Genomic DNA, 57671 nt, shown 5'->3' with positions numbered 1-57671 from the left:
CGTTCCACTGCGGGCAGGCCGCGGGGAAGGCGCCGTCGATCTCGAACTCTTCCCGGGCATGCAGGGCGGTCGGCGGATTCAGGTCGTGCAGCAGGATCATCCCGCCCGGGTTGAGCGCCTTCAGGGCATTGGCGATGTCGCGGGCGACCTGCTCGCCAGTGTGAAGGCCGTCGATGAAGATGATGTCGAATGTCGCATCGGACCGTTCGAAATAGCTGTCCGAGGTCAGGATATGGTCGGCCTCGGCTGTCGGATCGGGATCGACGCCAACCTTGGTCGTGGCGTTGATCCGGTCATACAGGTCGGACCGGTTCCTGACACCGATTTCCAGATAGCTCTCGAAGCCATGGACCACGAAGAGATGGTTTATCAGCGCTGCCCTGTCCGCAAAGCGCCATCCGTGAGCGAACCTGTAAAAACCGCGGATTCCCGTCTGGTCGCGAAACCGGAACACCAGCGAAACCGCCTTCTTCATCCTTGTCGCAAGGCGTCGTCGGGCTTCGCCGTTCATCGTGGTGACCTCTGGAAATCGGCCAGATACGCTTGTTCCAGACCGTATCCGCCTGGCAGCTTAGTGATGCGGAACGCGCTTTCCAAGCCGGCAAACCACCCGACGGACCCATGCCGCAGGCATTTCGGAGCAGAGCCGTCATGCCCGCGACCGCTCCGGAGCATGCATCAGCAGAAGCCGGCGAAGAAAGGCGGCGGCGCTCTGCTCGCTCAGGCTGGCCTGCGCAAATGCCTCGCCTTGCGTGCCGAGCCGTTCCCGCAGGGCCGGGGTATCGCGCAGGCGCGAAATGGCGGCCGCCAGGGCTTCGGCATCCCCGCGTGGAACATGCAGGCCCGTCCTGCCGTCGATCACGTAATCGCTCAGCACCGGGCTTTCGGTTGCGATGACCGGTGTGCCGTAATGCAGCGAGATGACGATGGTCATATGGCCGGCGCCGGTGGAATCGTCGAGCAGCGGCACGACCGAGACCATGGCCTTCTCCATCACCTCTTCGCATTCGGCCAGCGGCACGCCGGAGCGCAGCGTCACCCCTTCGGGAATATCGAGCCCCTCGGCATCCCGCTCGCCGCAGATCAGCACCGCCCTGACACCGGACCGGCGGACGGCTTCGAGGAATGTCGGGATATCCCGGTTGTTCCGTCCGATACAACAGGCGTAATCGTCTTCCCGTGCAACGTAATCGACCCGGTTGCGCCCCCTTTCCGGTGCGGCAATGGCCCAGTGGGTGAAGTGCAGCTTCCCGATGGGAATGTCATATTTCAGCGACAGGAGATCCCGCTCGTAACTCGAATGGGTGACAAACGCGTCGACCGAAGGCAGGACGCGCCGCGCCAGCCCCAGATAGGGACCCGAAAAGAACAGCCCGTTGCCATGGTTGAAGGTAAAGGCGAGATGAGGGCGCCGGATACGCAACAGCCTCAGAAACGCCGCCGTGAACAATGTGAGCCAGGGGCCGTGCGTGATCACCACGTCGTGGCGGCGGGCCGTCAGCGCGGCCCGCAACGCATGCCCGACCAGAGCCCTGCGCCCGCGCTGCAACAGATCGGCGCGCAGGAACGTCCAGCGGTATTCTCCGGCGGCGAAATACCCCGACAGCCACGTCCAGCCGTCATCGAACGGCGTGACGACCAGAATGCGGGGCTCAGCCCCTGCCATAGGCATCCTCGTAGCGGACAATATCGTCCTCGCCGAGATAGGCCCCCGTCTGGACCTCGATGAGATACATCGGCAGCTTGCCGGGGTTGGCCATCCGGTGGCGGGCGCCAAGCGGGATATAGACGCTTTCGTTCTCGGTCACGAGCCGCACCTCGTCGCCCACGGTCACCTCGGCCGTCCCCGAGACCACAACCCAGTGTTCGGAGCGGTGCATGTGGCTCTGCAGGCTCAGGACACCGCCGGGATGCACCATGATCCTCTTCACCTGAAAGCGGTTGTCGATGCAGAGCGTCTCGTACCAGCCCCAGGGCCGGTGAAACCGCGGATAGTCGTCGGCCTGCCGCACCTGCGCGGCGCGCAGGCCGGCCACCAGCCCCTTGATATCCTGGACACGGGATCTGTCGGCCACCAGAACCGCGTCGCGCATCGCCACGGCGACGATATCCTTCACGCCCAGTGCGGTCAGGTGCATGCCGTCCTCTTCCGAGCGCAGGTAGCTGTCGTGGCAGTCGACCGCCGTCACGGACCCATGGGTCGCGACGCCGTCGTCGTCCGGGTTCTCCTCCTTCCAGAGCGCATCCCAGGAGCCGAGATCCGACCATCCGCAGTCGAAAGGCACGGCATGGACGGTTTCGGCCTTTTCCATCACCGCATAGTCGAAGGAAATCGACCTGGCCGCCGAATAGGCGGCTTCGTCCAGCCGGAACAGGTTGAGGTCTTTCACCCCTTTCCCGACGGCCTCGCGAACCGGTTCCATCAGGAAGGGAGCATGGGCCTCGAAAGCGGCGATCGCATCGCCGGCGCGGAACAGGAAGATACCCGCGTTCCAGAGAAAATTTCCCGCCGCCAGCATCCTTTCCGCCGTCTCCGTATCGGGTTTCTCGCGAAAGCTCCTGAGCGGGATTGCCGGGCGGGCCGGATCGGGCGGGGCCGAAAGCTCAAGATAGCCGTATCCCGTTTCCGGACGGTCCGGGGTCACGCCGAATGTGACCAGCGCCCCCCGTTCTGCCGCGGCAACCCCGCGATCCACCGCCGCGCGGAACCCTGCCACATCGGGGATCACATGATCGGACGGAGCCACCAGGACCAGCGCATCCGCTCCCGCGTCGCGCGCGATCATCAGCGCGGCAGCCAGAACCGCCGGGCCGGTATCCCGCAGGCAGGGTTCGACGACCACGCGGGCGTCGGCAAGCCCGACCCCGGCGGCCTGCTGGCTGGCGAGGAAGCGGAAAGCCTCGTTAGTCATCACCAGAGGCCGGTCGAACCGCTCCCCGGACAGCCGTCTCAGCGTGGTCTGATAAAGGCTTTCGTCCCCCAGAAGGCTGATGAACTGCTTCGGATAGGCCTTGCGCGAAGAGGGCCATAACCGGGTGCCGGAACCGCCGCAAAGGACAACGGGAAATATCATCGGGGACTCCTGAATCTGCCGGTCATCGAACGTGGTGTCGTTAGACCACCGACACAACGGCCATGTCACCCGAAAAACGGCGGGCGCTCTCACCGAAGGCGGCGCTTTCGCAGGCCGTTTCCGGACAATCTCGTGTTTCGGGCCGCCCGCGTACCTGATACCGCGTACCTGATACCGCAAACCCGGAGGCGGCGGCCCGCCGGCCGGACCTTGCCGGCACGGGGCGGATATCCGCCTCTTGCATGGCGGAACATCGCGGGAAAGTTGAACCGCGCAGGGTTTTGGAGAAAATGCGGCTGCAAGGAAAACACTCCCTCCCACGACAAGCAGGTTCGGCAATGTGGAAACGCCTGACAGGGGCCGGGCTCGTGCTCGCCCTCTCGGTCCCGGCCGCCGTTTGCGGAAAGGATCTTCCCCCCGCGCGGTTCATCGTCCGCGACGAGGTGGCCGCCGCCGATGTGCGCCCCTTCACCGCAACGATCGACACGACGGGCAACGGTTCCAGGATGCTGCCCGGAGGGGGCTTCGAGCCAAGGATCTTCCGGACCTGGTTTCTGACGACCGCCGGCGGCCGGAACCGGATCCTTGCCGATCCGCGCACCCTGTCGGGCCACGACAGCTGGCGCACCGGCGCCTTCGACGGCGCCGGTATCGAAGTGCTGCGCATCGAGAACGGTGCCTTCCATTCGGTCCGGCGCGACCGGATCGCGCCGGGCGGTTTCCAGGCCAGCGGCTGGGTTCAGGAAGACGAGGGCCAGGCGGTTCCCCCCGGGCAGACCCGATATGTCTTTGCCTGGGAGCACTGGAACAGAACCGGCGGGACCGATTACTTCACGGTGCGGGCAATCGACCGCACCGGAGCCCTTTCGGCGCCGGCCATCGCCGTATCGGCCGGGAAACCCGCCGGGGCCACACCTGCCGGAGACCGGCCGGACAATCACATGATCCGCGTCTCCATATCCGGGCAGGACAACCCGGACCTTCCGGCGCCGCGAAACCTGCGGGCGCAGCCGCTTGACGACGGCATGCTGCAACTGGCCTGGGATCCCGTTCCGGAAGCCGCCGGATACGCGATATACCGCTCGGACACGCCCCCCGGGGAGCATCGCGGCCATTACATCGATCTGGCCGGCGACGGACCGGCCATCCGCGCCGGCGATCTGGTCATCCTGCGCCACCGGGGCACCCGGACGGACCGTGCCGGACTGGTCACCAACAGGATCTGGAACACCCACAGCGCGCAGCAGGTGTTCGGCTCCCCCCTCATCCGCCCATGGCCCGAAGACCCGGGCGGGGCAGACTGGCATCTGGCCCCCCACGAGACCGGCACGGCGGTCGAAGACTCCGGCGAGACATTTCTCCGTTTCACGCTGCTGCAAAAACAGCAGTTCGATGTGGGCGCCTATAACCATTCCGGAACGGGGCAAACCTATTATCCGGTTCTGGAGCCCGGAAAGACCTATCGCTTCGAGGCCTGGATCCGTGGCCGGACCCCGCACCCGGTACGCTTCATCCTGACCGGCCCGCCCCATGGCGCCGCGGGCCCCACCCATATCCCGCCGGTCACGTTCCGCGTTTCGCCCGAATGGCGGAAACATACCGCCACCTTCCGCGTTCCGGCGCCCTTCGAGGGGGCTCAGCCCGGCTGGATGGGGCTGCAATTCACCGGCCCGGGAGAGTTCGACCTCGACAACCTGCGCGTCTTCCGGGACGATGCGCCCTTCCTTGCCCTGCTGCCGGAGGACGAGGCGCTTCTGGAAAACTCCGCCATGGCCGCACTCCGGACACATGCGTTCGTCAAATCCGGCGGACTGAACTACGATCTGGAACAGCTGACCAATCCCGGCGGGGTCGGCAGCATCAGGGGCGGCAATACCCTGCCCCAGTCGCTGGCCCTGATGGAGCGGGCCGGCGTCGACCCCTGGCTTCAGGTCGAACCCCACCTGTCGCGCGAGGAATGGCTGGGTCTGGCCGAATATCTGGCCGCACCCTTCGATCCCGCAACCGACGATCCCGAGGCCCTGCCCTGGGCCGCAAAACGCCATGCGCAGGGCCATCCCCCCCCCTGGAGCGACAGTTTCGGCCGGATCTATTTCGAGATCGGAAACGAAACCTGGAACGGCCTTTTCAGCCCGTGGATCTTTCACGAAATGCGGGACGCGGCGACGGGCCGGCGCTATTCGCGGGGGGAAGTCTATGGTCTCTATCAGGAATACGTCCTCTCCATCCTGCGCCAGAGCCCCGACTGGCCGCAACTGGCCGAGCGCCTGATCCCGGTTCTCGGCGGCTGGAGCGGCAACGATTACGGGGTCGAGGCTGCAGCCCTGTCCCCCCATTCGCGCATCCTGACCCATGCCGCCTATAATGGCGGATGGGACGAGAACGAAGGCCCCGTCCGGCCGGACACCAACGGGTTCTTTTCGATACTGACCAATGTGCTCCAGTCCGGCCTGCCGCGGGCCCGCCGCTACATGGCCGCCGCCGGAGAGATCTCCCGGCAGCGCGACGAACCGCTGCGGGTCGGCACCTATGAGGCCGGTCCGGGCTATGCGCTGAACGGGCTGAACGGGGCGCGGGTCGGCGCCGAAGCTGCGGCACTACAGGAGCAGGCGATGAAAAGCGCCGCCGCGGGCACGGCCACGCTGGACACATTTCTGGCCAATGCGCGCCAGGGCTTCACATTGCAGAATTTCTTCACCTTCGGGGCCGGTGGCTACTGGAGTTCCCACGCCCGCTGGAATCTGGGCGGACAGAGCTATCCGTCCTGGGATCTGCTGGGCATCTTCAACCGCGAGGCCACGGGTGACATGCTGGCGGTCGAAACACGAAAGGTTCCCCGGACCGACCTTCCGGCGCGCGACCAGCGCGCGGCGGTCGATGGCGGGCCGCTGGTGGCGGTCTATGCCACGCGGAAGGGCAGCCGGCTGACGGTGATCCTGATCTCACGCCTGCTTCCGGATTATCCGTTTTCCGAAAGCGACGGGCATGTTCCGGTTACGGTGGATCTGCCGATCCGGGACGCCGGACGTCTGACGCTGATCCGCCTGGACGGCAGCTACAGCGATAACAACGTCTCTTCCAGAACGGCCGGCATCGTTTCGGAGGAACTCCCCGTGCCGGACGGGCTCCCCCGCCTCGAGGTGGGCGACCTGCCGCCGGGCGCCACGCTGTTCTACATCTTCGACGATATCCGCTAGATCGTTTCGAAAAGCCGATGGATTTTTCGGCACGACATATGCGGCACCGACAATACATGTCATTTACAGTATCTTGCACCTTTTCGAGCCGCCATGGCACCGGTCGCCGGGCAGGTTTGCGCCACGAACCGAAGCGGGCGCAGGCTGCCCGATGGTCGGGAACCCCTCACTTGCCGTGTCGGAAAAGGGCCGGTACAGGGTTGCCGGGCGCGCGGCCGCCCGGCGTATTTGAAGCCCGTCATTTCGAAAACAGGGGATATTATCGATTGTCTGGCATGGGGCTTGCGCAACGGCACCAATCCGGGGCTGCCGCCAATCCGGCCCGGTCGGGAGAATGCATGTGACATCCACCAATCCGGGCGCCAATCCGGGCAATGTCGGAACACGGGTCAAACGCGCGACCCTGTGGACGTTTCTGGGATTCGGCGGTTCGCAGGCATTGCGGTTCGCCTCCAACCTGATCCTGACCCGCCTGCTTTTCCCCGAGGCCTTTGGCCTGATGGCGCTTGTCCAGGCTTTCCTGGTGGGGCTGGCGCTGTTCTCGGATACCGGGGTCCGCTCCTCGATCATCCAGAACGCGCGCGGCGACGATCCCGATTTCCTGAATACCGCCTGGACCGTGCAGATAATCCGCGGCGCCATTCTCTGGCTCGGTGCCGTCGCCCTGGCCGGACCCGCCGCGCATTTCTATGGCGAACCGTCCCTTGCCCATATCCTGCCGGTCTCGGGCCTGATCCTGCTCATCCAGGGGTTCACCCCGACGGCGGTACACACCGCCGACCGCCATCTCCATGTCGGTCTGGTGACGATGATCAATCTTTGCGGGCAGATCGTGTCAATTCTGCTCATGATCGTAATAGCCTACCTGGAAAGATCCGTCTGGGCGCTGGTGATGGGAACCCTGATCGGCGGGGTCCTGACGCTCGTGGCCTACCGCCTGTTCCTGCCGAACGCGCGCAACCGTCTGCTGCTGGAACGCTCGGCGCTGCTGGACCTGTTCCACTTCGGAAAGTTCCTGTTTCTCAGCACCGCGGCCGGTTTCGTCATTGCGCAGGGCGACCGGATGGTTCTTGGCCTTTATCTCTCGCTTTCCGAGCTTGGCGTCTACAATATCGGCTTCTTTCTTGCCAACATGGCTGTCGTGCTGTCCACGACGCTGACCTCCAAGGTGGTTTTCCCCCTCTACCGGATGAAGCCCGCGCAGGAGAGCGCAGGCAACCGCGCTGCGATCTTCCGCGTCCGCCGCTGGCTTGCGGCGGGGATGATCCTCGCCACCGCCCTGCTCGGTTTTGCCGGCCCCGTTCTGGTCGATCTTCTCTACGATCCGCGTTACGCCATGGCCGGCGCCGTCACGACGCTCTACGCGCTGTCATTCATGCCGGTGCTGGCGCTCGACACGGCCCCGACGGCCCTGATGGCCTCGGGGGATTCCCGGCGCTTCCTGGTCGTGCTCTCGACCACGGCGGCATTGCAGTTCGTCTTCCTTCTGCTGGGTGTCCGGATCGCCGGCATATTCGGGGTCATTCTCGCCCCCGGTCTTGCGGTGCTTTGCAATTATCCCATACGGATGGCCTATGCGCGGCGGTACGGGGTCTGGGATCCGCTTCACGACTTCGGTTTCCTGCTGGTCGGCCTGACGGCCGGCGGCATGGCGTGCTACATGCACGCCGGAGACCTGCGGGCACTGCTGCCATAGCGGCGAAGGTGACTGCGGTCGGCAACGAAAAAAGAGAAGGCAGGATGGATTTTTCAGCGCAGGTATCGGCAACCGAACCCGACTGGTCACGGGAAAAGCCGCGCCGCTGGTGGGATCCCTCGCGCCGCCTGTTGCGAACGATCCGCGGCTATCAGCGCGCCCGCGGCCCATTCGGCCGGATCCTGCGCATCTACTGGACGGCGCAGCACCGCTTCTGGTCCGTTGCAAGCGGCGCCGACATTCCGCTGGATTCGAAGATCGGCGGCGGCCTGCTGCTTCCCCACCCCAACGGGGTGGTCGTGCATCCGGCGTCGCCCATCGGATGCAACTGCCTGCTGTTCCAGCAGGTGACGATCACCGGCGGTGTCGAGATCGGAGGCCATGTGGACATCGGCGCCGGCGCCAAGATTATCGGACCGGTCCGGATCGGCGATCATGTCCGGGTCGGCGCGAATGCCGTCGTCACCCGGGATGTCGCATCGGGTTCGGTCGTGGCGGGCATACCGGCGCGCGTCATCCCGAAGGACTGAGCCCCGTCACTTGTATTCGATCAGGCCCTGCCGCCTGCCGCGCCACCGCTTCCAGTAGTAATCGGCCGCACCCCGGGCCTCGGGGAACCGGCTCAGGGTGGTGAAAAAGGCCTTTTGCCACCCGTAGCGGCGCGACAGCCGGAATACCTGCAACGGATAGACCAGAAACAGCGCCAGCGCCCACGGGGACACCAGCAAGGCCAGAAGCAGTATGGAAACCGGCAGAAAGGCCCCCCATATCATCAGCCGTCGCATTTCGGCGACGAAATAGGGCTCCGGGCCATTGCCATGCAGGGCCGCCCCTTCGGCATAGGCGTGCCCTCCCCGCCGGGAGCGCGTCCACCATTGCGCAAAGCGGGTGATATCGGCGTCGTGAAACCCCATCTCGTGGTCGATCCGCCAGATTTCCCACCCGTCATGGCGCATCCTCAGGCAAAGCTCCGGCTCCTCGCCGGCAATCAGATCCTCGCGAAAGCCACCCTGGCCCGCCACGACCGCCAGACGCATCATGGCGATGCCGCCGCAGGCGCGAATCCGGCCGGCGGGCAGATTCCATTCCTCGTCGCAAAGCCGGTTGTAGACCGATTTTTCCGGAAAACGCTCCCGCAGACGCCCGGACACCGCCGCAGCCCCGGGGGTTTCCACCAGGAAATCCCGCGCCGCCCCGAGCCAGCCGGGTGCCATTTCGCAATCGCCGTCGATGAACTGGACGAATTCCGGGGGGGCCTTGCCGTTCAGTACCGCCAGCCCGGCATTGCGCGCCCGGGCCGCGGTGAAGGGGCGGGAAAGATCCAGTTCCACAACCCCGGCACCGACGGCCCGCGCCGCCGCCACGCTGCCGTCCGTCGATCCGGAATCGACATAGACGATCCTGTCCGCTCCCGGCCCGAGCGAGGCGAGACAGCGGCGCAGGCGCTCGCCCTCGTTGCGCCCGATGACGACAACGCCAATCCCGCCCGGCGAAGATCCGCAAGAGGTGTCGGGCACGGGCATCTCGAATCTCCTTTCCGGGCGATCCGGCGCGGCGGCGCAACCATCCATCATTTCGGCCTCCGCAAACCCGTCAGAAGCGGCCGCGTCACCAGACGCCAGTGATCCGCGATGAAATTCTGCGGCAGGTTCACCTGCCGCCGTTTCACAACCGACATGGCATGATTGAGGGCCGCCCCAACGGTTACGGCCAGCGCTGCCGCAAGCGCCCCGCCCCGGCCCCGGGTCTTGAGCAGAAGCAGGCGCCGGGAATCGTACCAGTAATCCGGCCGCGGCCGGCGGGCGACATCGCGGCCGCGGACCTGTGTCGCCGCCCCTTCGGCATGAACGACCCTGGCTTCGGCAACATGCCAGCATGTCCAGCCGTTCCGTTTCAGACGCCACATCAGATCGACCTCCTCGTGGTAGAGGAAATAGTCGGGATCGAAGAAACCGGCCTGTGCGATGGCGTCGAAGCGGAACATGACGGCGGCCCCCGAAACCCAGTCGACCGGCCCGGTCGGACATTCCGGCGACAGGGGAACCGACCACCGCCCCAGCAGGCGGTTCAGCGGCCCGAAACCGAGGCTCTGGGAAAAATCGCTCGCAAGGGACGGAAACCGGAAGGCGGCGGTTACCGGCCGACCATCGGGCATGGAGATCCGCGTTCCCGCACTGCCGACCCCGGGGTTGCGGTCCAGAACCCCGGCGAGGATTTCCACGGCCTCGTTGTCGAGCCGGGCGTCGGGATTCAGCAGAAAGACCTTGTCCGGCGGTTCGGGACGTTCGCGAAGCCTGCGCAGGACACAGTTGTTTCCGCGCCCGAATCCGTGATTTACCTGCTCCGGATAAAGCGTGACGCGCGGCCCCCACCCCCGTTCGGCAGCGGTACGTTCCAGCCAGCGCACATCATCGCCGGGCGAGGCGTTGTCGACAATGTGAACGTCCACACGCCGCCCGCCATGATCGCGCGCCAGAACGCTTTCCACGGCCTCTGCCGCCAGCTCCGGTGTCCCGTAGTTGACGATAATGACCGAGATTTCAGATGCGTTGTCCATTGTCCCTTCCACGGCGTCCGACTCAGGAACTCTCCAGCAAATCCTGCGCCGCGCCTTTCCGCCGGCCTGCCCGGGGTATGAACGGGCTGCTTCGCAGGGGCTGCGCCGGCGTCTTCCTTCCGGGCGGATCATTCCCCCGGCCCGGAGTATAGAGCGACGGTCTGGCGGGGGGGGCAGGGCCTTCGGATACGCGGCCGGGGCGGAACGACAAGGTGCTGCGGGCCGGCATCCCGGCATCCTGCAGATCCCCGGGCTGCGTCCCGGTCACCCCCCGCCGCTCCAGCAGGCCGGCCAGCGATCCCGCCAGCAGCCATCCCAGCGACGTCAGCCCCGCATTGGGAACAAGATCGACGAGATTGGCAGCGACAATGAGCGACAATGCGGCAGCGGTCCCGATTTCCCGGGACGACCGCAAGAGAACGAGTTGCAGGATCGGAAAACAGAGCAGTCCGAGAATGGAGAGATAGCGCACCCAGCCGCCGTTTCCGAGATGGATCACCCAGAACCCGTCCGTAACGCTGATATCCTCTCCCCGTTCGTTGAACACCCTGGCCCTCCCGAAATCCCCCCAGCCGAACAGCGGTTTCCGGGCGGCCTTCTCCAGCAGGATGTCCTCGTTGTTCAGGCGGAACAGCAGGGATTCCGCCCGGGCGGGATTGATGTCGTTGGCGACCTCGACGATGCGCCCGACCGGGATCGCTCCGGCACTGCGAAACGCAGGGTAGGTCAGCAGCAGTACCGAGACAGCCATGGCCGTCAGGATCTGCACCCGCGCGCTTCCCAGCAGCATGATCGGCGCCATGATCAGGGCGATGGCCAGGGCTCCGAGGGATTTGGACAGCACAAGCGTCACGAAAAGAAGTCCGGCCGCCGCCATGAAACGCGCTTTCCTTCCCGACCTGTCGAGCCGGGCAGCGGCGATGGAGGCAAGCAGGGCCATGGTGAAGAAGATCGACAGCACCAGCCCGTGCGACTGAAAGACGATCGGCCGCCAGCCGCCTCCCCGGTAATGCTGCAGCCAGCTGTGCGGGAAGAAGCCGTATACCATCCGGTTGAGCTGCGGCGACATCTTGATCTCGTAGAGCGCCGGGAGGGCATAGAGGACAGCCGCGATCGACAGCACCACAAGCAGTTGCTGCTGACTCCGCGAGGTCGAGAAGAACTTGCGCCCGATCAGGTAGGGCAGGACGATCACGATCATTCCCAGAATTGCCGACATGGCGTCGTAGGTCGCAAGCCCCTTGATCACCCTGGGACCATAGACCAGGGGCTCGGAATTCTGCATTACCGTGACCCCGGCCCCGCCGATCAGGCAAACGAGGCAGATTCGTATGGGGATGTTGGCCGGAATCCATCCCGGCAACACCGTATATTCCCGCTCCCCGGCAGCGGCCCGCCTGTATGCGCCGGCCGGTCTTGCGTCATGCTGCCAGAACACCAGAAGGGCGGCCAGGATCGCCGCCAGGTTCTTGTCATATGCCGGCAGCAACGGCAGATCGAGGACGGGCTTGACCGGCAGCAGCAGAAGCCCGCCGACAAGGGCCACCGCAACCCCCACCGGCAGCGGTTGACGCCGCAGGAACAGGAGCGCGGCCACAGGCCAGGCGAAAAGGGCCAGATAGGCGAAGCCGTTAGGCATTGGACCTCACCCGGAATATCCCGGCTGCGCCGCGGCGGGAACGAAGGCGGCGATACATGGCTACTGCTCCCGCGCGGCCGGGGCCGTGCGTCTGGAATGCATGGCCCGCCGGGCAAGCCCCGGCATGACGGCGACGCATCTGGCATAGCGCGGCGCCAGCCGCACCGGATCGGTGCCCATGCGCCAGAGCCATTCCGCCTTGAGACTGCGCACCAGTCCGGGCGCCCGCTTCTGGTGCCCGGCAATGAAATCGAGCCCGGCCCCGATCGACAGGAACCCCGCCTGCGGCAGCCGCTGCCAGGCCCGGATGGCAAAGATCTCCTGCTTGGGCGCCCCGAGCGCCAGGAACCAGACGCGGGCCGCGCTCTGCCCCATCTCTGCGATGCAGGCGTCGGCGGCGGGGCCGGCGGGGTCGAACCCGTGCGGCGGGGCGATCCGGGCGGCCACCTCCAGCCCCGGATGGCGCGCGGCCAGACGGGCGGCGGCCAGATCGAGCGTTTCGGGCGTACTGCCGAACAGCCCCACCGGCGCACCCGTGCGGGCGGCAAGCGCCGCGACCGGCTCGATCAGTTCGCTGCCCGGGACAAGGCCCACATCCTGCCCCGCCATGCGCGAAAACCAGACGATCGGATTGCCGTCGGCCACGACATGGCTGTGGGCGGCATAGGCGGCATGAAACGCCGGAGACCGGCGCAGCTTGACCACATGGTCGAGGTTGAGCGTGGCCACGGCAAAGCCGCGCCCGCCCCCCAGCCGCGTCTCGATATCCGCCAGCAGCGCCTCGCGGGTGGGCGTGTTGATGACAAGCGCCTCCGCCCCCTGCCCCGGAGGGGCGAAGTTCATGCCGGGCGGAACGACCCGGCGGACATCGTTCTCGGAAATCCGGTCTTCCAATACGTTGCTCCCGCTTATGGCCGGGGTGGTACCACATCGCCGGAGTGATAGTGCAGTAGGGATTTCCGGTCCATGAAAGACCGCGCCTCCTGACTCGCCCCCGGAACGGAATCCGGAGCACACGGCCCCGGCATCATAAATCAACCTGTAATTGATTTGTAATTTTTCTATTCATGTCAAACGGTTTCACCATTTGCCCATCGCTCGGCAATTTATCGCCCACGCCTGTATCTTTCGGCCAGTTGAAGCCGGCGACAGGAGAGAACCCGGCCTTTTCGCCAATCTGACATACATTGCAACTATCTGATCTATTGCAATTAACCATGTGTTAACCGTTGCGATGAGAGATTTTCTGCCGCAGAAAACAGACATCGCGTGCCGAGGGGTTTCCATCTTTCCGGATGTGCGCCAGTAGATGAGCCGCCAAGCCCCGTTTAACATGTTCAAACATGCTGATATGATGCCGTTCAGGTTTTTTCAAAGTGAGGTGCCTCTCCGTTATTTTGCAAGTGAGGTGTCACCACGTTTCCTTACCAGTGATTTGCCAGGCACAGGCCCAACTGATCCCACTCAATCACGCGGACTAGAAAAGCGAGCAAATCCAACATGTCATCCAATTCAGCCCTGACCGGGGCAATGGCGTCTGTCGGCGCGTTTGCGCCCGACTCCACCATGAACGGCGGCCCGATTCCGATGGCCGCGGCAACATCACGGGAAATTTCGGACCATGGCACCGGGAAATCCGCGTCCTCACAACCGCTGGTTCTCGACGAGAGCCTTCTGGTTCTTGCCGGTGAAGCGGCAGGGGAAGAATCCGCAGAGGGCAGCGATGCCCTGAACGCACCTTCGCCACAACAGGCGGCGCTCATCCTGTCGGAATCGGCGACGTTCGCGGTGGAAATCGCCGACGGCGTTTCGGCCGACGACACTGTGGTTGCCGCCGAGCCGGGCGTATACGCCGGTTTTTCCGGCAGCCTGCAAACGACCACCGTCACCACGACAGACACGATGGCCGCGATGGACACCCTGTCCACCGATGCTTCCGATGCGGCGATGGAGATGACCGCATCCATGTCCGGCACGGAAATGGGCGACACCGGCGGTATGGGCGACATGGACATGGGGATGGGCATGGGCCATCACATGGCCCTGCTCAATCTGGTCCCCCTTTCGGCGGCAACCCATGTGGCGGTTTCCGACGGCTCCTGGTTCGACCCGGCCACCTGGGCCGACGGCAGGATCCCCGGCGATGACGCGCGGGTGGTGATCTCCGAAGGCGTCACCGTCACCTATGACGGGGTGTCCGACGCCCGGCTGTTCACCGTCCGGGTCGACGGCACGCTGCGCTTCGCCACCGATACCGACAGCCGCATGGTGGTCGACACCATGGTGACCAACTCCGGCAGCCACCTGATCATCGGCACCCAGGACGATCCGGTTCGGGAGGGCGTGCAGATCGATATCGTCATCGCCAACAACGGCGCGATTGACACCAGCTGGGATACCAGCCTGCTCAGCCGCGGCATCGTCGCCCTGGGCGAGGTCGAGATGCACGGGCTGGAAAAGACCACGCACCTCAAGGTCGCGACCGACCCGATGGCCGGGGATACCTCGATCGAGCTTTCCGAGATCCCGCAGAACTGGCAGGTCGGGGATACGCTGGTCCTCGCCGGCACGCATTACGACGGCTACATGTGGGACAACAGCGTCAGGGCCGTCCGCCACCACGAGCCGGAGGACGAGATCCTCACCATCACGCGGATCGACGGCAACACGGTCTATTTCGATACGCCGCTGAAATACGACCACGACGCGCCGCGCGACGATCTGAAGACCTCGGTCGCCAACTACAGCCGCAACATCACCATCGCCACCGAGGACCCCGCTACCGCCGAGGTCTACGAGCGCGGTCACGTGATGTTCATGCACAACGACGACGTGGATGTTCGCTATGTGGAATTCCACGAACTCGGCAGGACCGACAAGTCGCGCGACGCGATGGAGGCCGAGGATTACGACACGATCTCCTACGACACCAACGTCAAGGGGCGTTACTCGGTCCATATCCACCGGGCCGGCGTCGACGATGACGGGGACGATCCGGCGATGCTGGTCGGCAACGCGGTCTTCGGTTCCCCGGGATGGGGATATGTCCACCACGATTCCTACGCCGTCCTGCACGACAACGCCTCGTACAACACCTTCGGTGCGGGGTTCGTCGCCGAAACCGGAAACGAGATCGGCCGCTGGTCGGACAATATCGCCATCTACGCCCAGGGCATAAGCTGGGATTCCGTCAAGGTCGCCAACCATGCCGGCGACCCGGCTTTCGACCTGGGAAAGACGGGTGACGGCTATTGGCTCCAGGGGCGCATGATCGAACTGGAAGGCAACATCGCCGCCAGCGTGAACAACGGATTTGTCTGGTTCCACCGCACCCCGAAGGAAGGTGGCAACATCCCGTTCGACTCCGCCGTCTTCGACTTCCCCGAGGCTCTCGGGCTGAGCGATTCCGTCGATGTCGACGACGCTCCGATCCTGACTTTCATCAACAACGAGACCTTCGCCGCCAACCAGGGGCTGCACATCGTCAAGGCCGAACCGAACCAGGGCCACGACATTCACACCCATCTCAGGGACTTTACCGCGTGGAGTGTGAAGAACGGCGCCCAGATCGAGTACACCTCGCACTACATCCTCGAAAACTTCGACCTTGTCGGGCGCGAGGACGCTCCGTTCACGGGCGCGGCCCGCGGCATCATCCTGGGTGTCAACACCTCGGACATCACGATCATCGATGCCACGATCGACGGGTTCAGGGTCGGGATCGACATGGACCGCGAGTTCATCGGCACCACTCCGGAAAATCCGCATTACGCCGTGATCAACCCGTCGATATCCGGTGCGCAGACGGATTTCCTCGAATCCGATCCGGCGCAGGATCTGATCGTCACGGGCTCCGCCAGGGTGGTTCCCGGCCGCTTCGAGATCCTGCTGGACGAGCCACTCACCTACAAGGAGGGCTGGCCGGATCCCGATGCGCGCAAGGTGGTCATATCCGGCACGAAGATCGATTCCCTGGGTGCGATATCCCTGCCCTCGGGCACCGATTCCTATGAAGCGGACAGGGCCCATGTGATCAGGATCCTGGAGACCGACGGGTTCTATACCGCCTCCGACGGCAACCGCTATTTCGTGCTCGAAAGCTACTACAGCGACCGTCTGACCGGCGAGATCCACAAATTCGGGCATCTGGTGAAAATCGACCCCAACGTTCCGCTGCAATCCCCGTATGGCAGCTACAAGAATGCCGTCCACGCCGGAACCATCGACCTCGACAGTCTGGCACCCGTGGCACGCGGCGAGACCGCCAGCACGGAAACCGACACCGCCGTCGTGATCGATCTGCTCGCCAACGATCACGATCCGGACGGCGATACGATTGTCGTCGATGGAATCGTCCAGCCCCTGCACGGCAAGGTTGTCGACAACGGGGACGGAACGGTCACCTACCGCCCGGATCTGGAATTCAGCGGCACCGACAGTTTCAAGTACTGGGTAACCGACAAGTTCGGCAACTTCACATCCGCGGTGGCGCAGGTCTCCGTAAAGGACAGCGGCGACACCGGGAACGGCGGGGGCAACGGAAACGGCGGAACGGACCCGGGCCAGGGCAGCGGCGACTATCTCGACCCGCTCACGGTCACGCTGCTGCCGGAATACAACCTGTCCGCCGGCTACGACAATGTGCTGGGATGCTACGAGGTCGACGCGGAGGGGCGGATCGTCGATGCACAGATCCTCTTCGAAAGCGTCAGGATCACGACAGGGCTCCAGACGGAAATCCAGAATGTCGAAAAGGGGCATTCCCTGGGCTTCTTCATCGTCCAGGACGCCGCGAACTGGGCCAGATCGCTTGGCGATTCGGACATCGTCAGCTTCGTGAACCGGTTGGGGGAAGCGGCATCCATCGACGATGGCAATACCATAAGGCTCGCCGTGAATGACGAGGCGATCGACAAGATCGTCTTCCACAGCCTCGACTTCAGCCTCAACCCGGACAATCGCGCGCATGCCCGGACCTTCGCCACGTCTGACGACACGCAGACGATAATCGGTTTCGAGGACATGCTGGGCGGAGGCGACCGGGACTACAACGATGTGATGTTCCTGCTGGAAGCCTTCGGCACCGACACCCTGAACTTCATGTGACGGAAATCGGCCCGGGCTTTCCGGCGGCGGTGCGGCGGGTTCCGGCCCGCCGGGTTCGCCCGTGCCGGGCGGGGAATACTCGCTGAAACGGAAAATACCGCCTCGCCCCGGCCCGAACGCATTCCCCGGTGCAGGATGCCCGGCGTGAAACCGAAGCGATAACGCCCGTGCAAGGCAGCCTTTCGGATTCGGCGGTTTTCATTCGCCGCCGGCATCATATGTTTGCGCTAACGACATCATGAACACAGGAGATGACGATGGCACGAAAAATCGCTCCGCTGATCTGGATCCGCGATCTTTTTCAGGCGCTTGTGCACGAGAACGCACGGGCGGTCCCGCGGCTTCATATCGAGCTTGGCCGCAAGAGCGGCTGACAGGCATCCGATCCGGAAACGAAGGGGCGGCCCGATGGGCCGCCCCTTTGTCTGAGCGGAGCGGGCCGGGCCGGGACGCATCGCCCGACCCTTGAGGGTAGCGGATGGCTGGATCATACAGCCGTCACCCGAATTCCCCGCGCCGCTCTCCGCCGGCACGCCCGGGGGCCGGGAAGAATGCCCCGCCCGGTGCGGTATGATATCGAACGGGGACGGAACAGGGCCTGCACGATGGTGACCGCCGGTGAATAACGCAACGGACGCAGAATGAGCTTCGTCATCTTCACCAACGGGCTGCTGTTGCTCGGGATGGGCGCGCTGATGGGCCTGACTGCGGCGCTTTTCCCCGATTCCAGCGGCGTCTTCATCGAATCCGCCATCCTCACCTTCTTCATCGGCGCCTGCCTGACACTCGTATCCTCGTCCGGGCGGCACCGGCTGCGCCGGCTGCATTCCTTCGCCCTCACCGGCAGCGTGTGGATCACCGCCGCCGCAGCCGGTGCGCTGCCCCTGTGGGTCTGGGATCTGTCGTTCACCGATGCCTTCTTCGAATCGATGTCGGGCATCACGACAACCGGCTCGACCGTCATGACCGGGCTCGACAGCACCGAACACGGCATCCTTCTGTGGCGCGCGATCCTCCAGTGGTTCGGCGGCGTCGGGTTCATCGTCGCCGGTATCGCGCTTCTGCCGATCATGCGGATCGGCGGCATGCAGCTTTTCCGGACCGAAAGCTCGGAACGCGGCGACAAGGAATTCGCCAGTGCCGCCAGGTTCGCCTCGGCGACGATCTGGGTCTATGCCGCGCTGACCGCGCTCTGCGCCTTCTGCTACATCTCGGGCGGCATGACCGGGTTCGAGGCCATCGTCCACGCGTTCACCACGCTCTCGACGGGGGGATATTCGACCTCGGATTCGTCCTTCGGACTGTTCGAAAGCGCCTATCTGCAATGGACGGCAACCGGTTTCATGCTCGCCGGGGCCCTGCCCTTCGCCTGGTACCTCCGGGTGCTGAACCGCGGCGTGATACGCAGCGAACAGGTGCAGGGGCTGGTGGTGATGCTGGCCGTCGTCATACTCGGCCTCACCCTCTGGCGCGTCGCGACAAGCGAGACACCGTTTTTCGAGGCGCTGCGCCTCGTCGCCTTCAACGTGGTCTCGGTGGTCACGACCACCGGCTACGCGACCGCCGATTACACGACCTGGGGGCCCTTCGCGGTAACCGCCTTCTTCTTCCTGACTGCCGTCGGCGGCTGCACCGGATCGACGGCCGGCGGCGCAAAGATGATGCGGTGGATCGTTCTGGTCCGCAGCATCCGGTCGCAGATGGGCCGGCTCCATTCCCCCAGCGGCATTTTCCCCACCCGCTACGAGCAGAAGGCGCTGAAACAGGATGTCCTCGACGGTGTGATGACCTTCTTCACCTTCTACCTGGTCACCATCATGGTGCTCGGGGCCGCTCTCAGCCTGTTCGACCTCGGGGTTTCCACCTCGATCAGCGGGGCGATCACCGCCGTCGCCAACGTGGGCCCCGGGGTCGGGCCGGTCATCGGCCCGGCGGGAAATTTCTCGACCCTGCCCGACGGGGCAAAATGGCTGCTGTCCTTCGGGATGTATGTCGGCCGGCTCGAAATGCTGACGGTCTACGTGCTTCTCTTCCCGGCGTTCTGGCGCGCGGCCTGAGGGCAGCCCGGGCCGGCAACCGTCACCGCAGGACCGGCACCGGATCCGGGCGGCGATCCCGGCGAAATTCCCCGAGGGCCTGCCGGACGATGACCACCGCCCCCTGGATCGCCAGCGCGGCCATCACGGTGGCCACGGCGATGTCGGGCCAGCCGGTTCCCGTGCCAAAGACCCCGAGCGTCGCAGCCAGAACCGCGGCATTGGCGATGGAATCGTTGCGCGAGCAGATCCATACGGAACGCATGTTCGCATCGCCGTCGCGCCAGGCGTAAAGAAGGGCAAGACAGGCGAGGTTGGCGACCAGGGCCAGCGAACCCACCACCCCCATCGTGCCCCATCCCGGCACCGTTCCGTGCAGCGCATGCCAGAGCGCGCTGCCCGCCACCCAGAGCCCGAAGAACCCCATGGAAGCGCCCTTGATCAGCGCCGCGCCCGCCCGCCAGCGAAGACCCAGCCCGAGAACGAAGAGGCTGATCCCGTAATTCGCCGCATCGGCAAGGAAATCGAGCGCATCGGCCTGAAGCGCCGCCGACCCGACGGCGAGACCGGCAACGATCTCGATCAGGAACATGGCTGCATTGATCCCGAGCACGACCCACAGGACAGACCGGTAACGGCCGGTGGCGGCCACGCCGGAGGAACAGGTATCGCTGGAACAACAGGGCATTGGCGGGTCTCGCTTTCACCGGTTTTTCGATACCGCTACTGTCTATAGCTGCTATAGAGTCAAGCCATGCAACACGGCGATCTGAAAATCGGAGATCTTGCCCGGAGAACCGGGGCGAAGGTGGTCACCATCCGCTACTACGAGAAGATCGGCCTTCTGCCGCCGCCGGGCCGCAGCGCGGGCAACTACCGGACCTATGACGCCAGCGCCCTGAAGCGCCTGCGGTTCATCCGGCGCTGCCGGGATCTGGGGTTTTCCCTGGACCAGATCCGCGAGCTTCTGGAGCTTTCCCTGGATACCGGGCGCCCCTGCGCCGAGGTGAACGATATCGCGGCAGCGCATCTCGCCGGGGTGGAGGGCAAGATCGCCGATCTGCAGACCCTTGCAGGGGAACTGCGACGGATCTCGGCCACATGCAGTGGCGGCGGCGTGATCTCGGACTGCCGCATCCTCCACGCGATCGCCCCGGACTGAGCGGCGGGATCAAGCCACCATTTCCCCTTCGCCCGGGTTCAGCGCAGCGCCGCCTCGATCGCCCGGGTCAGGCCGGCAAGGCTCCAGTCCTGCACCGGCTGGCCATTGACAAAAAAGCTCGGGGTGCCCTGCACGCCGCTCTTGATGGCGGTCTCGACATCGTGGCGCACCCGCTCCAGCGTCTTGCGCGTGTTCACGTCGTCGTTGAACCTGACGATATCCAGCCCCAGGCGAACGGCGGCCTCCTCGATCATCTGCGGGCCGAGCCGCTCCTGATTTTCATAGAGGATATCGTGCATCTCCCAGAACCTGCCCTGAAGCGCCGCGCTTTCGGCGGCCTCGGCGGCCAGTTCGGCCATGGGGTGCATGTTGGTCAGCGGCATGTTGCGGAAAACGAAACACAGCCGGTCGCCAAACTGGCGCCGGACCTCTTTCACCACCGTATCGGCCTGCCCGCAATAGGGGCACTGATAATCGCCGTACTCAACCAGCGCGACGGGGGCGTCTGCCGGGCCCTGACGATGATCGCCGGCCTGGACGGGAAGTGAAAGTGCCATACCAAACTCCATCTGAACCAGCGCGGCCCGACGGGCGGCCGCGTTCCTGAATCGCAGTTTCGCACGGGGTACCCCGACTTCACGAAGCCATCGGCAGTGGTGCGCTGATATGGCGCGAAAGCAGGCGGATTGATCGACGGCCCGGTCGGCCGGGCGGTGGGGCCGAACGCCTAGTCCCCCTCCCCTCCCTCCATGCGGTGCTTGAGCCGGCGGAGCCCGAACCAGACCGCGGCCACCACCGGGATGGTGAGGAGCGCCACCATATCCGTCTTGTCGAGGCCGAGCCCGTAACCCAGCGGCCCGAACAATCCGGCGGCGAGATTGACCGCGTAGTAGCTGATCGCAACAACCGAAAGCCCCTCGACCGTTTCCTGCAGGCGGAGTTGCAGCGCCGCCCGCCGGTCCATCGCCTTCAGGATCTGCACGTTCTGCTCCTGGTTGGAGACATCGACCCGGGTGCGCAGAAGATTGGCCGCCCGCTCGGCCCGGCCCGAAAGTTCCGCCAGCCGCCCCTTGGCCGAGCGGCATGTCCGCATGGCCGGATCGAACCGGCGCATCATGAACTCGCCCAGCAATTGCTGGTCGGCGACCCGTCTCTCGCGGAGCGCCGCGATCCGGTGCGTGACGATTGCCTCATATGCCTCGAAGGCGCCGAAGCGGAAGGCGGTGGCCGAGGAAAGCGCCTCGATCTCGGCGGTCATGGCCAGAAGCCGGTGCAGCACCTGCGCCGCCTCGTTGCTTTCCTGCGCCATGCCGGCGGCGTTTTCGGCCAGTTCGCGATCCAGCCGCGCGACCGTCCGCGACACCTCCCGGGCGGTCGGCAGGGAAAGCATCGCCATGCTCTTGTAGGTTTCGATCTCCAGAACGCGCTGCACGATCCGGCCAAGCCGGCTGCTGGTGGCTTCCGGATGCGCCAGGATCGCGAAGCGCACATGGCCGTGCTCGTCGATCCGGAAATCGCCCGCAACGACCGCACTGTCGTCGCTCACCACGCTGACAGCCAGGCTCTCGGGCACGAACCAGCCGGGGAAGTGCCGGTTCATGTAGTCTTCCCGCTCGTCCGGCGCGACGGTTTCCACATCGACCATGCAGGCGGTGACGATCCGCCCCGGCGCCCCGGCCAGCCAGTCGCGCGGAAAGAGGCTGAAGAGATCGGGCGAGAACGGCTCGCCGTGCGGCTCGGCGGCAAAAATCGTGTAGGTGACGAATTCGGTATGCATCTCCCATTTCAGGAAACCGCGCCCCAGGCTGCCGGAGTACTGGTCCACCCCGGGCGCCGGACGGGGCGCGCCATACCGGTCCAGAAGCGCGGCGAGATGGGCGGAACACTCCAGTCGGTCGTGTTCCGTCGTCGTGCCGCGCTTCTCGATGGCGACGAACATCGCCCGGCAGGGCGCCTGCAGCACGGGAAAGGGCCGGGCGTGAAGCTCGTTGGCAAGCGCATAGCGCATCGGGTGGTCTGGAAGCTGGGTCTGGGCCATTCTGGACTCCGGTTGGCCGTGGCTGGCGCATTATAGAGCGCTGCTCGGGAAATCACCTGCCAGATGCCCCAAAGCGGCATCGGATCGTCGACTTGTGTCCTGTGGACCGCGCCCTGGTGAAATCATGTGGCATGCCCGGGCTCCCGGCCGGGCCGGAACTGCACGAGGCGCTGACGGCCTGATCGCCCGACAAGCAACCGCCCGGATCGGGAGCAAGCGCGAACGGCGGGGATTGTCAGGTTATTTTCAGCTACACAGGGGGCTGTTCCGGCGGCGGCAAAGATCGTCTTCACAGGAATTACCTTGCAACTCGGACGGAGTGTTTCCCAGGCGCCGCGCCGCGCGAACGCTTCATGCGGCCTCCGTACGGGTGCTGAGGATTTCGATCACCATGGCGGCGGTCCAGGTGAAGCTGCCGCCCCCACAGGGCTCTGCCGTAATCGGGTCGTAATATTCGGCAAAACCGCTTTGCTCGATCAGACGGATACTGTCCTCTTCGATCCGCCGCGCCATGGCCGTTTGACCCGCCGCACCCAGCCCGTCGGCAATCATGTAGTTCACGATCAGCCAGACCGGCCCGCGCCAATAGCGCTTGCCGTCATATTCCGGCGCCTGCGGATCATGGCTGGGCACCAGAAAACGCACCGTTTCGCCAAGCTTGCCGATCCGGGCGGCGATGGCCGCCGCGCGCGGCTGCGGGATGGCGCAAAAGGCCGCCAGCAACCCGCCGACCGAGGGGCTGTCGATCAGCTTTCCGGCCGCCCGGTCGAAACAGGCATACTGGCCCAGAGCGTCATTCCACAGTATCTCCATCGCCGCGATACCGCGTTCGGCATGGGCCCGCGACTGCCGGGCGATGTCGGGTTCGCCAAGCTCGTCCGCCAGAACGGCCAGATCGCTGCAAGACCGGATCAGAATTGCGTTGAACCCCGGATCGACCATCCGGAACGGCGAAGCATCGTGCAGGCGGGCATTGTCCCAGTTCAGGTTGCGGAAATGCTGCACCAGCCAGATATAGCGTTTGTACTGTTCGTCCGTGGGGCGATGCTCGGGATTCGCATGCGCGGTGTCGCGGCGCCGGAAGGGCTGCACGCCCTCGGTCGGGACACGGGTGAAGGCATCGTCCCAATCGACCGAATTGTCGCGGCCCGATTCCCAGGGATGAATGATCGCCACCAGCCCGGTGCCTTGCGGATCGCGGTGGCGATAGAACCATTCGTGCCAGGCATGGATGCGGGGCAGAAGCGCCCGCGCACGTTCTGCCGACATGGCCTTGTCGCGGGCGCGGTCATGGATGCGCCGTACCGCAAAACCGGCAACGGGGGGCTGGGAAATGCCCGAGGTCGGCACCGGCCGCCCGGTATTCCACACTTCGGGGCCGGGGAAATAGCCGTCATCCATCTGATGAAAGATGATATGCGGCACCATGCCGTCAGGCCATTGATGGGCCATCAGGGTTTCGATTTCGGTCCAGGCGCGGGCCTCGTCGAAATGGGCAAAGCCCAGGGCGCTGAGAACGCTGTCCCAGTTCCACTGGAACGGATAAAGACCGTTAGTGGGCACGGTATAGCTGCCGCGGTCGGTGCCGCGCAGCACCTCGCGCGCGGCGTTGATCAGGTCCTGTTTCATGGTCATGCCTTTCAGGCGACGGCGCGCGTGGTTTCGGGGTCGAACCAGCGGATGCGGTCGGATTGCGGTGTCAGGGTCAGGCGGTCGCCGGGACTGACCTTCAGATCGCTGTCCAGCACGGCGCGGAACATGGATCCGTCGACATCGCAGGTGACCAGCAGATGTGCGCCAAGCGGTTCGACGATGCGGGCCGTCGCGGGCAGGCCGGCATCGCCCGGAACCAGATCTTCGGGGCGGATGGCGAATTTCAGCGGATCGGCGATGACCGGTCCGGTCACCTCCTGCCCGGCCACGCGCCATTTGCCCTGGCCGAGCGGTTCTGCGGACAGGAAGTTCATCGGCGGGTTGCCGATGAAGCCTGCGACGAATTCGGTGCCGGGATTGCGATAGACCTCGATCGGTGTCGCGGCCTGAACGATGCGGCCCTGATACATGACACTTATCCGGTCAGCCAGGCTCATGGCCTCGACCTGATCGTGGGTCACATAGATCGCCGTGGTCCTGCTTTCGGCCAGAACCCCTTTCAGTTCTGCCCGCATCTCGAGGCGCAACAGCGCATCCAGATTCGACAACGGCTCATCCATCAGGATCACGTCCGGCTCCATCGCCAGGGCACGGGCCACGGCGACGCGCTGACGCTGACCGCCCGACAATTCACCGGAATAGCGTTTCAGCAACTGTTCTATATGCATCAGGGTCGCGCAACGTTCGACCCGGAGCCTGACCTCGGTTTCGGGCAGTTTCTGCATGCGAAGACCAAAGCCGATATTTTCGAATACGGTCAGATGCGGAAAAACCGCGTAGTTCTGGAACACCATGGCAATGCCGCGATCCTTGGGCGGCAGGTGATCCACCCGGCGCCCGCCGATCCAGACCTCGCCGGTCGTGGCGGTTTCCAGCCCGGCAACGATGCGCAGAAGCGTGGTCTTGCCGCAGCCCGAGGCGCCCAGAAGCACCATGAATTCCTGATCGGCGATGGTCAGGTTGATGTCACGCAGCGCGCGATAGGCGCCGAAAGTCTTGGCGACATTCCTGATCTGGATTTCTGCCATTTGATTTACTCCCCTGGTTGTCGCCGCCGCCTCAGCGGTTGGCGATGCCCCACATGGCGAACAGATATTTGCGCACGGCAAAGATGAAGATCAGCGCCGGAACGACGAGGATGAAGCCGCCGGCGAATTTCAGGTGCATCGGCGATTCCGCCAGTGTCTGCAGCAGAAACGCAGGCAGCGTCCGGTTCTCGATGGTCAGCACGGCGGCGGCGAAAACCTCGTTCCACGAGATGACGAAAGCAAAGATCGCCGATGCCGTGATGCCGGGCAGGATCAGCGGCAGGACAACCCTGGTAAAGGCGGTCAGCCGCGTACAGCCAAGTGTCCAGGCGGCTTCTTCGATCTCGACCGGAATACCCGAGAACAGCGAGAAGGTGATCAGCACCGCAAAGGGAATGGCCAGCGTCGTATGGATCAGCGCAAGACCAAAGGCGGTGTCATCCAGCCCGGTACGGATAAACGCCACCGCAAGCGGCAAAGCCAGCAAGGGCAGCGGGAAGGCGCGGGTCAGCAGGATCAGCAGCCGGAACATCTCTTTCCCGCGAAAGTCGAACCGCGACAGGGCATAGCCCGCCGGGGCGCCGATCAGGATCGACAGGCACATGGTCATGGTCGCCACGATCAGCGAATTGATCAACGCCGTCGTCATCCCCTGGAACTGGGCGAAGAACTGCAGCGATGACAGATCGAAAGGCGGGAAGAACGGCTTTGGAAAGCTGTTCACCGTAGCTGGCGCCGACAGAGTGTTGATCAGCAGGAAATACAGCGGCACCAGTACCCATGCGCAAAGCAGCACCACCGAGGCACCATAGAGGAAGCGGCCCGACTTGCGCGTCACGGCGAGGTCGGCCGCGGAAAGGGTAGCGTCACTCATATCGTTGCTCCTTTCGGAACGCGCAGCGCGCGCAGGATGACAAGCGTCGAGGCGATGGAGATCACGAGCACGATCAGGGCAAGGGCCGCCGCCGCGCTGCCGTCCTGCAGCATGAACTGATAGTTATAGATCTCGCCCATCAGCACCGGGAACAGCGTTCCGCCCAGGGCTGCGACAACCGCGAACACCTCGAAGGCCAGAACGACACGCAGGATCAGCGCGGTCTGAAGGGACGGGCGCAGCAAGGGCAGCGTGACCTTGAGGAACCGCTTCCACGGCGATGCGCCGAAGACCTCGGCCGCCTCGTAATATTCCCTGGGGATCAGGCCGATACCCGCAACGATGATGACCAGCATGATCGCGGTCGCCCGCCAGATTTCGGCCAGCATGATAGCAACGAAAACCGCCGTCATGTGCTGATAGGACAGGAGGTTGATCGGCTGCTCGACGATCCCCACACCTACCAGCATCGAGTTCAGGAAGCCCGATTGTTCAAAGATCGCCAGCCAGATGATACCGGCCGCCAGATCCGAAATGCCAAGCGGGATCGTCCAGACATACAGGACCATGTCCCGGCCCCTCTTCATCCGGCTGACCATCGTTGCCATCAGCAGCGACAGCGCCAGCTGGATCGGCACCACGATCACCGCCAGAAGCAGCGTGTTTTTCAACGAGATCGGAAATTTCCAGTAGCCCACCACCTCGCGAAAATTCTGCATCGAGAACCGGCCTTCGGCAAAGAAGGCCTGCTGCGCGACCAGCACGAAGGGATAGAGAAAGAACACACACAGAAACAGCGTGACCGGAAGGATAAGCAGATAGGGTAAATGCCGTGAGTTCATGATCCGCTCCTTTCAAGGCGCAGAGACATTGTCTGAACTGGTCGGAAATCCGGTCCGGGCATCGGCGCCCGGACCGTGACGGTCGGCTTATTCGACCGGGCAGGCGCCTTCGGACGGCGCATCGGGTGCCCAGCAGGGCGCACCGGTTTCGTCCATGATCTTCTGCAGGGTGCGTTTCTGGTCTTCCAGTACCTGCCCGATCGGCTGGCCCGCCAGAATGATGCGTTCGAACGTGTCATTATACACACGGTCGAAATCGCCCGACTTGTCCGCAAGGCCCGACGGCAGCAGGCCGGGATTGGCATCGGCCGAGCCCGACATCCTGGCAACCGCGTCGCCCGCGGCCTTGACCGCCGGCGGCAGGTCATCGGGCAGGTCGACATCGACGACCGGGAAGAAGCTGGTCGCGCGAAGCGTCGCGATCTGCGCCTCTGGCGTCATCAGATACTCGATCAGGGCCCTCGACTGCTCTTTATCCGGCGCGGTTTCGGGAATGGCGATGCCCGCAAGAACCGGCATGAAACCGCGCCCGGCCGGTCCGGCCGGAGCCGGGAAGGCCACAAAATCATCCGGGCGTTCGTTGAACGCCTGCGCCAGGCGCGAGGTGTGTTCGAACACGATCCAGGCATCGCCGGACAGCAGCTGTTCCTGCATGAACGAGAAATTCGTCGAGGCAGGGTTGGTATGCGACCACAGTTCCCTGAACTTCTCCCAGGCGGTGACCGCCTCGGGCGAGGCGAAGGTGCGCACCACACCATTGGTATAGGACGGATACAGATAACCCTCGAAGAAGCGGTGCTTCAGCCCCTTGGGACCAGCCGGAAAGCCGAATTTCGCCTGGCCGGTCGCCTCATGGACATTGGCGGCCCATTCGATCAGCTGGTCATAGCTCAGCGCATCGATATCGGCGCCCTCGGGCAGATATTGCAACGCTTCCCTGTTGGCCGCCATGATGTAGCTGGCCTGCATCCAGGGGATGTATTGCGCACTGTCGGTGCCCAGCCTGGAGAGGTTGTTGAAGGTCTCGCTGGCCGCGCTGACACCCAGATCGCCCAGATCGACAAGTTGCGCCGGGTCGATGGCCGAGAAATTGCCATGCAGCGCGCCCAGAACCCCGATCGAGCCGGAACCCGCCTGCTGTTCGGCCAGAAAACGCGTCAGCCAGGGCCCTTCTTCGTTGGGCTGGTAATCCACGCCCCCGGCAAAACCGCTGAGCACATTCTGACGCATGGCCTGCGCCTCTTCCGCCGGTCTGGCCTGGGTAGACCAGAACAACACCTCGGCCTGGGCCGGAAGAGATGCAAAGGTGATAGCGATCACCGAAGATGCGCTGAAAATCTTCGAAAGCAGGGGCATGTTTCCTCCCTCTGGTTGCAGTCGCAGCCGGCCCTCCGCGCCGGCTCCTGTCTCGGACCGGGCGCGCATTCCGAGGGCAAACCTCATGGCGAATCGGTCTCGATCGCCCAACTATGATATAACGATATATCATCCGTCAAGATGCCAAACTTCCAACTTTTCTGCCAGCAGGCAGAGTTTTTGGCCTGCAAAAGGCATACTCCGCTTGAAGTTTCACAAATCTGGCAAAGAATGGAGAAATCGTTATATCATGGGCATGCCTTCGATGTCAGGAAAGCCAACACTCAGTACCGTTGCAAAAGAGGCCGGGGTCTCGGTTCCGACCGTAAGTCAGGTGCTGCGCGGGACGGGGCGCATCTCGGAGCAAACGCGCTTCAAGGTCATGCAGGCGGTCGAAAAGTTGCGCTATGTGCCCGATTCCCGTGCGGCCGCGATGCGATCGGGCGAGAATCGCGAGATCGGATTCATAATCAATCAGTTGCAAAACCCGTTTAACGCCGAGGTCATGGGAGGCGTCGTCGACCTGCTGGAGGCCGAGGGCTATCTTGTTTCCGTCGTCGACACGCGTGACGATGCCGACCGTCAGCGCCGCCTGCTGGAAACCTTCATCCGGCACGGCCGCGGCGGCCTGCTCTGGGTGCCGGTGATGGATACGCCACCGGAGAGCTTCGCGCTTCTGAAAGCGCATCGCATTCCCACGGTCACCTTTCTGCGTAACGTAAGCGCGGACACGGATCATGTCGGGGTTCGCAATGCGGAAGCGACCGCGACAGCCACCGCCCATCTGGCAGATCTCGGCCACCGCCATATTGCCTATTTTGGCGGCACCGACATGACCATCGTCCGCCGTGAAAGGATCGCGGGCTACGAGCGCATTCGGGCCGAGCGCGGCCTTGCGCCTGCCATCATCTGGGATTCGGCCGATAACAAGCTTGCCGGACTCGAGGCCATGATGTCGCTGCGCGCCATCCATCCTCAGGTCACCGCCATCGTCTGCAATGGCGATATCGTGGCCCTGGGTGCGTGCCTTGCGCTGATCCGTTCCGGTTTGCAGCCCGGCGGGGATATCTCGGTCATCGGCTTCGATGATATTCAGGACGCGGCGGTCGCCACGCCCCCGCTGACGACCATGGCCGTGCACACGCACAAGCTTGGCCGCAAGCTGGCCCGTGTCCTGCTCGACCGGATCAACGAGCCCGACATGCCGACAACGGTGTCCGAGATATCGGCCGAACTGCTCATCCGAAACACGACCGGGTCTCCCTCGGGCCGCAAATTACGCTGAAATTGCAATCGGTTGTCTTTGTACCAACGGCGGCGCAATAATTGGCCACCCGGCAGTGTTGCCAGTTTCTTCAGACCCTGACCGGGTGCATCCGGCCGGATGTCCCCGGCGGCGCTTTCGAGCGGCGAAATCCCTTTCATCCGCCGTCACTGTACGCCGGCCCGTGCCTCCGATAAGTTTGCCTTATCGGAGGCGATGCGGCAGGCGGGTTTCGCGCCGGAAAACCCGGGGAAATCGGCAACACCGACCGGGATAGCCGGGCCGGTTCAGGGTGCTCTTGTATGTGTCATGGGGAACCCTCTACGATATGCGAAAAGATCATTTTTCATCAGAGGCGATTGTGGCCATCATTCCCGCAGACAAACTGGAACCGACTGCCGTCGATTCGATTTCGACAGCCTCGATGTGGACCACCCATGACCGCTATGTGTTCACCTCGGACATCATCGGGGAAATTTCGGGCTTCTATCCGATCTATCGGTACGAAAACTGCTTTTCCTTCTCGATCCTGCCTCTGGTGCTTCTGAAGGGGAGGCTGGTCGTCGACGAGGATTTCGTCCGCCGCTTCCTCGACAGCGGCCGGGACGTCGCGGAGCCCGCACCGGTCATCGACCGGGAAATCGTCCGGCTGGGCGGCCCGCCGAAGCTGCGGCAGGAGTTTTCGGATCGCGGGGCCTTCTCCGAAGCGCTGGCGGCGGCCATGACCGCGGACATCCGGGACATCTGCGCCCGCAACCCCGGCAAGACGCATGCCGTTCTCTGCGGCGGCAAGGACAGCCTGAACATCCTGCTGGCCGACTGGCCCGCCCCGGTGATCGCCCTGAGCGCGGAGCCGAACTTTCCGCTTGTGCAGCGGTTTGTCGAGGCGAACGGGCTGGATATCGAGGTCATGCGTCTGGAGGACACCGAGCCCGCCCCCGAGGAACTGACGCGCGAGATCGCCGAAGCGAGCTGCCTTGTCGATCTGGGCCACTGGCGGTGGACCGAGCACCTGCGCCGCATCGCGCAGGAGCGGGACGGGCAGATCGTCTTCTGGAAAGGGCAGATGGCCGATGCCACCCTGACCGAATACTGGCGCTCCTACACCAGCCGGACCGGAGGCGCCTATCAGTTCGCCCGCAAGGCCTATCGCAAGCTGGCGCGCACCCTTCCCGGCCCGATGGACGCCCTGTTTGCCGGGCACGCCATCGCCGACCTGGAACAGACGATCTGGCTGCGCGGCGCGGTGGGACAGGGGGGGCATCTGGGATTTCTGCGGTCGATCTGCGACGCGCTGTTCCTCTCGGCCTATCATGGCCCCGGAACCGCGGACGTGATGAGCCGGATCGACCTGCGCGCATTGGCCAGAGACGACCTGCGCCCCGATGTGGGCCGTGCCCTCCTGGGCCGGCCGGTCATCTACCCCGAAACCAACCCGGCACCGGCCGCATCGCATTTCCGCGAGGGACGGCGCAGTCTGGAGAGCTATCTCGGGGCGCTCGGCTCCCATGGCATCGAAATCGTCAGATGAGCGCCACCGAACACTCCCCGGAACGCGGGTCCGGCGTGCCGGCGACCGAGCCCCGAACCCCGGCCCCCGTGCTGGTCGTCGACCTCGACGGGACATTGCTGCGCAGCGACATGTTGCTGGAAACCTGGTGGGAGACCGTTTCGCGCGACCTGCCGGCGGCCCTGCGCGCGCTGGCCAGACTGCCCGCGGGCAAGGCCGCCCTCAAGCAGGCCCTGGCCCAAAGCGCCCGGGTGGATGCGGCCTCCCTGCCCTATAATACCGATGTTCTGAATCTCGTCCGCGCCCATCGCGACGCGGGCGGGCGGGTTGCGCTGGTCACCGCCTCGGACAGCCGCCTGGCACAGGCGATCGCCGCGCATCTGGGCTGTTTCGACGAGGTGCATGCCTCCGATGGCGCGCTGAATCTCAAGGGGGACAACAAGGCGCGCTTTCTTGTCGAGCGCTACGGCCGGGAGGGCTTCGACTATGCCGGAGACGCCAGGGCCGACATTCCCGTCTGGCGCGCGGCGCGCCGGGCGATCACCGTCAACGCGCCGGCCGGCCTGCGGCAGGCGGCGGAAAGCGCCGCCCCCGATGCGCTGCATCTCGGCCCGGCCCGGGCATCCGGCCCCGTCCGCACCTGGGTCAGGGCCTGCCGCCCCCACCAATGGGCCAAGAACGTCCTCGTCTTCCTGCCGGTCCTGCTGTCGCACAGTTCCGACGGCCGGGACTGGCTCGCGGCCGGCCTCGCCTTCGTCATCTTCTCGATGGTCGCCTCCGGCGTCTACCTGCTGAACGACCTGCTGGATCTGGGCGCGGACCGGATCCACCCGCGCAAGCGTTTCCGCCCCCTGCCGTCGGGCGACATGGCTCTCCTGCACGGCTCGTTGCTGGCCCCGGCGCTGCTTGTCGCCGGGCTGTTGCTGTCGCTGCTGCTGCCCGCGCCGTTCACCCTGGTACTCGCCGGCTATTTCCTGCTGACGCTTGCCTATTCGCTGTCGCTCAAGCGCCGGCTGATCGTCGATATCTGCGCCCTTGCCGCGCTCTATACCCTGCGCATCATCGCCGGCGCCGCCGCCACGGGCATTCCCCCCTCGCCCTGGCTGCTGGCCTTTTCCTCCTTCCTGTTCCTGTCGCTGGCCGCCGTGAAGCGGCAGACCGAACTGATCGGCGATTTCTCGGCCGGGCGCGCGGGGGCAGCGGGCCGGGCCTATGTCACCGACGACATTCCCATAATCTCGGGCATGGCCATCGCCTCGGGCTATGTCGCGGTGCTTGTCATGGCGCTCTATGTCAGTTCTCCCGATGTCGCGGCGCTGTATTCCTCGCCCAGCCTGCTGTGGGGGATATGCCCGGTGCTGCTCTACTGGATCAGCCGTGTGGTGATGCTCGCCCATCGCGGCCACATGCACGACGATCCGGTGATTTTCGCCCTGAAGGACCGGATCAGCCTGCTCTGCGGGGGGCTGGTGCTTGTCCTCGCCTTCGCCGCCAGTACGCTCTGAACACCGGCGGCCATCCCGCCAGCCCGCACGCCGAGACCGGAAAGGACCCACATGGCCGACCCCGCCCTGCCCCGCCTGGCCTATCTGACCGGCGAATATCCGGCAGTTTCCCACACCTTCATCCTGCGCGAGATCGAGGCCCTCAGGGCGCTTGGCTTCGAGGTCGAGACCTGCTCGGTGCGCCGGACCGATCCCGCCATCCACCATCGGGGTCCGGCCGAACGGACCGCCGCCGCCACCACCTTCTACGTGCTCGACGCCGCGAGGAACCCGCTTGCCCTGCTGCGGGCGCAGGCCGCCGCCCTTGCCACCCCCCGGCGCTGGCTCGGCGCGCTCGGGCTGGCGTGGAAAACCCGCCCTCCCGGCCTGCGCGCCCTGCTTTACCAGATGATCTATCTGACCGAGGCCGCCGTTCTGGCGCGGCACCTGCGGGCCCGGGGCGTCGAACACCTGCATAACCATTTCGGCAATTCGAGCTGCTCCGTCGCCATGCTGGCCAGCGCGCTTGCGGGGATCCCGTTCAGCTACACGATGCACGGGCCGGCCATCTTCTTCGAACCGCGCCACTGGCGGATCGACGAAAAGATCGCCCGCGCCCGCTTCGTCGCCTGCATCAGCTGGTTCTGCCGCAGCCAGGGCATGATCTTTGCCGACCCGCGCCACTGGCCCAAGCTCGCCATCGTGCATTGCGGGATCGACCCGGACCGCTACGGCACCGCCCCGCGACAGGGCGGCGGCAAGCATGTGCTTTTTGTCGGCCGGCTTGCCGCGGTAAAGGGCGTTCCGATGCTGCTGGAGGCCTTTGCCGAGGTCTGCACCCACCATCCCGATGCGCATCTGACCCTGGTCGGCGACGGCTCCGAGCGCCCGATGCTCGAAGCACGGGCCGCCGGACTCGGCCTGACCGGCCATGTCACCTTCGCCGGCTATCGCAATCAGGACGAGGTGGCCGGAATGCTGGCGCAAAGCGATATCTTCGCCCTGCCCAGCTTTGCCGAGGGCGTTCCCGTAGTGCTGATGGAAGCAATGGCCAGCCGGCTGCCCGTCGTCGCAACCCGGATCGCCGGCATCGGCGAACTGGTCGAGGACGGAACCTCCGGACTGACGGTTCCCCCGGGAGATTCCAAAGCCCTCGCCACGGCCCTCCGTACATTGATGGACACCCCCGACCGGGCACGCGCCATGGGCGAGGCCGGCTGCGCTGCGGTCCGCCAGGATTTCAACGTGACGGTCGAGGCGGAAAAGCTCGGCAAGCTCTTCCGCGACTCCGCCACCCCGCCAGAGGGGCCGGACAGGACCGCCGGCGCCGGCGGTGCACAATGACACTGGCGATCGACGAACTGGAAACCCGCCGGTTCGGTATCCGCTGTGCCCGCTTCGACGGGCTCGACAGCCGGTTTCCCGATCTTGCCGAAACAGAGCGTCAGGCACGGGCACAGGGCGTGCGGCTGGTCACCGTCCGGGTCGATGTCGCCGCCCTGCCCCGCGTACATGCGCTGGAAGGGGCCGGTTACCGGCTCATGGATACGCTGGTCTATTACGGGCGGTCACTGTCCCCCCTGCCCGAGACGCCGCCCCTGCCGGAAGGCGTGTCGCTGCGCCCGGCCGTGCCGGAGGACGCCACCGAGGTTGCGCAGGTCGCCGCCGCCGCGTTTCGCGGCTATCTCGGCCACTACCACGCCGACCCCCGGCTCGACAACGCCGCCGCCGACGCTGCCTATGTGCAATGGGCGCAGACCGGCACCGCCACCGCCGGGTCGCAGAACCCGGTCCTGCTTGCCCTGACCGGCGGCAGGGTGTCGGGGTTTCTGTCCCTGCGCCTGAACACCCCCCAAGAGGCCGAGATCGTGCTGAACGGGGTCCATCCCGACCGGCAGCGCGGCGGGCTCTATTCCGCCCTTCTGCACGCCGCGATGGGGCTGGCCGCCGGATTGGGGGCCGGGGAAATGATCGTCTCGACCCAGATCAACAACTACGCCGTCCAGAAAGTCTGGTCACGGGCCGGCCTCGTGCACCGGCAAAGCCGCTACACCTTTCACCGGTGGTATGACTGACGGGGGCGGATCCGGCCCTCAGCCGGCCGGGATCGGGCAGGTCGCGGGCGCGGTGCTCTGCCGCGCAAAGACGTCCCAGTATGCCGAACGGGCACAGAGGCGAAAGGCATCGCCCATCTTTGCCCGCAACGGACCGGCGATTTCGGGCGTGCCGTTGGGCGCCCGCCCAAGCAGGACAAGGTCGATGTCATCCGGCAGCGGCCGTCCGGGCGCCAGTTCCGGCGCTTCGGGGCGCTGCCAGAGCGGATAGCCGGCGACGGGCGGCGCACCGAGGGCGAATTCGAACGTCACACCGCTGTCGGAGACGATGCCCCGTTCGGCAGCCCCTTCGATGGCAGTCAGCGTGTCGATGCCATCGGCGAACATCTCGTATTGCGTCGCCCTGCCGGTACCAGCGGTATCCCCGGGAAGGCTCAGGTAACCGGTGAACGGCCCCGTATGAACCAGCACCTGCCCGCGCCGCGAGATGCCTTCGGCGGTGACACCAAGCAGGTTCGCCAGATGCGGAAGGGCAAAGGCCGCGACAAGCAGCAGGGCCACCGCCTGCAGGCAACCGGCATGGGCCCGCCCGGCCCGCCGCGCCAGTTCCGCCATGGCCAGCGCCAGCATGCAGCCGATCGGAACCGCAAGCTGGCCCAGACTTCCGCCGCCACCCATCGTCGCCGCCATGCCGACACCGGCCGCCGCCACAATCAGCGCGGCAAGAACCGCACCCATCTCACGCGGCTTTCGCCACAGGACATACCCCATCGCGGCCAGCGCAAACGTCAGGACGACGGGCTGCGCCAGCGGGATCTGCACCGCCTTGCGCAGAAGCGGTCGCAACCCGGCATCGTCGCGGTCGCCGACATGCGCCATCGCGTAGTCCATCGAGGCGAGCCACCGCGCCCCGCCGGGATCGAACAGCCCGGCGGCAAGGGCCGCGCCCGCGATCAGGCCGGCCGCAGCCAGCCATCGCGCCTGAACGAGCAGCGCCACAAGAACCGCCGGAGCCAGAACGATGAAGGTCGGCTTGGCCAGCACCGTGGCGACCACCAGCCCCCCGGCCAGCAGGCCGCCCAGCACCTCCCGGCCGCGCTGCGGCGAGGACAGGGCCGCAAACAGCCCCGAGATCAGAAGCATCGCCAGCGCCAGGCGGTTGTAGAGGAACGAATGTGTCGAAACCAGCCGCGTCACCGATTGCGAGACCTCCAGCGGATACCGGGTGAACAGCAGGGTTGCGACGATCAGGATCGTCGCGGCAAGCCCCGGGGCCGACAGGCGCCCGCGCAGCATGACGACGCCAAGCGCCGACAGCAGGGCAAAGACCGCAAGAAGGAAATAATCGAAGGCAAAGACCGTCGCACCGAAAAGACGCATCGTTGCGGCCAGCCCGCAGGCAACGGTTCCCCCGTAGAAATGTCCGAAGTCGAGCGCCGGGCGCAATCCCTCGTGAACCCGCCATCCGGCGCCGAGGATGAACAGCGTATCCCCCATATGGTCGCTGTCGAACGCGATGCCGGCAACCGCGTTCGCCGCGACAACCGCGGCGGCAAGCGCTGCGGCGGCATAGAGGAGGAGCGCCAGAACCCTGTCGGTTCCTGCGCGGTTGACAGGCTCTGTCGAACTGGGTCGGAATCTGGACGGCACGGGCGGATCACACGGACGGATCAAGCGATGAGACCCCCGGTCTGTGTCGCAGCTTTCCCCGGAATGCAAGCGGGTTGCACGGCCCCGGATCTATGTCTGGCCGAATTTCAGCACATGCAGCGTGGCATAGATCGCCGCGGCGCTGATCCCGATGGTCAGGAACTGCGCCAGCGCCGGCCCTGTCCATATCAGCAATACTGTCATCGACAGCAGCGTGACCGCCAGGCCAACCCCATAGGCCGCCAGGAACCGCGGCAGGTCCTGCCGGTGGCTGGCCTGGCTGACGAAGGTCCAGCGGCGGTTGAGCAGATAGCTCATGGTGACCCCGAGCAGATAACACAGACCCGATACCGGGACCGGTGGCAGCCCCAGCCGGACCAGCAGCAGAAACAGCAGGTAGAGCGTGACATTGGTAAGGATGCCGACCGCCCCGTAGCGGCCGAGCCTGCCCAACCCCGAGGGGCGCGTACCCATCACGGGTCTTCCCCGCCGGTGACCTGTTCGATCAGGATCCGCGGCCGGTTCTGCACTTCGGAGAAGATCCGGCCGACATAGAACCCGTGCACCCCGAGCACGGCCATGATCAGCCCCGACAGGAACCACACCGACAGGATGGTGCTGGTCCAGCCGGGAACCGTGAAGGCCCCGGTAGACCATGCCACGACCAGCACGACCGAAATCAGCGCCGACAGGCCGCTGAAAAGCAGCCCGGCGATCACGCTCAGCTTCAGCGGCCGGTCGGAGAAGCGGATGATGATGGCGATGGCCAGGCTGACCAGACGGCGCAGCGAATAGGAACTTTCGCCGGCCAGCCGTTCGTCGCGGTCAAGCTGCATCTGGCCGGTGCGCAGCCCGGTCAGGTTGACCATGACCGGCAGGAACACCTCCTGCTCGTCGAACAGCATCAGCGTATCTGTCATGCGCCGGCTGTAGATGCCGAAATTTCCGATGTTGCGCAGCTGGATCCCGGCCAGCAGGTCGACCATCCGGTAGAAGGTCCGCGACGCCCAGCGGCGGAAGGCCGAATCCGACCAGGAACCGCGATCGACCACCATCGCGTCCACGCCCTCTTTCACGGCGGCCGCGTGGAGTGCGGGAATGATCGCCGGGTCGTCCTGCAGGTCGCAGTCGATCACCGCCACCCAGTCGCCGCGCGCCGCCGCCAGCCCGGCCCAGATCGCCAGATGCTGACCGTGGTTGCGCACCAGACGCAGCCCGCGCACGCGACCGTCCAGCCCGGCCAGTTCCACGATCAGATCCCAGGGCGCATCCGGCCCGCGGTCGTCGACCAGAATCAGCTCCCAGTCCAGTCCGCTGTCCAGAAACGCGGCACGGACCATGTCCACAAGGGCCTCCAGGCAATCCCGGCATCCGTAGACCGGCGAGACGACGGAAATCAGCGGGAAATCCGGCACTGTCATTCCCCCTCGAAATAGGCCAGCACGGCGTCGATCACGGTCTCGACCCCGGACCCGAGATCGAAGAACATCGGCAGGCGCACCAGCGTTTCCGAAATCCGGTCCGTGACCTCCATCGGCCCCGCCACCCGGGCGAACCGCCGCCCGGCCGGCGCGCTGTGCAGCGGCACATAGTGGAACGGAGAAATGATCCCGCGGTCCTTCATGTGGCCGATGAAGCGGCTGCGCGCCTCCAGGTTTTCCAGAAGCAGATAGAACATGTGCCCGTTGCCCGTACAATTCGGCGGAATCCGCGGCAGTTCCACATGTCCGGCCGCCGCCAGGGGGGCGAGCGCCTCGGTGTAGTGATCGAACAGCGCCAGACGGCGGCTGAGGATCGCATCGGCGACCTCGAGCTGCGCATAGAGATAGGAGGCGATCAGCTCGCCCGGCAGGAAGGAAGAGCCGCAATCCACCCAGGTGTACTTGTCCACCTGTCCGCGGAAGAACTGCGCCCGGTTGGTTCCCTTCTCGCGGATGATCTCGGCCCGTCCGGCCAGGGCCGGGTGGTTCACCGTCAGCGCCCCTCCCTCGCCGCTGATGACGTTCTTGGTCTCATGGAAGCTGAAGGCGCCCATGTCGCCCAGGCTGCCGGCCGGGCGCCCCCTGTAGGTGGAGCCAAGCGCCTGTGCCGCATCCTCGACCAGCCACAGGCCGTGCCGGCGGGCGATTTCCCCCAGCGCATCCATATCGGCCGGAAAACCGGCATAATGCACGGCAAAGATGGCGCGGGTGCGGCCGGTGACGGCCTCGGCGACAAGCCGCGGATCGATGTTCAGCGATGCCGGGTCGATATCCACGAAGACCGGCGTCGCGCCGCGCAACACAACCGCATTGGCCGTCGAGACGAAGGTGAAGGAGGGCAGGATGACCTCGTCGCCCGGCTTCAGGTCGCAAAGGATCGCCGCCATTTCGAGCGCAGCCGTGCAGGAATGGGTGAGAAGCGCCTTCGGGCTGCCGCTCAGTTGTTCGATCCTGGCATTGCACTTGCGGGTATAGGACCCGTCCCCCGACAATTGTCCAAGACGCACCGCATCCCGGATGTACTTGATCTCGTTGCCGAGAAGACTGGGCTTGTTGAAGGGGATCATCGCGTTCCTGCTTTCGGAATATGTCTCGCTACACCCGTTCTAGCGCGAAAACGGCGTCGCGGCCTCGATTTCGGCGATCGCCCGCGCCTTGCCCACCTTCAGCGCCCGGCGCTGGTAGGCCCGGACGAAGCGGCGCAGCTCCGGATCGGCGTGTTGCGTTTCGCCGCGCAACATCGCACCGAAATAGCCCTGCAGCATCGACAGCCCCCCGACCACATAGGGCGGATGCGCCATGCGGTAGATCGCGGTCGCGGCAAAATAGAGCGGGTCGGACCCCATGTAGTACTGGCCGAACCCGTGACGGCGGCGGCCGGTCAGGATTCCCTTCTGGCTCGACCCCATGGGGCGCAGATGCTCGAAGCGCAGATCGGGCTCGTCCCAGCTGCGGGCGGTCCAGCCAAGCTGGCGCGCCTTGTGGCAATCAAGCGCGTCCCACATGACCTCGCGGGCGAAACCGCCGATCTGCTCGAAACATTCCCGGCGGTAGAACTTGGTCATGCCGACCGACATCTCGTCGCCGCATTTCTCGCTGACGAGCCGCCCCGCGGCATTGCGGAAATAGGGCTTGCCCGAACAGGTGCCGAGGCGCAGATCCCGCTCCATCCGTTCGATCAGGATCTCGAAATAGCGCGGTGGCAGATCGAGGTCGAGGTCGAGCTTGCACAGATAGGCAAAGGCGGAAAGATCCACGGTGTCGAGCCCGGCATAGAAGGCCTCGATCACCCCCGGACCCACCGCGCGATGGCCGCGGTCCGGCTTTGCGACGATGCGCAGGGACGGGTGTGCCGCGGCATATTCGGCCAGGATCCGCGGCGTGGCGTCGGTCGAGCCGTCGTCCACGACAACCCAGAGAGCCGGCGGAACCGACTGGGCCAGCACGCTGTCGAGGGTACGACGCATATAATCCGCCTCGTTGCGGCAGGGCGAGACAAGCACATAGGAGCGATCGGACATGAAAAACCGGACTTTGGACAAAGGTATCAGATATCCTCCGTACCTCTGCCCCGCCCGGTTTTCCAGCCAGTGATTCCTGCCCCGGTGGGGCGGAGCCGGCCGCCTAGCGGCCCTTCAGCCATTTCGCCAGCGCCGCCTCCAGCGCCGCATCGGCACCCGGCCCCTCCAGCACCAGCCGGTCGGGAGCGGTCCGGGTCAGGCGGACCCTGCCCGCCGCCCCCTGCCCCGGCGGGGGTGTTTCGCGGCGCACGGAACCGGCGGGGCCGGGCTTCGCGACGGGCGTCGCAAGCCCGGCCAGAACAGCGCTCAGCAGCGCCTGTTCCCCGGCCGCATCTTCGGGCGGGGTTGCCGCGCGGCGCTCCAGGATGGCGGCGGTCAGATCGGCGCCGCGCTCTTCCAGCGCCCTGGCAAGCTGCAGCCCCAGCCGCTCGGGCAGGGCAGCGGGAAAGCGCAGCACCTCGTCGCCGAACGCGGCATAGAGCCCCATGAACGAGCCGATCTTCGACCGCTTGGGCCGCGAAGCGGCCGAGAAGAGATCGCGCAGCGCGTGCTGGGTGGTGGGATATATCCCGGCCTCGGCAGCCTCGACCGCGATGCGGGCCCGCTCCCAGTAGGAAAGGCCCACCCGGATCTCGTTCTCGTCGACCATGGAACGATAGGCGTCGGAGGCGCTTTCGGGGCGGCGCACCAGCGCCCTGACACGGGCAAAGCGCGCCTCGCCCGTCGCCTCGGAAAGCCGCCGCAGCGCCATCAGCCGCCGCCAGCCCGAGATCAGGCCATAGCGTGGCCCCTTCCGCCCCTCGCCGAAATCGACCACCTCGATGGCGGTCTGCTGGCCGCGCTCGCCGAGCGAGGTCATCAGCACCTGCATCTCGCCCTCGTCGATATCGACCCGGTCGCGCACCAGATGCGTCTCGTCGATCTCCGCCAGCCCCAGCGGAACGATCAGCCGCCCCTCGGCCCGGGCCTGCGCCACCTCTTCCGAGAGCGCGGCCAGCGCCGCCTCGGCCGCCGTCTCGCCGGCAACCCGGGCGATGGGGGGATCGCGCCGCACCGGCTGGGCGGCAGCGAAGGCCCGGGCCGCCACTGCGCCACCCGGGGGTGTGGGGGAGGGAACTTCGACGACCGGGGTCAGGCGCTTGCGGGCCATGGGGAGCCTCCTTTCGGCTTCTGCGGCGCTATCGTCGGCGCAAGGTCTTTCCGGACCGGAACCCATGCGGGCGCCGCCCGCGACCTGCTCTGGTGCGGGCGTTTCGCGGACTCGCCAGAATCAACGATTTCAATATGTTGGAGGAAAAATGTTTCGCACGCGAAACATTCCCGGCACGGGCGGAGGGCGGCAGATGTCATTCCGCCGCCTCCACCGGCCCGCTTTCGGCGCCCCGCGCCAGTTCCTCGCGCCGCCAGATACCGTAGAGCAGCCGCTTGAAGCCGGCATAGGTCTCGTCGAAGGTGGCGCGGCCGCGGGCATAGGTCTCGCGGTTGAAATCGCGGTAGTCGGCCTCGTAGATGCCGCTGACGCTTTCGCCCGCCTGACCGATCAGCGCCGTGAACTCCTGCCACGAGGGCGACAGCGTGCGCCCCATATAGGTCGAGATCAGCGCCCCCATCTCGGCCTGCTGGCTCGAATCGTAGCGTGTCAGCACCGCCCGCACCGCATCCCATTCGAAGGAAAGACCGGGGCGCCCGAGGGCGCGGGCGGCCATGTTCTCGCTCTCCTCGATCGAGGCGAAGGTGGCATGGATCATGTCGAAGAAGCGGCCGGTGGAATCGAATTCGAGGAACGAGGCGCCAAAGGGCACCAGCAGGATATCGGCCGCCGACAGCCCGTTGATGGTGAGATAGCCGAGCGCCGGCGGCGTATCGAGGAAGATCAGGTCGTAGCTGTCGAGCATCCCGCCGGCCTCCAGACTGTCGGACAGCGCGTCCCACAGTTTCCAGCCGCGCGACTGCATGCGCCAGACGGGAATCTGGAATTCCGACCAGTAGAGGTTCAGCTGCGCCCCGATCAGGTCGATGTTGGGCCAGTGGGTGCGGGCCACCAGATCGGCCGGCGCGACATCGAGCGCCGCCTCCAGCGTATCGTCGATGGGAACCGGCGCGTCGCCCCGGTCGAGCCGGCGCTGGTTCTCGCCCCGCAGGTGGCGCGCGAAATGACCGGCGATCAGCGGAAAGACCGTGCCCCATTCATCGGCGACCCGGCCGCCGAATATCGAGGTCAGCGAGCCCTGACTGTCGAGATCGACCACCAGCACACGGTAGCCGTCGAGTGCTGCCGACATCGCCAGATGGGCGCAGGTCGAGGTCTTGCCGACCCCGCCCTTGAAATTGGCCACGGCGACGATCTTGGCGGCGATCCCCCCCGGCCGGTAGGGCAGGTAGTTCTTGGCCTTCGACCCCTCGGCGCCGAAGAAGGCGCGCAGGCGCAGCACCTCGTCGAGGGTGAACCACTTGGCGCCGCCCTCGGTCTCGCTGTGGCCCTGGGGCAGGGCGGGATTGGCCCGCAGTACCCGGCGGAAATGAGCCGGAGCAACCGGGATCAGGTATTTGGTGATCTCCCAGGTCGAGAACCGCCGCAGCGTTTTCGATCCGGTCTCGTCCAGCCCGCGTCCGGCAAGGTCGTCGCGTCCGGCCCGGCAGGCCTCGGCAATTTCGCCGAAACGGGCTGTGCCGATGGGCGGATCCATGTCCGCCAGCGCCCTGTCGGGCGCGATGCTGAGATAACTCGGAAGGGCACTGCTCATCCCCGCCTCCTGCGATGTACCGTCTTTTTTTTAACATGCCGCAAAACACGGCACATGGGAAGAATAAAGCGATTCGAGGCCTGAAGCGCCTTCTTTTCAATGCCTGCGGCGGGTTGGGTTCCGCAATGTCGCTGTTATTTTTCTTGTTATCTTATAAGTTACAGGACCCGGTGCTTCCTGCCAACCATCTGCTTTTCCCGGGTTTTCAGGGATTTTTGCTGACAGGGGCGACTCCGATCCCACGATATGGCGACTCTGAACCCACGAAGAGACGACTCCGATCCCACGATGCGAAGCCTTTGATTTCTGGACAGGTTATCCACAGATCCTTAGGGTGGGTGTCAATGAAACGACGAAACGGCGGAATCGGGGACAGGCAAGAATCCCGCCCGCCGGCCGCGTGACAGAGGCCCGAAGGCCCGGACGCGGGAGAGGAGAGAGCAGTGCAGCCGTCCACCGCCAGCTTGGGGCAGGGCAGGGGACTCCGCGACAGGTCGGAGGACTTCTTTGTCTGCGATATCCTGTCGGCGATTCCCAAACACGACCTCGCCTCGATGGAGCATCCTGTCTTCTCGCTCTCGACCCGGCCCGACCGGCGCATCCTCAGCTACACCCACAACGATACCGAGATCACCATCACGCCGAGCGTCAAGGGGCGGGCGACGATCTTTGACGCTGATATCCTGATCTTCTGCATCAGCCAGCTGATGGCGGCGCTGAACGCGGGCCGCGAGATCTCGCGCACCCTCACGCTGACCGCGCACGATCTGCTGATCGCCACCCGGCGCGAAACCTCGGGCGACGGCTACCGCCGGCTGCGCGACGCCTTCGAGCGGCTGGCCGGCACCCGCATCACCACCAACATCGTCACCGGCCCGGCCGAAGATCCGCTCGCCATCACCCATGGCTTCGGCCTGATCGAGGACTGGACCATCGCGCGCCGGACCCGGGCCGGGCGGATGGTCGCCGTGCGCGTCACGCTCAGCGAATGGCTCTACCGCGCGGTGCTGGGCCGTTCGGTGCTGACACTCAGCCGCGACTATTTCGATCTGCGCCGGCCGCTCGAACGGCGGCTTTACGAACTGGCGCGCAAGCATTGCGGCCGCCAGCCCGAATGGCGCGTATCGGTGGGCACGCTGGCCAAGAAGTCGGGCTCGGCCAGCCCGGTGCGGGTCTTCCGCGCCATGCTGCGCGAGATCATCGCCGCGGACAACCTGCCCGATTACCAGCTTGCCGAGGAGCCGGGCGACCTGATCCGCGTCACCCCGCGCGACATGGTGATCGAGCCGGGCGAGGGGCCGCTGCTTTCCGAAGCCACGCTCGAAGAAGCCCGCATCCTGCTGCCGGGGGCGGACGTGCATGCCCTGGCCGCCGAATGGCGCCGGGTCTGGGCGGCGACCGGCCGACAGCGGCTGCGCTCGGCCGACAGGGCTTTCCTCGGCTGGCTGAATAAGCGAAAAAGCTGACAGGCACTGCCTCGGGAGATGAAGAAGGGCAATATCCCAAGGCGGGAACCCGTTCGGCCAGGGGCCGGATTTTCGACATGACGTGATATATTTCAAATACGAGATGGATGGATGATCCTTGATGCCCGCGCGGGAGACGTTCCTGACCTGCCCGAATACGATATCGTCATCGTCGGCGCCGGCCCGGCCGGGATCACGCTGGCCTGCGAACTGGACGGGGCGAATCTCAGAATCGCCCTGCTGGAAAGCGGTGGCGAGGAATTCGACCCCGACACCCAGGAGCTTTACGACGGGCATGTGACCGGTCTGGAAGAGACCGACCTCATGTCGAGCCGCCTGCGGTTTCTGGGGGGCACGTCCAATCACTGGGGCGGCCATTGCCTGCCGCTCGACGCGATCGATTTCGACCGCGCGCCGCTCAGCGGCCTTTCGGGCTGGCCCTTCGGCCGGGCGGCGCTGGAGGATGCCTATCGGCGCGCCCATGTCTATTGCGATCTGGGGGAAGATGCCTATTCCCCCGCCGCCATCGCCGACGATGGCCGCTCCGGGCTGCTGCTGGAGAACGACGCCACGGTCGAGACCGTCGTCGTCCGGCAGAGCGCGCCGACCCGCTTCGGACCGAAATACCTCGCCAGGCTGACGGCATCGAAGAATGTCGATCTCTGGCTCTGGGCCAACCTCGTCGGTATCGACATCGACGAGGGGGGTGTTGCCGGGGCCGTCGAGACCCGGACGCTTTCGGGCCGGGCACGGCGGTTCGCGGCCCGCACCGTGGTTCTGGCGTCCGGCGGGATCGAGAACGCCCGCCTCCTGCTGGCCAACAACGCGCTTGGCGGGCGCTCGTACGGGGATGCCGGCGGCCTGCTGGGCAAATGCTTCATGGATCACGTGGTGGGCGGGGCCGCCTTCCTGTGGCTGCGGGAGCCGCAGGTGGACAAGGTCTACTGGAACGGGCATGTCGCCACCACCGACGGAAAGCCGATGCGCGCCGTCTGGCGCCTGCGGGACGATGTTCTGCAACGCGAGGGCCTGGCCAATTCGCACTACGACCTGATCCCCTTTTTCGCGCCGGAGGCGATGGAAAGGACCCGGGCCGTCAGGCAGGGCTGGCGCGGGGCCAAGGATATCGCCAAATGGGGGCTCGGGCGGGCGCCGCACGATTTCTCGTTCTCCGAATCCTACTGCATGGCGGTCGCCAACGCCGACATGATGGCGCTGGATGCGCTGGGGCTGGTTCAGCGCGAGGGGGCGGTCAGCCGGCTGCTTCTGCGCTACGAGGCCGAACAGCAGCCCAACCGGGAGAACTTCGTCGACCTGCTGGCGGAAACCGACGAACTGGGCATGCCGCGCGCCCGGCTGAACTGGTCGCCCGGCGAGGCGGACCGCGACAGTATCGTGGCCAGCGCCATGCTCATCGGGGCGGCCTGCGGGCGGGCGGATCTGGGGCGCGTCGAACTCGAGGATCATTTCGACCTGCGCTACTGGGATGCCAGCACGGCCTGGCACCACATGGGAACCACGCGCATGGCGCAATCGCCGACCGGCGGGGTGGTCGATTCCGACTGCCTGCTGCACGGCACCAGAAACCTCTATGTGGCCGGCAGCAGCGTCATGCCCAGCGGCGGCCGGGCCAACCCGACGCTGACCATCGTCGCGCTGTCGATCCGTCTGGCCGACCACCTCAAGGCACGGAGCGGAACATGAGAATGCGATATCCCGGCCGCCGGCTCTTCCTCTTCTCGGCCGCCGGTCTGGCGGCGGCCGGCGTGCTCGGCTTCGCGGCGAGCGCCCGCTATTGCGACCGGCGGGTTCTGGCGCGGCTTCACCTGCTCGACCGGCTGGACGTGGCGGTGGCCGATATCGCCGGCGCGGCGGAGATCGGGCGTTCCTATCGCGCGCGGGTCGGCGACGGGACGCTCCTGTCCGAACTGGGCGCCCGGCCGGCCCTTCTCGAAGCGCTGGAATACACCTGCCCGGAAACGCGCCGCGCCCTAGTGCGGCGGCAGTTCAGGGAGGATTTCCGCACCGGCGACATTCTGGTCGAGAACCGCTGGGTCGTGTCGCGCAGCGAATGCATTATCGCCGCGCTGCGCCCGCCGGCGGCCTGACCCGGGCGATACCGGCTAGCGGAGAGCCGGCCGGCGCCCGACGATCCGGATACCGGCAAGGGCGTAGCCCGCCAGCAGCGCGATCATCGGGATGGCCGGCATGTGGTAGCGGTCGCCGACCACGATCACCGCATGGATGGCGGTGAAATAGATCCAGAGGATTACCGGAGGCGCCAGCAGCGCCTGCCACAGGCCCCGCGCGCCGGCCAGCCGCACGACCCCGGCGAGCGCGGCGGCCAGCATGGCGAACCAGTAGCCCGCCGAGACCAGCCTGAGCAACGTCACGCCCGCCGGGCCGGCGCGGCGTTCGATGGCGGCGCGGTTCCAGGCAACACCGATGGTCTCGGCCCGGTGCAGCCGGACCGCTTTCCACAGGGTGCGGGTGACGAAGGCGCCGGGCGCCTGCCGCAGATAGTCAAGCGAGCGCTCCCTGAGGATCACGGCCCGTTCCAGTTCGCCCAGGCTTTCCACGTCCGGCGGCAGGGGGGCGTATTCGCCATCGGTGCCGGGATGGTTGCCCATCCAGAAATTGGCCCAGAAATTCGTCGAGACAAAGGCCCGTTCGCCCAGCACCCGCTCGTTGCGCAGCGACCACGGGGTGACGAGCGCGAAGATCAGCCCGGTCACGAGCGCCGCCCGCAGGACCGGCCCGCCCGCCCTGCGTGGCGCCCGGCATATGGCGGCCAGGGCCAGTGTCGCCGGAATCAGCAGCGCGATCGGCCGGATATAGGTCGCAGCGGCGAGGAATATCCCCGACAGCAGAAGGAAAAGCCACCTCTGGCCGCTGTCGCGCGCCCGGTCCCATGCCCAGAGCCCCGCCAGCGAAAGGGCCATGAAGTGCAGTTCGCTGGCCAGAACCGTGACATACTGGATCGTCAGCGGCCAGAGCGCGAAGATCAGCGCCGCCAGCCGCCCCGTCGTCTCGTCGAACCAGCGCCGCCCGAGCAGCCAGAGCAGCCAGACAATGGCCATCGAGGAGGCCAGGTTGACCACGACCACCGCCAGCCCGCCGGCCCCGAACGCCATGTAGGCGGCGGCATAGATCGCCGCCGTGCCGACAGCCCAATAGGCGCTCGGCGCGTCGGGGGTGAATCCGTAGACCCCGTGTCCGGCGATGTTGCGGGCGAAGATGTCATAGGCGGCGGCGTCCGAAACCGGTTCGACCGGAATGGTCAGCGCCCAGACGAGCCGCAGCGCAAGCGCCAGCAGCAGGATCGCCGATATCTGCGGAACGCGGAGGGCAGGGGGCATGGGGTGCTCTCAGAGGGAAGCCGCCGCCGAACGCATCTCGGCGGCGGGGAAGACGATGAAGCCGATCAGCACGGCGAACCACAGGGTGGTGATGCGGATGATCGCGGTTGCCAGAATGGCGGTTTCGGTCGGCACCCCCTGCAGCATCAGCAGCGCGATCGAGGTCGCCTCGGTGCCGCCCAGTCCGCCAGGCAGCCCCGAGAGCGCGCCCGACAGCACCGCCACCAGGAAGATGGCCGCCGCCGCCGCCAGGCTCAGCGGCGCACCGAGCCAGCCGAGCAGCAGCCAGAAGGCAACCCCTTCGAGAGCCCAGCCGAAAACGCCGATCGCCAGGGCCGGATAGAGAACCCGGGCATGCATGAAGGGGTGCAGGCTGCGGATCATGCCGCGCATCCGTGCCGCCAGCCGCGGCCGGCGGCGGCCGGAGACGCGCCAGCCGGCGACCAGCAGCCGTTCCATCACGTCGGGGCGGCAGGCGACCCAGACCAGCAGCGCCGCCACCGCGACCAGCCACCAGACGGCCCCGCTGCCCAGATGCGCCGCCAGCAGCATGGCGACGATCAGCAGCACGATCGAGGCCAGTTCGATTGCCCGGTCGGCAAAGACGATCGGCAGCAGCGATGCCGGCGCCCGGCCGGTTTCGCGCCCCAGCCAGCGCAGGCGGATCAGTTCGCCCAGCCGGCCCGGCGTTGCGGTCATCGCGAAACCGCCGAAGAAGTGCCGCGCGTTCTGTATCGCGCCGGTCCGCACGCCATCGGCGCGCACCATCATGTGCCAGCGCAGGGCGCGGATCAGATAATGCGTTCCGGCCAGCGCGCAGAGCAGCCCGATCCCGCCGGTGTCGAGCCGGGCCGCCGCCGCCACGGCATCCTGCCAGCCGAAGATCACGATGCCGGCCGCCATCAGGGCGATGAAGCCGAGCAGAATCCAGCCCGTCCGCCGGGACAGGGCGCTGTCGGGCCGTCGGGATTTTCCGGTCTCGCGCATTTCCTCGGGCAACCTGCGGTTCAAAAGACGTTTCGCCGGTATGGCGGCATAATGGTTCACGGTTATGAAACGGTTTTCCCTTTACCGCAATCTCGGATGAAATGGACGTCCGGATAGCCTTACCTTGACCGTTGGGAAGGCGGCGGACTAAACGGCTGAAACTTGGGCCGGACGACGGTATGGGTCGGGATAATGGACAGGAACACATGGCGTGGGGCGGATATCGCCCTGTTTGCCGTATCGGCGGCGGTCGGCCTGTCCTATCTGGTGCTGAAGGCATGGGTCGAGGATATCCGTCTTCTGGATTTTCCCTTCATCTGGTGGGCCGGTGATCTCTGGGCCGCCGGGCGCAACCCCTACGGGCCGGATTTCCAGACCATCGATGCCGGCGTCTGGTCCGGTTATGCCTATGTGCGCGACAAGTGGTTTTTCTATCCGCCGCACTGGTGGGCGATAGCCCGCCCGGCGGCATTGCTGCCGCTGGAGCAGGCGGCGCTGCTGTGGCGGCTGTTCACGGCGGCCTGTTATCTGGGCGGCAGCCTCGTTGTGGCGCGTGCGGTGCACCGCACGCTGGGGGCGATGAGCCGGAGCCGGCTCGGCGCGCTGCTGCTCTTTGCCTGCGCCAGTTCGGCCACCGCGATTGTCCTGTCGATCGGCCAGACCACCGGAATCCTGTTCCTCGGGCTCTGCCTGTTCTGTGCCGCCTGGCTGGAGCGGTCGGGGCCGGCAATGACGGCGGCGCTGGTGCTGCTGGCGCTGAAACCCAATTTCGGGCTGGCCTTCTGGGCCTTTGCCATTGCCTCGGGCCTGTGCTGGGGCAGTATCGGGGCGGCCGTCCTGATGGGGACGGCGATCGGCCTGCCGGCCCTGCTGCCCTTCGGCCCGGTCGCGGTGCTGCGGGCCTATTTCCGGCAACTCGGACATTTCGGAGATCTCGTCGCCAATTCCCCGGCCAATACCACCGGTCTGGGCAACCTGCTGGAAAGGGCCGGCGGGATGGCCCTGTCGCCGACGATGCTGGCATTGGCGGGGGCCGCCGCCGCCGCCGCGCTCGGCTGGTGGGCCGGGCGGGCCGACAGGCGGGATCCGGCCGTGCAGGCGGCGATTCCGGGCCTGCTGCTGGCTCTGAGCCTGCTCTGCGTTTCGATGCATGTCTATGATGCAACCCTTCTGGCCCCGCTGATCGTGCTCTGCCTGCCGGCCCCGGCGGGGTTGCAGCTTGCGACCGGCCTGGGGTGTCTGATCGTCTTTCGTGCCGACAACCTGGCGGAACTGAGCGGTATCGCCGACGGGCGGGCCGGGATCTTCCCCTCGTCCCTGCTGGTATCGTGGGGCTACCTTGGACTGGCCGTCGCGGGCGCGGCGATCCTGGCTGCCGCGCTGCGCCGCCGGCCCGCTCCACAGGCCCTGGAAAGGGGGGCGGAATGAACCGGATTTCGCGCCGTGACACCGGCGGCAACGGGGGGGTTGCCCGGATTGTCGTCACCGCGCCGGTCAGCATCGTCGTGCCGACCTACCGCGAGGCCGAGAACATTCCGGCCCTCATCGCGCGCATCGATGCCGTCCGGGCGGCACACGATCTCGATGTCGAACTGATCTTCATGGACGACATGAGCCGCGACGGCAGTGTCGAGGCCGTGGCCGCCGCCGGCCGTGACTGGGTGCGGATCGTCGAGCGCGAAGGCGAACGGGGCCTGAGCCCCGCCGTGCTGGACGGTTTCCGCCTGGCGCGGCACCCGGTCCTGATCTGCATGGACTGCGATCTGAGCCACCCGCCCGAGGTGATCCCGCAGATGATTCTGGCACTGGAAAGCGGCCAGGAATTCGTCATCGGGTCGCGCTATGTGCCGGGGGGATCGACCGATGACGACTGGGGCTTCGGCCGCTGGCTCAACAGCCGGGTGGCCACGCTTCTGGCCCGCCCGCTGACCGCCGCCCGCGACCCGATGTCGGGGTTCTTCGCCCTGCGCAGGGCGGATTTCGACCGCGCCCGGGATCTCAACCCGATCGGCTACAAGATCGCGCTGGAACTGATCGTCAAGTGCCGCTTCGAGAATGTCGGCGAGGTGCCGATCCATTTCAGCGACCGCCTGCACGGCGAAAGCAAGCTGACCCTGAAGGAACAGCTGAGATACATCCAGCACATCCGGCGCCTGTATCTCTACCGGTTCGCCCAGATCATGTATCTGCTGCAGTTCCTTGTCGTGGGGGCCTCGGGGATGGTGGTGAACCTGTCCGTCCTGTCGCTGCTGAAGTGGATGGGGCTGCCGAACGCCGTCAGCCTCGCCGGGGGGATCGGGGTGAGCGTGGTGACCAACTTCCTGCTCAACCGGCGCTTCACCTTCAGCTACGCCCGCGACCGCAACCCCTGGGGGCAGTTCGCCGGCTTTCTGGCGGCATCGCTGATGGGGATCGTGGTGAACTACGCGGTGGCGCTCTATCTGGACCGGAACGTGCTGCCCGAAACGCCCTATTCGCTGCATGTGGCGGCGCTCGCCGGGATCGCCTGCGGGACGGTCTTCAACTTCCTCGGCAGCCGCTACATGGTCTTCCGCAAGCGGTACATCCATAAATAGGAGACGGCATGGCGCCCCGGACGATTACCAAACGTGAACGCTCCGATAGCGGATTCGGCCCTAGAATGGTGGCGCCACAGGCCGTGGGCGGGTATGAAACGCGGGTTGAGTAATTCAAATCGTATTGATCGCAGGAACGCAGGTTATGGTGGAAACGGGAATTTCAGGTGGACGGTCCGAAGGATTGAGGGCCTATTCCCATTGGGGGATGTTCTGGTTCGTCGCGGCGGTGATTGCCGCGGTCTGGTTCTTCAATCCGGGGTTCACGACCCTTTTCGAGGCATGGCAGACACCCGAATACAGCCACGGCCCGCTGATCCCCGTCCTGTCCTTCATTCTCTTCCTGCGCCATCTGCGGGAGGTTCCGGTCAGGCTGGGGCCGATACAGGGAAGCTGGCCCGGCGCGCTGGTGGTGCTGGCCGCGGTGCTGCTGGGGGCGGCCGGGCGGCTGGCCAACATCGGCGATATCGTCGCCTATTCGCTCATCGTCTGGGTCGGCGGGCTGCTGCTGATCTCCTTCGGCTGGCGCGAAGGCTGGAGATTCTGGCCCTCGGTCCTGCATCTCGTCTACATGCTGCCGCTGCCCGGCGTGCTCTATTACAAGCTGTCGGCCTGGCTGCAGCTCGTCTCCTCGGACATGGGGGTGTCGCTGCTCAGGATGATGGGGGTACCGGTCTTTCTCGACGGCAACATCATCGACATGGGCGTCTATACGCTTCATGTGGCCGAGGCCTGCTCGGGTCTGCGCTACCTGTTCCCGATCCTGAGCTTCTCCTACATCTTCGCCATTCTCTACCCGGGGCCGAAATGGCACAAGGCGGTGCTGCTGCTGGCGGCGGCGCCGATCACCATGTTCATGAACGCGGTGCGCATCGCGGTGGCCGGCCTTATCGTCCAGTACTGGGGGCTCGAACATCTCGAGGGGTTCAGCCATTTCTTCGAGGGCTGGGTGATCTTCCTTCTCTCGGTGATCCTTCTGTTCATCCTCGCCCGCCTGCTGATGCTGCTCAGCTTCCACGGCGATGGCTGGCGGAAGGAGGCGCTGGATCTCGATCTGTCGGGGCTGCTGCCGCAGGCGGCGCGGATCCGCAACATATACCCCTCGCCGGCGCTGATGGCCGCGGCGCTGATTCCGCTGGCCGGGGCGCTCTATTTCGCCCAGATGCCGGAACGCGGCGAGATGGCGGTGGAGCGCGAGCCCTTCGTTCTCTTCCCCCATCAGGTCGGTGTGTGGGAGATCGGGCGCTCCCGGAGCCTGCCCCCGGATGTCGAACGCAGCCTGGCGGCGGACGATTATCACCAGGTCTCCATGTTCCGCGACGGCGATCCCGCCACGGTCGAGTTCTTTTCGGCCTGGTATGCCGATCAGTCCAGGGGCGGGGTCCATTCGCCCGAGATCTGCCTGCCGGGCGCCGGTTGGGAGATATCCAGCCTCGAACGGGTCGACATCGGCGGCGAGCTTGGCGTGGAGACACCCTTCAACATCAACCGGGCGGTGATCCAGCGCGGAATGGTGCGCCAGATGGTCTATTACTGGTTCGATCAGCGCGGGCGCAAGGTGGCATGGGACTTTGCCGCCAAGGCCTGGCTGGTAATCGACGGTGTCCGGACCGGGCATACCGACGGTGCCCTGGTGCGGCTGACGACCCCGGTGCTGCCGGGAGAATCCGACGAGGCCGCCGAGGCCCGGGTCCGGGAGGCGCTGATCGCGCTGCTGCCCGTCCTGCCCCGTTTCCTGCCGGAGGCCGATTGAAACCTTTCCACGGTGGACGGACGAAGGTTCGTGAAGCGCGGCGCTGCGTGGCCTGCGGAGCGCCAGCCAAAAAAATTGCGACGGCCGATCAGATCGCTGTTGAAAATCCTAACAATCTGTTAAAATGTCGCGAGAAGTGCCCGAAGCGGGCATGTTGAAGAGTGAATTGGAGAAAAAAACATGATCAAATCTCTTAGAAACGCCCTGCTTGCCGGGGCGGCAGTATTGACCACGGCCGGCATGGCTTCGGCCCTGTCCATTTCGGGCGGCACCGGCGCGACCATCGGGTCGGCTCTTTCCAATGGCAACGATGTCGTGGCGCCGCTGCGCTCGACGACGATGGCATCGCTGCTCGCCGGCACGACCGGTTACTTCGGAGCGGAGATCGTGGATCTCGTCGGCCTGGCCGGCAACGAGCGGTATCGCTTCGAGCTTTTCGCCCATGAGGCGGCTTTCGACAACGCGCTTACCTTTGGCAGCACGGTTGCCTTCAGGAACAGCGATTCGGTCGGCGCGGTGGTGATTCCCCAGAATGGCCCGCCCGCCAATGTCGCGAGCAGCCTGAGCGCGCCGCTGGCTTCCTACGACAGCACGACGCTTGCCTTTTCGATGATCGGCGATCTCGGAGCGGCGGCAAACGGATCCAACCCGGATGCTTCGGGCGGCGGTGCGGTCGGTCCCAACTTCTATGCCGTGGCGACGGATGGCGGCATCTGGCTTTTCCTCGACGATGCCGGCGCCTTTTCCGATGACAACCACGACGACATGGTTGTCCGGATCAGCGTCGCCACCGTTCCGCTGCCCGCCGGCGCCTGGCTTCTGGGCACCGCGCTGCTCGGCATGGGGGGCGTTTCCCTCCGCCGCAGAAAAGCCGCGTAAGAGATCGTCGCATAGCGCGACAGGAAACCGGCGAGGGTCCCCTCGCCGGTTTTTTCGTGTCTCGGCATGTCGCAAGCGGGCCTGTCCGGGCTTTCGGCCCCCGCGGCCCGGGCGGGCGGCCGTTCAGTTGTAATAGCCCTTGCTGTCGTAGCTGTAGGCGCCCCTGGTGTAGCGGCACTTGTTCAGGATCACCCCCATGACCTGGGTCAGTTCCTCGATCTGGCGGATGGTGACCTCGATCTCGGCCATGGTCGATTGCTCCGCCGCGACCATCACAAGCGCGGCATCGGTATTGCCGAGAAACCCGAAACTGTCGTCGATCGCCATCATCGGCGGCAGATCGATCAGAACGAGATCGGGCGCATAGGTGGCCTCGATCGTGGCGATCTGCTGGATGGCCGCCTGGCTCTGCAGCAGTTCCGACGGCGCATGTGCCGGGCCGTTGTTCAGCCCGAGGGCGACGTTGTCGCCGATCCGGCAGCCGTGTTCGGCGAAGGGGATTCGCCCGGTCAGCACGTCCTCCATGCCATGGCGGGGTTTCTGCCCGAGGATTTCGGCCAGTTTCGGACGACGGAGATCGAAGTCGAGCACCATGACCCGGATGTCCGCCTGGCGGGAGAATGCAAAGGCGAGGTTGGCCGCCGCCGTGGTCTTGCCGCAGCCGCTGGTCGGCGAAACGATCCCGATGCGGCGCCACCCGTTCATCCGGACCTGATGCAGCATCCGGGTCCGCAGAAGATCGTAGGGGGCCGCGCCGCGCCCCCTGTCGACCGCGATCAGACGGTTGCGCCGCAGCGCCGGGGCGGTTGAATCCAGCGGTTCGAGATCGTCCCACAACGTGGCTGGCGCCGGCGTGGCCGGAGCGTTGCGCAGCGGACCGGCGGCGCCGGGTGCCGCGGGCGCTGCGGCGGGGGCAGGCTGATGGGCGGCTTCGGCGCGTTGCGCCCGCGCTTTCTGGATAGCCAGTTGCAAACGGTCCATGTCAGCGCTCCTTCCGGCGGGCGGTCTTGTTCGGGGTCACAGGCGCACCCCCAGTCTGTTCATCACCTTGTCGGCGATCAGGTCGAGCGGGAGATAATAGAGGTGCACCAGATAGATCGCGACCGGCACGCCCACCAGGATGATCAGGAGAAGCGACAGTTTCAGGCTGCGTTCCACCACAAGCTGCCGCTGCGTCTGGACATAGGGGATGGTGGCGATCGGCATGACCTCGAACCAGGAGACGATATCCTCGGGGCGTTTCGGCGAACGGTTGAGGAATTCCAGCAGGAAGACCAGACCGCCCCCGCCGGCGATGCCCAGCAGGATACCGGCCGCCGCGATCTTCTTGCGGTTCGGTTTCGTCGGCTCGTCCGGCACCGTCGGCGGTTCCACCACCGTGATCCGCTGGCCGCGCGACATGACCTCGATCCGCTCGCCGGTGCTTGCGCGCGCCAGATTGGCCGCCGCCTGAGTGTACTGGTTCTGGATATTCATCTGCTCCCGGAGCAGGCCTTCGAGAACCACGCCGTTGGCCGGGGTCTGGCCGATCGCAATGTCCAGTTCCGCCACCCGGGCCTCCAGTTTCCGTTTCTGCTCTTCGAGGATCGAGATCTGCGATTCGATATCGGCAAGCTGGATGCGGAACGAGGCGTCCGTGGGGCCGGCCGGCGCCTCGCCCGGCGTCGCGCCGGAGCCGGCCTGCGTCTCGGCTTCGACTGCGGCTTTCGCCTGCTCGACCTGCGCGCGCAACTGGCGGACACGCGGGCTCGTCTCGCTGTAGATTCCCTGCGCCTCGAGAAGCTGCATCTCCAGTTGCCGGAGCCTTTGCTCGCGCGGCGTTGCCGGCAGGCCCGCATTTGCAACCGAGCCGGTCGTCTCGTAGATCAGCTGCAGCTGCTTGCGCTGGTTTTCCAGCGACGTGACATTGGCGTCGATCCGCGAGATCCGCTCCTGCATGGAGGCCCTTTCGGACATCTGGAAATCCAGCGTCTCGGGCAGGGCGCCGGAATGCGCGTTCTTGAATTCCAGCACCTTGCGGCTCGTCTCGTCGAGCTGTTCGTTGAGTTGCGTCGCCTGCTGCTGGAAGAAATCCAGGGTCGATTCCGCGCGGCCCGTCCGGAACCGCGATTCCTCTTCGAGGATCAGCGACAGATAGGAATTGAGAACCGCGGCGGCGATCGGGGCCCGGTAGGCCTCGAAGCGGATCGCCATCACGGTGGCCTGTCCGGACCCGGACTGGCTCCGGATCTGGGTATGCGCCCGCATCGCCTGCACGATCTCGTCCGGGCTCATCTTGTCCTGATCCGGAAACACCCGGTGCTGGTGCGCGATATCGAGCAGGTTCTCCCGCGTCATCAGGCGCTGCTCGATGATCTGCAACAGTTCCGGCGCCGGCGTGGCGACGGTCGATCCCGCCAGATCGTCGGGGATCTGCTGGGATTCCACAAGCATCCGCACCTCGCTGACATAGGCCGGCGGCAGGGTCAGCGCGATGGTGACCGCCACCGCGGACATCGCCACGGCGATGACCAGAAACCAGTGAAAGCGCCGCAGGAACCGGGACAGATAGAACCTCAGATCGTCCATTCAGCCATCAACCTCTTCATCGGCGGCGTCGTAGAAGAACACGCCGTCTGCGATCACTTGGGCGACATCGTCCGCCGAGACAACCGTTTCCTCGGCCGTCCATGCATATAGCATGGCGAAATCGGCCAGCTGGTTGATCAGCCGCGGCACCCCCCGCGTGCGTTGGTAAATCCTGACGATCGCCTCCGGCGCGATCTCGCCGCCGGTACCGCCGGCCATGCGCAGCCGGTGCCGGATCAGTTCCGCCGTTCCCGCCTCGTCCAGCCCGGCCAGATGGAAGCTGGCGGAAACCCGCTGGGCCAGCTGGCGCATGTCGGGGCTGCGCACGATGGCGCGCAGCTCGGGCTGCCCGACCAGGATGAGCTGGATGATCTCGTCCCGGTTCGAATTGATATTGGTCAGCATGCGCAGCTCTTCCAGCCGGTCCCGGCTGAGGTTCTGCGCCTCGTCGAAGATCAGCACCACCCGGCGGCCGGCGGCATATTCGGCGATCAGGAAATCCTGCAGCTTGCGGAAGTTCTGCACGTAGCTCGCGGTTTCGTCGAAGGGAATGTCGAGCGCGTGCAGCGCCCATTGCAGCAACTCGCCCCGGTCGCCCTGGGCGTTGGAGATCAGGCCGACCCGGAACTCGGCCGGCATGTTCTGCAAAAGCGCATGCACCAGCGTCGTCTTGCCCGCCCCCACCTCGCCGGTGATCAGCGTGATCGGCGCCCGCGACATCAGCCCGTATTCGAGCACCGAAAAGGCCCGCTGGTGCTGCGGCGACCAGAACATGAAGGCCGGATCCGGCAACAGGGTGAACGGTCTTCGGGAGAGGCCGAAGAACGGTGCATACATCTCGTCCGACATGTCGGATCGTTCCTTCCGAGGTCGCGCCGGGTCCGGTATCGCGCGCTGCGCCAGGTTCCCGCCGCCAGGTGGCGCGGCATGGGTAACTGAAAAATTGCACAACATCAAAATACCTTCTCCAGACGACACATGTCGGCGCACCTTGTCGCGATCCGGTCCGGGCCCGGCGCGCCGCTCATCCTATGCGGGAAGCCTGCGGGGCCGATTGCCGGAACCGCACCCCGGCGCGGACGATCCGAATCGCCCCTGTCGTGGCGGGCCATGGCGGGCATGTCTTCGCGACTCGGCGGCGCGCGTGAGAGATGGCCTTTTGAGTATCCCAAGGACAGTCAGGATAACCCGACCTTATAAGTCCGGCTTCAGAGGGTAATATGGTTTATGTTGAGTAAATGAACGCGGTCGCGGCAATTTTTCTGTGCCTTTCCTGAAAATTTGATACTATTGGGGGGTGCATAGAAAAGTGAGGCGGATTTGCCGCCGTTGACGATTCAGGAGATTATTTATGCCCCAGGATTTTTCGGAGCAGATCAACCCAAAGGCGATTCCCGCCGTACTCCTTCCCAGACCCCGACTCTACGCCCATTTCGGCAAGCGCCTGCTCGATATCCTGCTGGTCGTCGCGACCGCCCCGATCACCGTTCCGCTGGTCCTTCTGATGGCGCTGGCCGTGCGTCTCGAGGGTGGCCCCGCCTTCTTCCGCCAGGACCGCATCGGCCGCGACGCGCGGGTCTTCCGCCTGCTCAAGCTGCGCACCATGGTGCCGGACGC

46 protein-coding genes (1 of these 46 running past the window's edge) are annotated in these 57671 nt (G+C 65.6%); 19 read left to right on the top strand and 27 right to left on the bottom strand.

Translation table 11 applies throughout. The features are described 5' to 3' along the window. The 3 genes from ACK5IR_RS07935 to ACK5IR_RS07925 form a co-directional block, all read right to left on the bottom strand. Window positions 1–511, bottom strand: partial view of a class I SAM-dependent methyltransferase gene (locus ACK5IR_RS07935; RefSeq protein ID WP_416927650.1) — the 5' portion only. 230 nt of this gene lie to the left of the window's left edge; the window shows 511 of its 741 coding nt (coding positions 1–511); its start codon is at window positions 509–511; its stop codon lies off the left edge, out of view. A gap of 138 nt (window positions 512–649) precedes the next feature. After that, entirely contained in the window at window positions 650–1666 is a 1017-nt protein-coding gene (locus tag ACK5IR_RS07930; protein ID WP_416927648.1) for a glycosyltransferase family 4 protein, read from the bottom strand. Then, window positions 1653–3074 (bottom strand): mannose-1-phosphate guanylyltransferase/mannose-6-phosphate isomerase, encoded by a 1422-nt coding sequence (locus ACK5IR_RS07925; protein ID WP_416927646.1) that lies wholly within the window; start codon window positions 3072–3074, stop codon window positions 1653–1655. The genes ACK5IR_RS07930 and ACK5IR_RS07925 overlap by 14 nt, the downstream gene beginning before the upstream one ends. 338 nt (window positions 3075–3412) lie before the next feature. Between ACK5IR_RS07925 and ACK5IR_RS07920 the strand changes: the two genes are divergently transcribed. From ACK5IR_RS07920 to ACK5IR_RS07910, 3 genes are all read left to right on the top strand, one after another. Continuing rightward, entirely contained in the window at window positions 3413–6271 is a 2859-nt protein-coding gene (locus ACK5IR_RS07920; protein WP_416927644.1) for a hypothetical protein, read from the top strand. Between the two features lie 340 nt (window positions 6272–6611). After that, the gene (locus ACK5IR_RS07915; RefSeq protein WP_416927642.1) at window positions 6612–7967 is read left to right on the top strand and encodes an oligosaccharide flippase family protein; all 1356 of its coding nucleotides are present in this window, start codon (window positions 6612–6614) and stop codon (window positions 7965–7967) included. Window positions 7968–8011: 44 nt separating this feature from the next. Further along, entirely contained in the window at window positions 8012–8497 is a 486-nt protein-coding gene (locus tag ACK5IR_RS07910; RefSeq protein ID WP_416927640.1) for a serine acetyltransferase, read from the top strand. 6 nt (window positions 8498–8503) lie between these two features. On the opposite strand, the gene ACK5IR_RS07905 is transcribed toward ACK5IR_RS07910, so the two are convergent. Genes ACK5IR_RS07905 through ACK5IR_RS07890 form a run of 4 tightly spaced genes read right to left on the bottom strand, consistent with a single transcriptional unit; the run spans window position 8504 to window position 13057 of the window. Next, window positions 8504–9490, bottom strand: coding sequence for a glycosyltransferase (locus tag ACK5IR_RS07905; RefSeq protein WP_416927638.1), 987 nt, complete (start codon window positions 9488–9490; stop codon window positions 8504–8506). A 47-nt stretch (window positions 9491–9537) separates the two neighbouring features. Continuing rightward, window positions 9538–10524 (bottom strand): glycosyltransferase, encoded by a 987-nt coding sequence (locus ACK5IR_RS07900; protein WP_416927636.1) that lies wholly within the window; start codon window positions 10522–10524, stop codon window positions 9538–9540. A gap of 22 nt (window positions 10525–10546) precedes the next feature. After that, window positions 10547–12163, bottom strand: a complete 1617-nt coding sequence (locus ACK5IR_RS07895; protein WP_416927634.1) for a hypothetical protein — start codon at window positions 12161–12163, stop codon at window positions 10547–10549. A 60-nt stretch (window positions 12164–12223) separates the two neighbouring features. Next, window positions 12224–13057 carry a WecB/TagA/CpsF family glycosyltransferase gene (locus tag ACK5IR_RS07890; RefSeq protein WP_416927632.1) on the bottom strand — a complete coding sequence of 278 codons (834 nt, stop codon included), beginning with the start codon at window positions 13055–13057 and terminating at the stop codon, window positions 12224–12226. Window positions 13058–13663: 606 nt separating this feature from the next. Between ACK5IR_RS07890 and ACK5IR_RS07885 the strand changes: the two genes are divergently transcribed. Both ACK5IR_RS07885 and ACK5IR_RS07880 read left to right on the top strand, forming a co-directional pair. After that, window positions 13664–17269, top strand: coding sequence for a cadherin-like domain-containing protein (locus ACK5IR_RS07885; RefSeq protein WP_416927630.1), 3606 nt, complete (start codon window positions 13664–13666; stop codon window positions 17267–17269). A gap of 641 nt (window positions 17270–17910) precedes the next feature. Continuing rightward, the gene (locus ACK5IR_RS07880) at window positions 17911–19326 is read left to right on the top strand and encodes a TrkH family potassium uptake protein (RefSeq protein WP_416927628.1); all 1416 of its coding nucleotides are present in this window, start codon (window positions 17911–17913) and stop codon (window positions 19324–19326) included. A 22-nt stretch (window positions 19327–19348) separates the two neighbouring features. Here the strand turns inward: ACK5IR_RS07880 and ACK5IR_RS07875 are convergent, their stop codons facing one another. Then, on the bottom strand, window positions 19349–19993 hold the full coding sequence (locus ACK5IR_RS07875) for a cation transporter (RefSeq protein ID WP_416927626.1): 645 nt from the start codon (window positions 19991–19993) through the stop codon (window positions 19349–19351). A gap of 66 nt (window positions 19994–20059) precedes the next feature. Between ACK5IR_RS07875 and ACK5IR_RS07870 the strand changes: the two genes are divergently transcribed. After that, entirely contained in the window at window positions 20060–20467 is a 408-nt protein-coding gene (locus ACK5IR_RS07870; RefSeq protein ID WP_416927624.1) for a MerR family transcriptional regulator, read from the top strand. Window positions 20468–20505: 38 nt separating this feature from the next. On the opposite strand, the gene ACK5IR_RS07865 is transcribed toward ACK5IR_RS07870, so the two are convergent. The 7 genes from ACK5IR_RS07865 to ACK5IR_RS07835 all read right to left on the bottom strand — a co-directional run bounded on the left by ACK5IR_RS07865 (window position 20506) and on the right by ACK5IR_RS07835 (window position 28258). Beyond that, complete coding sequence (locus ACK5IR_RS07865) at window positions 20506–21024, bottom strand: DsbA family protein (RefSeq protein ID WP_416927622.1); 519 nt, start codon at window positions 21022–21024, stop codon at window positions 20506–20508. Window positions 21025–21194: 170 nt separating this feature from the next. Beyond that, window positions 21195–22505 (bottom strand): DUF3422 family protein, encoded by a 1311-nt coding sequence (locus tag ACK5IR_RS07860; RefSeq protein ID WP_416927620.1) that lies wholly within the window; start codon window positions 22503–22505, stop codon window positions 21195–21197. A 351-nt stretch (window positions 22506–22856) separates the two neighbouring features. Next, window positions 22857–24134 (bottom strand): MGH1-like glycoside hydrolase domain-containing protein, encoded by a 1278-nt coding sequence (locus tag ACK5IR_RS07855; protein WP_416927618.1) that lies wholly within the window; start codon window positions 24132–24134, stop codon window positions 22857–22859. Between the two features lie 11 nt (window positions 24135–24145). Continuing rightward, window positions 24146–25186: an ABC transporter ATP-binding protein gene (locus ACK5IR_RS07850; protein WP_416927616.1), complete on the bottom strand. Its 1041-nt coding sequence runs from the start codon at window positions 25184–25186 to the stop codon at window positions 24146–24148. Window positions 25187–25217: 31 nt separating this feature from the next. Further along, on the bottom strand, window positions 25218–26060 hold the full coding sequence (locus ACK5IR_RS07845) for a carbohydrate ABC transporter permease (RefSeq protein WP_416927614.1): 843 nt from the start codon (window positions 26058–26060) through the stop codon (window positions 25218–25220). Further along, a complete protein-coding gene (locus ACK5IR_RS07840) occupies window positions 26057–26902 on the bottom strand; it encodes a carbohydrate ABC transporter permease (RefSeq protein ID WP_416927612.1) in 846 nt (281 codons plus the stop codon). The genes ACK5IR_RS07845 and ACK5IR_RS07840 overlap by 4 nt, the downstream gene beginning before the upstream one ends. Before the next feature lie 87 nt (window positions 26903–26989). Continuing rightward, window positions 26990–28258, bottom strand: a complete 1269-nt coding sequence (locus tag ACK5IR_RS07835; protein ID WP_416927610.1) for an extracellular solute-binding protein — start codon at window positions 28256–28258, stop codon at window positions 26990–26992. A 205-nt stretch (window positions 28259–28463) separates the two neighbouring features. Here ACK5IR_RS07835 and ACK5IR_RS07830 point away from each other — a divergent pair, with 205 nt between their 5' ends. The 5 genes from ACK5IR_RS07830 (at window position 28464) to ACK5IR_RS07810 (ending at window position 34591) form a co-directional block, all read left to right on the top strand. Next, the gene (locus ACK5IR_RS07830) at window positions 28464–29543 is read left to right on the top strand and encodes a LacI family DNA-binding transcriptional regulator (protein ID WP_416927608.1); all 1080 of its coding nucleotides are present in this window, start codon (window positions 28464–28466) and stop codon (window positions 29541–29543) included. A gap of 340 nt (window positions 29544–29883) precedes the next feature. Beyond that, on the top strand, window positions 29884–31053 hold the full coding sequence (locus ACK5IR_RS07825; protein ID WP_416927606.1) for a hypothetical protein: 1170 nt from the start codon (window positions 29884–29886) through the stop codon (window positions 31051–31053). After that, complete coding sequence (locus tag ACK5IR_RS07820) at window positions 31050–32537, top strand: UbiA family prenyltransferase (protein WP_416927604.1); 1488 nt, start codon at window positions 31050–31052, stop codon at window positions 32535–32537. The genes ACK5IR_RS07825 and ACK5IR_RS07820 overlap by 4 nt, the downstream gene beginning before the upstream one ends. A 51-nt stretch (window positions 32538–32588) precedes the next feature. Further along, a complete protein-coding gene (locus ACK5IR_RS07815; protein WP_416927602.1) occupies window positions 32589–33860 on the top strand; it encodes a glycosyltransferase family 4 protein in 1272 nt (423 codons plus the stop codon). After that, a complete protein-coding gene (locus tag ACK5IR_RS07810; protein ID WP_416927600.1) occupies window positions 33857–34591 on the top strand; it encodes a GNAT family N-acetyltransferase in 735 nt (244 codons plus the stop codon). The genes ACK5IR_RS07815 and ACK5IR_RS07810 overlap by 4 nt, the downstream gene beginning before the upstream one ends. 18 nt (window positions 34592–34609) lie before the next feature. Here ACK5IR_RS07810 and ACK5IR_RS07805 read toward each other — a convergent pair whose 3' ends face one another. The 7 genes from ACK5IR_RS07805 to ACK5IR_RS07775 form a co-directional block, all read right to left on the bottom strand. Beyond that, window positions 34610–36220 (bottom strand): hypothetical protein, encoded by a 1611-nt coding sequence (locus tag ACK5IR_RS07805; RefSeq protein WP_416927598.1) that lies wholly within the window; start codon window positions 36218–36220, stop codon window positions 34610–34612. Window positions 36221–36310: 90 nt separating this feature from the next. Beyond that, window positions 36311–36694 carry a GtrA family protein gene (locus ACK5IR_RS07800; RefSeq protein ID WP_416927596.1) on the bottom strand — a complete coding sequence of 128 codons (384 nt, stop codon included), beginning with the start codon at window positions 36692–36694 and terminating at the stop codon, window positions 36311–36313. After that, complete coding sequence (locus ACK5IR_RS07795; RefSeq protein WP_416927594.1) at window positions 36694–37641, bottom strand: glycosyltransferase family 2 protein; 948 nt, start codon at window positions 37639–37641, stop codon at window positions 36694–36696. Before ACK5IR_RS07795 ends, ACK5IR_RS07800 begins: the two co-directional genes overlap by 1 nt. Further along, window positions 37638–38768 (bottom strand): dTDP-4-amino-4,6-dideoxygalactose transaminase, encoded by a 1131-nt coding sequence (gene rffA / locus ACK5IR_RS07790; protein WP_416927592.1) that lies wholly within the window; start codon window positions 38766–38768, stop codon window positions 37638–37640. Before rffA ends, ACK5IR_RS07795 begins: the two co-directional genes overlap by 4 nt. Window positions 38769–38807: 39 nt before the next feature. Beyond that, window positions 38808–39722, bottom strand: coding sequence for a glycosyltransferase (locus tag ACK5IR_RS07785; RefSeq protein ID WP_416927590.1), 915 nt, complete (start codon window positions 39720–39722; stop codon window positions 38808–38810). 103 nt (window positions 39723–39825) lie between these two features. Continuing rightward, window positions 39826–40872: a ParB/RepB/Spo0J family partition protein gene (locus tag ACK5IR_RS07780; protein WP_416927588.1), complete on the bottom strand. Its 1047-nt coding sequence runs from the start codon at window positions 40870–40872 to the stop codon at window positions 39826–39828. A gap of 196 nt (window positions 40873–41068) precedes the next feature. Beyond that, on the bottom strand, window positions 41069–42466 hold the full coding sequence (locus ACK5IR_RS07775) for an AAA family ATPase (RefSeq protein WP_416927586.1): 1398 nt from the start codon (window positions 42464–42466) through the stop codon (window positions 41069–41071). 554 nt (window positions 42467–43020) lie between these two features. Here ACK5IR_RS07775 and ACK5IR_RS07770 point away from each other — a divergent pair. From ACK5IR_RS07770 to ACK5IR_RS07760, 3 genes are all read left to right on the top strand, one after another. Next, the gene (locus ACK5IR_RS07770) at window positions 43021–43932 is read left to right on the top strand and encodes a replication initiator protein A (RefSeq protein ID WP_416927662.1); all 912 of its coding nucleotides are present in this window, start codon (window positions 43021–43023) and stop codon (window positions 43930–43932) included. 111 nt (window positions 43933–44043) lie between these two features. Then, window positions 44044–45636 (top strand): GMC oxidoreductase, encoded by a 1593-nt coding sequence (locus ACK5IR_RS07765; protein ID WP_416927584.1) that lies wholly within the window; start codon window positions 44044–44046, stop codon window positions 45634–45636. After that, window positions 45633–46040, top strand: a complete 408-nt coding sequence (locus ACK5IR_RS07760; RefSeq protein WP_416927582.1) for a hypothetical protein — start codon at window positions 45633–45635, stop codon at window positions 46038–46040. The genes ACK5IR_RS07765 and ACK5IR_RS07760 overlap by 4 nt, the downstream gene beginning before the upstream one ends. Before the next feature lie 15 nt (window positions 46041–46055). Here ACK5IR_RS07760 and ACK5IR_RS07755 read toward each other — a convergent pair whose 3' ends face one another. Next, on the bottom strand, window positions 46056–47291 hold the full coding sequence (locus ACK5IR_RS07755; RefSeq protein WP_416927580.1) for an ArnT family glycosyltransferase: 1236 nt from the start codon (window positions 47289–47291) through the stop codon (window positions 46056–46058). 9 nt (window positions 47292–47300) lie between these two features. Next, entirely contained in the window at window positions 47301–48302 is a 1002-nt protein-coding gene (locus tag ACK5IR_RS07750) for a lysylphosphatidylglycerol synthase transmembrane domain-containing protein (RefSeq protein ID WP_416927578.1), read from the bottom strand. Between the two features lie 168 nt (window positions 48303–48470). On the opposite strand from ACK5IR_RS07750, the gene ACK5IR_RS07745 reads away from it, so the two are divergent. From ACK5IR_RS07745 to ACK5IR_RS07730, 4 genes are all read left to right on the top strand, one after another. After that, complete coding sequence (locus tag ACK5IR_RS07745) at window positions 48471–49706, top strand: glycosyltransferase family 87 protein (protein WP_416927576.1); 1236 nt, start codon at window positions 48471–48473, stop codon at window positions 49704–49706. Further along, complete coding sequence (locus ACK5IR_RS07740; protein ID WP_416927574.1) at window positions 49703–50854, top strand: glycosyltransferase; 1152 nt, start codon at window positions 49703–49705, stop codon at window positions 50852–50854. Before ACK5IR_RS07745 ends, ACK5IR_RS07740 begins: the two co-directional genes overlap by 4 nt. A 184-nt stretch (window positions 50855–51038) precedes the next feature. Then, the gene (gene xrtD / locus ACK5IR_RS07735) at window positions 51039–52607 is read left to right on the top strand and encodes a VPLPA-CTERM-specific exosortase XrtD (RefSeq protein WP_416927572.1); all 1569 of its coding nucleotides are present in this window, start codon (window positions 51039–51041) and stop codon (window positions 52605–52607) included. 180 nt (window positions 52608–52787) lie between these two features. Beyond that, complete coding sequence (locus tag ACK5IR_RS07730) at window positions 52788–53486, top strand: VPLPA-CTERM sorting domain-containing protein (RefSeq protein ID WP_416927570.1); 699 nt, start codon at window positions 52788–52790, stop codon at window positions 53484–53486. Between the two features lie 123 nt (window positions 53487–53609). On the opposite strand, the gene ACK5IR_RS07725 is transcribed toward ACK5IR_RS07730, so the two are convergent. The 3 genes from ACK5IR_RS07725 to ACK5IR_RS07715 are packed head-to-tail and all read right to left on the bottom strand — an operon-like array spanning window position 53610 to window position 56903. After that, window positions 53610–54467 carry a CpsD/CapB family tyrosine-protein kinase gene (locus ACK5IR_RS07725; protein ID WP_416927568.1) on the bottom strand — a complete coding sequence of 286 codons (858 nt, stop codon included), beginning with the start codon at window positions 54465–54467 and terminating at the stop codon, window positions 53610–53612. Window positions 54468–54503: 36 nt separating this feature from the next. Then, a complete protein-coding gene (locus ACK5IR_RS07720) occupies window positions 54504–56054 on the bottom strand; it encodes a GumC family protein (protein WP_416927566.1) in 1551 nt (516 codons plus the stop codon). Beyond that, window positions 56055–56903, bottom strand: coding sequence for an ExeA family protein (locus ACK5IR_RS07715; RefSeq protein ID WP_416927564.1), 849 nt, complete (start codon window positions 56901–56903; stop codon window positions 56055–56057). It lies immediately after the preceding gene. A gap of 502 nt (window positions 56904–57405) precedes the next feature. Between ACK5IR_RS07715 and ACK5IR_RS07710 the strand changes: the two genes are divergently transcribed. Beyond that, window positions 57406–57671 (top strand): sugar transferase (locus ACK5IR_RS07710; RefSeq protein ID WP_416927562.1); only part of this gene is annotated, 266 nt, incomplete at its 3' end.

Source organism: Tropicimonas sp. (assembly GCF_047971885.1).
GTDB lineage: Bacteria > Pseudomonadota > Alphaproteobacteria > Rhodobacterales > Rhodobacteraceae > Tropicimonas.
This window is presented reverse-complemented; position numbering and strand designations above follow the sequence as displayed.

Excerpts from the sequence above, each read along its gene's own strand:
- ACK5IR_RS07780 (WP_416927588.1), bottom strand. The coding sequence starts at position 40,872 with ATGGCCCGCAAGCGCCTGACCCCGGTCGTCGAAGTTCCCTCCCCCACA.
- ACK5IR_RS07720 (WP_416927566.1), bottom strand. The coding sequence starts at position 56,054 with ATGGACGATCTGAGGTTCTATCTGTCCCGGTTCCTGCGGCGCTTTCAC.
- ACK5IR_RS07755 (WP_416927580.1), bottom strand. The coding sequence starts at position 47,291 with ATGCCCCCTGCCCTCCGCGTTCCGCAGATATCGGCGATCCTGCTGCTG.
- ACK5IR_RS07860 (WP_416927620.1), bottom strand. The coding sequence starts at position 22,505 with ATGGCCCAGACCCAGCTTCCAGACCACCCGATGCGCTATGCGCTTGCC.
- ACK5IR_RS07845 (WP_416927614.1), bottom strand. The coding sequence starts at position 26,060 with ATGAGTGACGCTACCCTTTCCGCGGCCGACCTCGCCGTGACGCGCAAG.
- ACK5IR_RS07730 (WP_416927570.1), top strand. The coding sequence starts at position 52,788 with ATGATCAAATCTCTTAGAAACGCCCTGCTTGCCGGGGCGGCAGTATTG.
- ACK5IR_RS07870 (WP_416927624.1), top strand. The coding sequence starts at position 20,060 with ATGCAACACGGCGATCTGAAAATCGGAGATCTTGCCCGGAGAACCGGG.
- ACK5IR_RS07740 (WP_416927574.1), top strand. The coding sequence starts at position 49,703 with ATGAACCGGATTTCGCGCCGTGACACCGGCGGCAACGGGGGGGTTGCC.
- ACK5IR_RS07775 (WP_416927586.1), bottom strand. The coding sequence starts at position 42,466 with ATGAGCAGTGCCCTTCCGAGTTATCTCAGCATCGCGCCCGACAGGGCG.
- ACK5IR_RS07815 (WP_416927602.1), top strand. The coding sequence starts at position 32,589 with ATGGCCGACCCCGCCCTGCCCCGCCTGGCCTATCTGACCGGCGAATAT.
- ACK5IR_RS07910 (WP_416927640.1), top strand. The coding sequence starts at position 8,012 with ATGGATTTTTCAGCGCAGGTATCGGCAACCGAACCCGACTGGTCACGG.
- ACK5IR_RS07875 (WP_416927626.1), bottom strand. The coding sequence starts at position 19,993 with ATGCCCTGTTGTTCCAGCGATACCTGTTCCTCCGGCGTGGCCGCCACC.
- ACK5IR_RS07930 (WP_416927648.1), bottom strand. The coding sequence starts at position 1,666 with ATGGCAGGGGCTGAGCCCCGCATTCTGGTCGTCACGCCGTTCGATGAC.
- ACK5IR_RS07725 (WP_416927568.1), bottom strand. The coding sequence starts at position 54,467 with ATGGACCGTTTGCAACTGGCTATCCAGAAAGCGCGGGCGCAACGCGCC.
- ACK5IR_RS07765 (WP_416927584.1), top strand. The coding sequence starts at position 44,044 with ATGATCCTTGATGCCCGCGCGGGAGACGTTCCTGACCTGCCCGAATAC.
- ACK5IR_RS07800 (WP_416927596.1), bottom strand. The coding sequence starts at position 36,694 with ATGGGTACGCGCCCCTCGGGGTTGGGCAGGCTCGGCCGCTACGGGGCG.
- ACK5IR_RS07880 (WP_416927628.1), top strand. The coding sequence starts at position 17,911 with ATGAGCTTCGTCATCTTCACCAACGGGCTGCTGTTGCTCGGGATGGGC.
- ACK5IR_RS07785 (WP_416927590.1), bottom strand. The coding sequence starts at position 39,722 with ATGTCCGATCGCTCCTATGTGCTTGTCTCGCCCTGCCGCAACGAGGCG.
- ACK5IR_RS07795 (WP_416927594.1), bottom strand. The coding sequence starts at position 37,641 with ATGACAGTGCCGGATTTCCCGCTGATTTCCGTCGTCTCGCCGGTCTAC.
- ACK5IR_RS07770 (WP_416927662.1), top strand. The coding sequence starts at position 43,021 with ATGGAGCATCCTGTCTTCTCGCTCTCGACCCGGCCCGACCGGCGCATC.
- ACK5IR_RS07840 (WP_416927612.1), bottom strand. The coding sequence starts at position 26,902 with ATGAACTCACGGCATTTACCCTATCTGCTTATCCTTCCGGTCACGCTG.
- ACK5IR_RS07920 (WP_416927644.1), top strand. The coding sequence starts at position 3,413 with ATGTGGAAACGCCTGACAGGGGCCGGGCTCGTGCTCGCCCTCTCGGTC.
- ACK5IR_RS07745 (WP_416927576.1), top strand. The coding sequence starts at position 48,471 with ATGGACAGGAACACATGGCGTGGGGCGGATATCGCCCTGTTTGCCGTA.
- ACK5IR_RS07865 (WP_416927622.1), bottom strand. The coding sequence starts at position 21,024 with ATGGCACTTTCACTTCCCGTCCAGGCCGGCGATCATCGTCAGGGCCCG.
- ACK5IR_RS07820 (WP_416927604.1), top strand. The coding sequence starts at position 31,050 with ATGAGCGCCACCGAACACTCCCCGGAACGCGGGTCCGGCGTGCCGGCG.
- ACK5IR_RS07715 (WP_416927564.1), bottom strand. The coding sequence starts at position 56,903 with ATGTCGGACGAGATGTATGCACCGTTCTTCGGCCTCTCCCGAAGACCG.
- ACK5IR_RS07895 (WP_416927634.1), bottom strand. The coding sequence starts at position 12,163 with ATGCCTAACGGCTTCGCCTATCTGGCCCTTTTCGCCTGGCCTGTGGCC.
- rffA (WP_416927592.1), bottom strand. The coding sequence starts at position 38,768 with ATGATCCCCTTCAACAAGCCCAGTCTTCTCGGCAACGAGATCAAGTAC.
- ACK5IR_RS07855 (WP_416927618.1), bottom strand. The coding sequence starts at position 24,134 with ATGAAACAGGACCTGATCAACGCCGCGCGCGAGGTGCTGCGCGGCACC.
- ACK5IR_RS07850 (WP_416927616.1), bottom strand. The coding sequence starts at position 25,186 with ATGGCAGAAATCCAGATCAGGAATGTCGCCAAGACTTTCGGCGCCTAT.
- ACK5IR_RS07835 (WP_416927610.1), bottom strand. The coding sequence starts at position 28,258 with ATGCCCCTGCTTTCGAAGATTTTCAGCGCATCTTCGGTGATCGCTATC.
- ACK5IR_RS07885 (WP_416927630.1), top strand. The coding sequence starts at position 13,664 with ATGTCATCCAATTCAGCCCTGACCGGGGCAATGGCGTCTGTCGGCGCG.
- ACK5IR_RS07900 (WP_416927636.1), bottom strand. The coding sequence starts at position 10,524 with ATGGACAACGCATCTGAAATCTCGGTCATTATCGTCAACTACGGGACA.
- ACK5IR_RS07810 (WP_416927600.1), top strand. The coding sequence starts at position 33,857 with ATGACACTGGCGATCGACGAACTGGAAACCCGCCGGTTCGGTATCCGC.
- ACK5IR_RS07760 (WP_416927582.1), top strand. The coding sequence starts at position 45,633 with ATGAGAATGCGATATCCCGGCCGCCGGCTCTTCCTCTTCTCGGCCGCC.
- ACK5IR_RS07925 (WP_416927646.1), bottom strand. The coding sequence starts at position 3,074 with ATGATATTTCCCGTTGTCCTTTGCGGCGGTTCCGGCACCCGGTTATGG.
- ACK5IR_RS07905 (WP_416927638.1), bottom strand. The coding sequence starts at position 9,490 with ATGCCCGTGCCCGACACCTCTTGCGGATCTTCGCCGGGCGGGATTGGC.